Origin of the sequence: Paraburkholderia sp. (assembly GCF_028283785.1) — a bacterium.
Lineage (GTDB): Bacteria > Pseudomonadota > Gammaproteobacteria > Burkholderiales > Burkholderiaceae > Paraburkholderia.
This window is the reverse complement of sequence record NZ_JAPWKB010000017.1, coordinates 173015-230685: the sequence shown is the minus strand read 5'-3', so window position 1 is coordinate 230685 and position 57671 is coordinate 173015. Positions and strand designations below refer to the sequence as shown.

Annotated in this window: 27 protein-coding genes and 1 riboswitch (2 of these 28 running past the window's edge); of the genes, 22 read left to right on the top strand and 5 right to left on the bottom strand. The window is 64.7% G+C overall.

What is annotated here, in order from left to right:
• The 22 genes from PW947_RS19640 to PW947_RS19535 all read left to right on the top strand — a co-directional run.
• Positions 1 to 557, top strand: the 3' portion of a protein-coding gene (locus PW947_RS19640) for a TIM barrel protein (protein ID WP_299634023.1). Its footprint begins 340 nt before the window's first position; 557 of the gene's 897 nt are visible here — the last part of the coding sequence; its start codon lies off the left edge, out of view; the stop codon is at positions 555 to 557.
• Between the two features lie 8 nt (positions 558 to 565).
• Positions 566 to 1621 (top strand): 2-oxoglutarate and iron-dependent oxygenase domain-containing protein, encoded by a 1056-nt coding sequence (locus PW947_RS19635; protein ID WP_299634022.1) that lies wholly within the window; start codon positions 566 to 568, stop codon positions 1619 to 1621.
• Positions 1622 to 2081: 460 nt separating this feature from the next.
• Positions 2082 to 2215: riboswitch (guanidine-I (ykkC/yxkD leader) on the top strand.
• A gap of 57 nt (positions 2216 to 2272) precedes the next feature.
• Positions 2273 to 3028 (top strand): urea amidolyase associated protein UAAP1, encoded by a 756-nt coding sequence (locus PW947_RS19630; RefSeq protein ID WP_299634021.1) that lies wholly within the window; start codon positions 2273 to 2275, stop codon positions 3026 to 3028.
• A gap of 11 nt (positions 3029 to 3039) precedes the next feature.
• A complete protein-coding gene (locus tag PW947_RS19625) occupies positions 3040 to 3696 on the top strand; it encodes an urea amidolyase associated protein UAAP2 (protein ID WP_299634020.1) in 657 nt (218 codons plus the stop codon).
• Positions 3693 to 7298, top strand: coding sequence for an urea carboxylase (gene uca, locus PW947_RS19620; RefSeq protein WP_299634019.1), 3606 nt, complete (start codon positions 3693 to 3695; stop codon positions 7296 to 7298). The genes PW947_RS19625 and uca overlap by 4 nt, the downstream gene beginning before the upstream one ends.
• A complete protein-coding gene (gene atzF, locus PW947_RS19615; RefSeq protein ID WP_299634018.1) occupies positions 7289 to 8740 on the top strand; it encodes an allophanate hydrolase in 1452 nt (483 codons plus the stop codon). Before uca ends, atzF begins: the two co-directional genes overlap by 10 nt.
• Positions 8724 to 9695 (top strand): ABC transporter permease, encoded by a 972-nt coding sequence (locus PW947_RS19610; RefSeq protein WP_299634017.1) that lies wholly within the window; start codon positions 8724 to 8726, stop codon positions 9693 to 9695. Before atzF ends, PW947_RS19610 begins: the two co-directional genes overlap by 17 nt.
• Before the next feature lie 49 nt (positions 9696 to 9744).
• Positions 9745 to 10656 (top strand): ABC transporter ATP-binding protein, encoded by a 912-nt coding sequence (locus PW947_RS19605; RefSeq protein WP_299634016.1) that lies wholly within the window; start codon positions 9745 to 9747, stop codon positions 10654 to 10656.
• Between the two features lie 680 nt (positions 10657 to 11336).
• Complete coding sequence (locus PW947_RS19600) at positions 11337 to 11582, top strand: MbtH family NRPS accessory protein (protein WP_299634015.1); 246 nt, start codon at positions 11337 to 11339, stop codon at positions 11580 to 11582.
• Positions 11548 to 12375, top strand: coding sequence for an alpha/beta fold hydrolase (locus tag PW947_RS19595; RefSeq protein ID WP_299634014.1), 828 nt, complete (start codon positions 11548 to 11550; stop codon positions 12373 to 12375). Before PW947_RS19600 ends, PW947_RS19595 begins: the two co-directional genes overlap by 35 nt.
• 90 nt (positions 12376 to 12465) lie before the next feature.
• Positions 12466 to 13908, top strand: a complete 1443-nt coding sequence (locus tag PW947_RS19590; RefSeq protein WP_299634013.1) for a peptide synthetase — start codon at positions 12466 to 12468, stop codon at positions 13906 to 13908.
• Positions 13909 to 14115: 207 nt separating this feature from the next.
• The gene (locus tag PW947_RS19585) at positions 14116 to 25485 is read left to right on the top strand and encodes a non-ribosomal peptide synthetase (RefSeq protein WP_299634012.1); all 11370 of its coding nucleotides are present in this window, start codon (positions 14116 to 14118) and stop codon (positions 25483 to 25485) included.
• Entirely contained in the window at positions 25482 to 32300 is a 6819-nt protein-coding gene (locus tag PW947_RS19580) for a non-ribosomal peptide synthetase (protein ID WP_299634011.1), read from the top strand. The genes PW947_RS19585 and PW947_RS19580 overlap by 4 nt, the downstream gene beginning before the upstream one ends.
• Positions 32301 to 32317: 17 nt before the next feature.
• Positions 32318 to 33325 carry a TauD/TfdA family dioxygenase gene (locus PW947_RS19575; RefSeq protein ID WP_299634010.1) on the top strand — a complete coding sequence of 336 codons (1008 nt, stop codon included), beginning with the start codon at positions 32318 to 32320 and terminating at the stop codon, positions 33323 to 33325.
• Between the two features lie 41 nt (positions 33326 to 33366).
• Entirely contained in the window at positions 33367 to 33633 is a 267-nt protein-coding gene (locus tag PW947_RS19570) for an acyl carrier protein (RefSeq protein WP_299634009.1), read from the top strand.
• A gap of 151 nt (positions 33634 to 33784) precedes the next feature.
• The gene (locus PW947_RS19565; RefSeq protein WP_299634008.1) at positions 33785 to 36001 is read left to right on the top strand and encodes a TonB-dependent siderophore receptor; all 2217 of its coding nucleotides are present in this window, start codon (positions 33785 to 33787) and stop codon (positions 35999 to 36001) included.
• Between the two features lie 21 nt (positions 36002 to 36022).
• Positions 36023 to 43861, top strand: a complete 7839-nt coding sequence (locus tag PW947_RS19560) for a non-ribosomal peptide synthetase (RefSeq protein WP_299634007.1) — start codon at positions 36023 to 36025, stop codon at positions 43859 to 43861.
• A complete protein-coding gene (locus PW947_RS19555) occupies positions 43858 to 44784 on the top strand; it encodes an ABC transporter substrate-binding protein (protein ID WP_299634006.1) in 927 nt (308 codons plus the stop codon). The genes PW947_RS19560 and PW947_RS19555 overlap by 4 nt, the downstream gene beginning before the upstream one ends.
• On the top strand, positions 44781 to 46811 hold the full coding sequence (gene fhuB, locus PW947_RS19550) for a Fe(3+)-hydroxamate ABC transporter permease FhuB (RefSeq protein WP_299634005.1): 2031 nt from the start codon (positions 44781 to 44783) through the stop codon (positions 46809 to 46811). The genes PW947_RS19555 and fhuB overlap by 4 nt, the downstream gene beginning before the upstream one ends.
• A 21-nt stretch (positions 46812 to 46832) precedes the next feature.
• Positions 46833 to 48497 carry a cyclic peptide export ABC transporter gene (locus PW947_RS19545; RefSeq protein WP_299634004.1) on the top strand — a complete coding sequence of 555 codons (1665 nt, stop codon included), beginning with the start codon at positions 46833 to 46835 and terminating at the stop codon, positions 48495 to 48497.
• A gap of 8 nt (positions 48498 to 48505) precedes the next feature.
• On the top strand, positions 48506 to 49375 hold the full coding sequence (locus tag PW947_RS19540; protein WP_299634003.1) for an ATP-binding cassette domain-containing protein: 870 nt from the start codon (positions 48506 to 48508) through the stop codon (positions 49373 to 49375).
• Between the two features lie 15 nt (positions 49376 to 49390).
• Positions 49391 to 51871 carry a penicillin acylase family protein gene (locus PW947_RS19535; protein WP_299634002.1) on the top strand — a complete coding sequence of 827 codons (2481 nt, stop codon included), beginning with the start codon at positions 49391 to 49393 and terminating at the stop codon, positions 51869 to 51871.
• Positions 51872 to 51938: 67 nt separating this feature from the next.
• On the opposite strand, the gene PW947_RS19530 is transcribed toward PW947_RS19535, so the two are convergent.
• The 5 genes from PW947_RS19530 to PW947_RS19510 form a co-directional block, all read right to left on the bottom strand.
• Complete coding sequence (locus tag PW947_RS19530; RefSeq protein ID WP_299634001.1) at positions 51939 to 52949, bottom strand: DUF2891 domain-containing protein; 1011 nt, start codon at positions 52947 to 52949, stop codon at positions 51939 to 51941.
• A 124-nt stretch (positions 52950 to 53073) separates the two neighbouring features.
• Entirely contained in the window at positions 53074 to 54378 is a 1305-nt protein-coding gene (locus tag PW947_RS19525) for an FAD-binding oxidoreductase (RefSeq protein WP_299634000.1), read from the bottom strand.
• Positions 54378 to 55670: an FAD-binding oxidoreductase gene (locus PW947_RS19520; protein WP_299633999.1), complete on the bottom strand. Its 1293-nt coding sequence runs from the start codon at positions 55668 to 55670 to the stop codon at positions 54378 to 54380. The genes PW947_RS19525 and PW947_RS19520 overlap by 1 nt, the downstream gene beginning before the upstream one ends.
• A gap of 65 nt (positions 55671 to 55735) precedes the next feature.
• Positions 55736 to 57304 (bottom strand): DUF3138 family protein, encoded by a 1569-nt coding sequence (locus tag PW947_RS19515; RefSeq protein WP_299633998.1) that lies wholly within the window; start codon positions 57302 to 57304, stop codon positions 55736 to 55738.
• 44 nt (positions 57305 to 57348) lie between these two features.
• Positions 57349 to 57671: the end of an ABC transporter permease subunit gene (locus tag PW947_RS19510; RefSeq protein WP_299633997.1), read on the bottom strand. 592 nt of this gene lie beyond the right edge of the window; only the last 323 of its 915 coding nucleotides appear in the window; the start codon falls outside the window, past its right edge; it ends in the stop codon at positions 57349 to 57351.

The following is a 57671-nucleotide window of genomic DNA, read 5'->3' as shown; positions in this document are numbered from 1 at the left end:
TCGCGCGGGCAGTCGAGATTGCCGCAACGCACGACGTGACGTGTAGCTTCGAAACGCATCGCGGGCGCTCATTCTTCAATCCGTGGATCACCCGCGACGTCGTGCGCGCGGTGCCATCGCTGAAGCTTACATGTGACTTCAGTCATTGGGCGAATGTGTGCGAGCGGCTTCTCGATGGAGAGTGGGACACCGTGCTGGAACTTGCACCGCATGCGCATCACGTGCATGGCCGCGTCGGTTATCCGCAAGGTCCGCAAGTGCCTCATCCCGCCGCGCCCGAGTATGCGGATTGCCTTGCATCGCATCAACGCATCTGGGAAGCGCTGTGGACGGCACAGTTGGATCACGGCTACACAGTCACCACGATGACGCCCGAGTTTGGTCCCGACGGCTATTTGCACACGCTTCCGTTTACGAATGCACCTGTGGCCGATCTGTGGGAGATCAATACGTGGATGGGCAATGAAGAGCGTCGGCATATCGCGGCCTTTCTCGCAAACCGCGAAGCACTTACGGATTCGACATTGCAACCGCTGCCTCACTCACAATTCGCCTGATCGCTGTCATGACCCATACCCATACCCGTTTTCAGCATTTGCCAATCGTCGATGTCGCGGGACTTTACAGCGACGACCTCGCGCAACGGCTTTCAACTGCACAGGAACTCGGTCGTGCCGCGCGGGACGCCGGATTCTTCTATGTCACTGGCCATCGGGTGTCGAGCGAACAGCGCGGCGCGCTGGTGAATCAGGCTAAACGCTTCTTCGCGGCGGAATCCGGCTGGAAGATGCGCTATTACATCGGACACTCGATCTCGCATCGTGGCTATGTGCCTGAGGGTGAGGAGGTGTTTGCGAGCGGCAAGCGCGATCGGAAGGAGGCGTTCGATACCGGCCGCGAGTTACCTTCCGACGACCCCGATGTGGTTGCGGGCACACCGATGCTCGGTCCGAACAACTGGCCGGATCAGGCGGGCTTCCGCGATGCGGTGGGTGGTTATTACGACGCGGCGTTTGAACTCGGACAAACCCTGTTTCGCGGTTTTTCGCTCGCGCTCGGCCTGGACGAGGATCATTTCGAGGCTTACCTGAAAAAGCCGCCCAGCCAGTTGCGGCTGATCCACTATCCGGTCGACCTGTCGGCGGAAGATCGTCCCGGCATTGGTGCGCACACCGACTACGAGTGCTTCACGATCCTGATGCCGACCGCGCCCGGCCTTGAGGTGATGAATGGTGCAGGCGAGTGGATCGATGCGCCGCCCGTCGAAGGCGCATTCGTCGTCAATATAGGTGACATGCTGGAAGTGTGGACCGGCGGCGCGTATGTGGCGACGTCGCATCGGGTACGTAAGGTCAAAGAGGAAAGGTATTCGTTTCCGCTCTTCTTCGCCTGTGATTACCACACGGTCGTTGCTCCGTTGCCGGCGTTCGCGACACCGGAGTCGCTAGAGAAGTATCCGCCGGTATGCGCTGGCGATCATCTGTTTGCCCAGACGGCGCAGAGTTTTACCTATCTGAAAGAGAAAATGGAGCGGGGTGAACTGGTGCTGCCGGATGGTTCGCGGGCATTGGCGAGTTTCGGCCAGCAGGCGCGGTATGCAGGAGTGGCGTCGGATCTATAGGACTCTGGCAAGTGACGCATCGAGGATTTAGCCTGGCGTCATTGCACCCGGTTAGCGACAACAGCACCGCTTCATCAGGAGCGGTGTTTCTGCTTTTGCAGTTCGATAAATCGTGCGGAAAATACCGCGTATAGCGCGCGACGAATTGCGACGATCGTTGGCATGTTCATAGTCGGCAAGGGTTGAGTGATCGCCAGACGATATGCACGCAACATGCCATGAGCAAGCGCCAGGTCCAGCATCGTCGCAAGTGCCGCTTACGCCCGTTCATGGTGCTCGAAGCATCAACGCGGTGCTTGCCGAAGCGCGGCCGTGGTGCTTTTTTCGAAGCGTCTGCATGGTGTTAGCGGTCCGTTAATCAGGTGAAGCCGTGTAGTGACGCGTGCGCGGCCTGTCTGTGCATGACTGGCACGTAACTCGCTTTAAGAGTCTCCGAGAGGTGCGAAGTAATTTGCATCATCTTCAGGATCGCTAGGGTTCCGGTCGGGCGTTTTAACAGCGCGCGATGTCTGGTCCGAGAGCAATCCGGTCTTGCCGCCTACCTTCTTTCAAGGCGTCGGTGAGGCTCCACGGAGGGATAAAAGCCCGGGAGGTCGCGATGTCGTTCAATCGCCCTCTCACGCTTATTCCCAACCGCTACCTGGAGCCTCCATGTCGACGCAATCCCCTGTCGATCTCGCACCGATCTCTCACGTGTCGTGGGAAACGGTGATTCCTGCCGGTACGCACTGGTCCGGCATGTTGCGCCGGGGCATGGCCTTGCGAGTCGTCGATACCGACGGCGCTGCGAATCTGTCCGCTGTGTTCTACCGTCACGACGCACCGCTCGAACGCTACAACATGGCCGATACGCTCAAGGCGCAGCACACCGCGCATCTGACGCGTGGCCATGTGCTGTATTCGGATATGGGCTGTGTGATGGCGTCCATCACCGCCGACACCGTCGGCTGGCACGATCCGCTCGGCGGCGTGGGCGATGCGGCGTTGTTCGCGGATCGATACGGCGTAGCTGCTTATCAACAACATCGCAACGCAATGATCCGTAACGGTCGCGACAGCCTGTTGCTCGAACTGGCGAAACACGGACTCGGTTCGCGCGATCTGGTTGCCAACATCAACTTCTTTAGCAAGCTGTCGATCGACGAAGAAGGTGGGCTCGCGTTCGTGGCGAACCACTCGCCGGCCGGCGCCGCATTCGATCTGCGTTTCGAAATGGACACCCTTGTGGTGTTTTCCACGGCGCCTCATCCGATGGACCCGTCATCGCGATACGAGCCGAGACCCGTCAAGCTGATTGCGTATCGCGCGTACGCAAGCGATTCAAGCGTTCCCGCCGACGATGTCTGCCGGTCGGCATGTCCCGAGAATGAGCGGGGCTTCACCAACACCGACCGTCTGTTCGTTTAAGGGGAACCGCGATGTCCATTATCGAAAGCAATCTCGACATCCGTCACGCGGTGTACGACCTCACGCTGCCGTCGGGCGAACCGTGGCTGCATGAAGTCAAACGTGGCCAGCTGTTTCGTATTCTCGATCTCGAAGGAAATCAGGCCGTCGACACGCTGTTCTATAACACGGCCGATCCGCTTGAACGCTACAGCGCGCAGGACACCATCCGTGCGCAACGGAAACTGTATCTGTCGGCCGGTAGTGTGCTGATGTCGAACTTCGGTCAGCCGATGCTAACCATCGTGGCCGATACGTGCGGTCGCCACGACACGCTCGGCGGCGCATGCGCGGCGGAGAGCAACACGGTCCGCTATGCGCTCGACAAACGCCATATGCACAGCTGTCGCGACAGCTTCCTGCATGCGATCACGCATTGCACCTGTGGCGTCGGCACGCAGCTCGGCAAGCGGGACATCGTCAGCAATATCAACTTTTTCATGAACGTGCCGGTGACGCCGCTCGGCAAGCTGACGTTCGAGGACGGCATTTCCGCGCCGGGCAAATACGTCGAAATGCGTGCCGATATGGACGTCACCGTGCTGATTTCGAACTGCCCGCAACTGAACAATCCGTGCAACGGCTATAACCCGACGCCTGTGAGATTGACAGTATGGGATCCGCAATGACGTTCAAGAAAATCCTGATCGCCAATCGCGGAGAGATCGCGTGCCGGGTGATCCGCACGCTCGAACGGCTCGGCATCGCTTCGGTCGCGGTGTATTCGGAAGCCGACCGTCATGCGATGCACGTGATGCTCGCCGACGAAGCGTTCTGTATCGGCCCGGCGGTCGCGGCGCAAAGCTATCTGAACAGCGACGCGATCCTCGACGCCGCGCGTGCCTGCGGTGCCGACGCGATTCATCCAGGCTACGGCTTTCTGTCCGAGAACGCGGCCTTTGCGCAAGCCTGCGCCGACGCGGGAATCCGCTTTATTGGACCCACGCCCGCGCAGATGCGTGAATTCGGCCTGAAGCACACGGCACGCGAGATCGCGAAAGCCAACGATGTCGCGTTGTTGCCGGGAACGGGCCTGCTCGACGACGTGGCCGCAGCGTTGTCGGCGGCGGAATCGATCGGCTATCCCGTCATGCTGAAGAGCACGGCAGGTGGCGGTGGTATCGGCATGTCGCTGTGCCGTGACGCGGCGCACCTGGCGAGCGTATTCGAGTCGGTGGCGCGGCTTGGCCAGGCCAACTTTGCCAACGCGGGCGTCTACGTCGAGAAGTTCGTCGAAAACGCGCGTCACATCGAAGTGCAGATTTTCGGTGATGGACGCGGCACTGCCATTGCGCTGGGTGAGCGCGATTGCTCGGTGCAGCGACGCAACCAGAAGGTCATCGAGGAAACCCCTGCACCTGGATTGACGGGCGACGAGCGTCGCGCGTTGCACGCCAGCGCAGTGCGCCTTGCGCAAGCTGTTCAGTATGAGTCGGCGGGAACGGTCGAATTCGTTTTCGACGCCGATACGCGTCGCTTTTACTTCCTCGAAGTGAACACGCGGCTTCAGGTCGAGCATTGCGTGACGGAGGAGGTCACGGGGCTCGATCTCGTCGAATGGATGATCCGTCAGGCCGAAGGCAAACTCGCGCCACTCGATACGCTCGTGCCGGTTGCGCAAGGCGCAAGCATTCAGGTGCGGCTGTATGCCGAGGATCCGCACAAGCAGTTTCAGCCGAGCGCAGGTGTGCTCACGCATGTCGCGTTTCCGTCCGGTGTGCGGGTCGATACGTGGGTCGATGCGGGCACGGAAGTCAGCGCGTTTTACGATCCGCTGATTGCCAAACTCATCGTGCGCGGTGAGACACGCGAGCGCGCGTTAGACGCATTACGTGAGGCGCTCGATCAGACGCAACTGTACGGAATCGAAACGAACCTCGACTATCTGCGTGCCATTGCCGGGTCCACGACGTTCGCGCGTGGCGAACAGACCACCGCGTTTCTATCGCGTTTGATGTTCGCGCCGCACACCATCGACGTGCTCGACGGTGGCGTGCAGACGACCGTGCAGCAGGCGCCAGGGCGCACGGGCTTCTGGGACATCGGTGTGCCGCCATCGGGCCCGATGGACGATCTCTCGTTCCGTCTTGCCAATGAACTGCTCGGCAATCCGCCCGATGCGGCGGGTCTCGAGTGCGTGATGGTCGGCTCGACGCTGCGATTCAACACGCAGACGCTATTCGTGCTGGGTGGCGCAACGCATGCGGCTACGCTCGACGGCGAGCCTGTCGCGTCCTGGCAGGTCACGCGCGCACCGGCAGGTTCGGTACTCAAGCTGGGTGGTGTGACGGCCGCCGGGGTGCGTTCGTGTCTGGCGGTCAAGGGTGGCTTGCAGGTGCCGGACTATCTCGGCAGCAAGGCGACCTTCACGCTCGGTCAGTTTGGCGGCCACGCGGGCCGCGCTTTGCGAAAAGGCGATGTCTTGCATCTCGCCGAAGGTGCGGGTTGCGGCGAAACCGGTGCACGACTGGACGAAGCACGGATACCGGTTTTGACGCATGAGTGGACGCTCGGCGTGCTCGACGGTCCGCATGGTGCGCCTGACTTCTTTACGCCCGACGACATTGCGATGCTCTACGGCACCCATTGGACGGTGCATTACAACTCGAGCCGGACCGGCGTGCGCCTGATCGGGCCGAAGCCGCAATGGGCCCGTACGGACGGCGGTGAGGCGGGACTGCATCCGTCGAACATCCACGACAATGCTTACGCAGTCGGCGCGGTCGATTTCACCGGCGACATGCCGGTGATTCTTGGACCCGATGGTCCGAGTCTGGGCGGCTTCGTGTGTCCGGTGACGGTCGTAACCGACGAGCTATGGAAGCTCGGTCAACTGCGTCCGGGCGATACGGTGCGCTTCGCACGGGTCGCTGTCGACGACGCCATCACCGCGCCTGAACCGGCGACGCAGCCTGGCGTGCCGGGTCACGGCTGCATTCTCTATAGCGATCCTGCTGCGGGTGAGGGCACGGGGGTGGTCTATCGCCGGTCCGGCGATCAGAACGTACTGATCGAGTACGGCCCACTGATGCTCGACCTGAATCTGCGGTTCCGCGTTCATGCACTGATGAACTGGCTGGACGATCACCGGCTGCCGGGCATCATCGACCTGACGCCGGGCATCCGCTCGCTGCAGGTGCATTTCGATCGCCATGTGCTGTCGCACGACACGCTGCTTGCGCATCTTCAGCAGGCGGAGCGCGAATTTCCGGCAGTGGACGCAATGCAGGTACGCAACCGGATCGTGCATCTGCCATTGTCCTGGGACGATCCGTCGACGCGGATCGCGATCGAGCGGTATATGCAATCGGTGCGTCCCGACGCGCCCTGGTGTCCGAGCAATATCGAGTTCATCCGGCGCATCAACGGCCTGAACAGCATCGACGACGTGAAGCGCATCGTGTTCGACGCACGCTACCTCGTGATGGGGCTCGGCGATGTGTATCTCGGCGCGCCGGTTGCCACGCCGCTCGATCCGCGTCACCGGCTCGTCACCACCAAGTACAACCCGGCGCGCACGTGGACGCCGGAAAATGCAGTCGGGATTGGCGGCGCGTATCTGTGTGTGTACGGCATGGAAGGACCTGGCGGATACCAGTTCGTCGGTCGCACGGTACAGATGTGGAACCGCTATCGCACGACGCGTGAGTTCGAGGCAGGCAAGCCCTGGCTGCTGCGCTTCTTCGATGAGATCCGTTTTTACGAAGTCAGCGAGGCCGAACTGGCCGAACTGCGGACGGATTTCATCGCCGGTCGCGCGAGCTTGAAGATCGAGGAGTCGGTGTTCGACCTCGGCGCATACAACCGTTTCCTGAAGGACGAAGCCGCGTCGATCACCGCGTTCAAACAGACGCAGCAGGCTGCATTCGACGCGGAGCGCGAGCGTTGGGAAGCGGCCGGGCATGCAGCTTATGTCGGCGAAACGGACAGCGCGGCATCGTCCGGCAGCGCGGAGGTCGAGACGCTCGATGCCGATCAGCAAGGCATCGTCGCCGATGTATCCGGCAGTGTCTGGAAGATGCTTGTCGCCAAGGGCGACAAGGTGACGGACGGGCAGGTGGTGGCGATCCTCGAATCGATGAAGATGGAGGTCTCGGTGACCGTGACGGGCGACGGCATGATCGAAACGATCGAGTGCGGAGAGGGCGCGGCAATTGTCGCGGGGCAACGATTGATGGTGATGCGCACCGGCGTTGCAGCTCGTGTCGCAGAGGAGGCGTCATGCAAATGAAAACACACGACACCCTGTTCGGGTCCATGTCCATCCCGATGCTTCGCGCGCGATACCGCGACGGAAGCCTCACGCCGGCGCAACTGGTCGATGCGATCGCCGCGCGTACTTCGGGCGACGATCCGCATCGCGTGTGGATCCGGCCGCTGAGCCGTAGCGAGATGATGCGCTACGCCGACGCACTCGAAAGCCGTGATATCGACTCGTTGCCTTTGTACGGCGTGCCGTTCGCGATCAAGGACAATATCGATCTCGCGGGGATTCCGACCACGGCAGGTTGCCCGGCTTATGCCTACACGCCCACGGAGAGCGCACCGGTGGTGGCGCGATTGATCTCGGCCGGCGCGATCCCGATCGGCAAAGCGAACCTGGACCAGTTTGCGACCGGGCTGTCGGGCCAACGATCGCCGCACGGCGCGTGCCGTAATGCGCTCGATCCGCGCTACGCGTCGGGTGGGTCGAGTTCCGGTTCGGCCGTCTCGGTTGCGATGGGCCTGGCCGCGTTTTCGCTAGGAACGGATACAGCGGGCTCGGGGCGCGTGCCTGCTGCGTTCCATGGTCTGATCGGATTGAAGCCCACCAAGGGCGTTTTGAGCACGCTAGGCGTGGTTCCCGCATGCGCATCGCTCGACTGCGTTTCCATCTTCGCACGCTCGACCAGCGATGCGCAGACGGTGTTCGACGCGGCGCGTGGTGTGTCGGATCACGATCCGTATGCACGTGAATTCCAGCCGCCAGCGACGATTGCCCGCGATTCCGGACCGTCGTTGCGTGGAATGAGATTCGGCGTACCTCGCGCAAGCCAATTGGAGTTCTTCGGCGACACGTCGTACGCGCATGCGTTCGGCGCCGCGTTATCACGCCTGCGCGACGGCGGCGCAGCGTTGGTCGAAATAGACTTCGAGCCGTTTCTCGCCACCGCGCGACTGCTGTACGAAGGGCCGTGGGTTGCCGAACGGCTTGCCGCGATCCGCGAGTTCAGCGACGCGCAACCTGACGCATTGCATCCGGTGATCCGCGAGATTCTTGGCGGTGCGGCGCGTTGGAGTGCGGCCGATGCGTTTGCCGCGTTCGATCGCCTCGCGCATCTGCGGATGCAAGCCGCCGAAGTGTGGGACCGGATCGACGTCATCGTCACGCCGACATCCGCGACCACCGCAACGGTCGATGAACTCGAAGCCGATCCGATTCGTGTCAACTCGCGCTTTGGCTACTACACGAACTTCGTCAATCTGCTCGACCTGTCCGCGCTGGCGGTGCCGGCGGGTGTCTGTGCGCTCGGCAAGCACGAAGGTTTGCCGTTCGGCGTGAGCTTCGTTGCGCGAGCCCATGAAGACATCATGCTGCTCGATCTGGCGCGCGCGTGGCTCGATGAAACATCGCCGAAACAGCAGCCCGCACGCGACCTTAGCCTGGGAGAATCGAATGACCGCGACGAGTAGAACGCAATGGTTCGCGGTGCGCCGCGAACTCTCGGGACGAAGCCGGTGGCTGCTCGGCGCGGGTTCGTTCCTGTTGCCGGTGCTGGTCTGGTGTCTCGTGAGCTATGTGCCGTTTATCTGGCATCCGCAGGTGTTGATCGAGCAACCCGGCAGCGTCGACTATTTCCAGCCGGGCATGCGAATCGACAAGGACGTATTCGCCGACGAACTCAGTCATGCGCGTGACGCCCACACGGCTCTACCGACCGGCGAGGCTGTCAATCCCGTCTATCTGCCTGCGCCGCACGAGGTGTTGCGCGCGTTTTACACCGCGTTCACGACACCGCCTGCTTCGCGCGATGGCGTCTGGCTGCATCAAAGCTTGTGGCACAGCATTCAGGTGATTTTCTGGGGCTTTGTCATCTCGTCGGCGATTGGCGTGCCGGTTGGCATCGTGTGTGGCACCTATAGCGCGATCGCCCGGTTGCAGGAGCCGTTTTTCGAGTTCTTCCGCTATTTGCCGGCGCCTGCATTCGGCGCGCTGATGGTGGCGATTCTCGGCATTTACGACGGGCCGAAAATCGCGATCATCGTGATCGGCACGTTGTTTCAACAGGTGCTTATCGTGGCGAATACCACGCGCAAGCTCGAGTACGGTCTGTTCGAAGCAGCGATGACGCTCGGCACGAAGAAGTTCAAGTTGCTGACGCATGTGGTGATTCCAGGTGTGCTGCCGGACCTGTACCGCGACCAGCGGATTCTGCTTGGATGGGCGTGGACGTATCTGATCGTCGCGGAACTGGTGGGCACCAGTTCGGGCATTACCTGGTACATCACGCAACAGGCGCGCTACGAGCATTTCGACAACGTCTACGCGGCGATCATGATGATCGGCATCATCGGACTGGGTACCGATATCGTGCTGGCATGGCTCGGTCGCAAGCTGTTTCCGTGGGACCGCACGCTAAAGGCATAACGTCAGTGTCGTGAGTGAGCCCAAAGCACAGAGTTAAAAGGATTCCACCATGTTAAATCCACAGCCGGTCCCGTCATATCTGATCCAGTCCGAACCCGTACGCGAGCGCTTCGACCGTCTGAAGTCGCGTGAGGTGATTCTCGAAGTGCGCGATCTCGGCAAGCGCTTCGACACACCGACGGGTCACCACATCGCACTGAACGACATCAACTTCAAGACGCACCGCCGCGAGTTCGTCTGCGTGCTTGGACCGTCGGGATGCGGCAAGTCCACGCTGATCCGTATTCTTGCGGGCCTCGAACAGCAGACCAGCGGCGCGGTTCTGCTCGACGGCGAGCCCGTCGAAGGTCCCGGCGCCGACCGGGGAATGGTGTTTCAGGGCTACACGCTGTTTCCGTGGCTGACGGTCAAGAAGAACGTCATGTTCGGGCTCAAGATGAACGGCCACAGCACCATGCATGCGGAACGCGAGGCGCTGCAATGGCTGGATCTGGTTGGTTTGACGAAGTTCGCGGACGCGTATCCGCATCAGTTATCCGGGGGCATGAAGCAGCGTGTGGCGATTGCGCGCGCGCTCGCCAACCGGCCGCGCATTCTGCTGATGGACGAACCGTTCGGCGCGCTCGACGCGCAGACGCGCGCGAAAATGCAAACCCATCTGCTGGATATCTGGCGAAACATCGACGTCACCGTGCTGTTCATCACGCACGACCTCGACGAGGCGATCTTTCTTGCCGACCGGATTCTGGTGCTTAAAGCGAATCCCGGCGAAGTGCAGGAGTTGATCGAAGTGCCGGTGCCACGACCGCGCGATTATTCGCAGGTGACGTCGCCCGAGTTTCTGGCGACGAAGGCGCGTTTAGAGGCATTGATTCACCCGCCGACGGAGCACGATGCAGAAGACGACGCCGTCAAGCCGCATATGGTCCGCATGACTGACGTCGACGATAACGTCGAATAGCGCAAGAGCCGGGTTCGTGACTTCGGGCAGTGGCAGGCCCTTTCGCAAGAGGGGACTGCTGCGCCTCTGACACGGATCTCGCGCCGCTGACCGTCTCGGTCATTTTACTTTCTAATGCCTTTCATTAATCCTGCGTTTGCCTAATGATTGGCTGAATACCAGGACGACTTATATCTATTCCCCTTCTCGCGTTCAGGTTATTGCCGCATAACCCATCTAAAAATCGGCGATAAAAACCTCGCTAAAAGCACTTCGCATAATGCTTGAAAAGCACGCGAAACGACCCCGTTTTTCGCGGCTTTGGCGCGACCTGAATTGATTTGCGGAGCGTTGTCGATTGACAAAATTTAACGTTAAATTGACTAATATTTAACGTAATTTGCCAGGCGTTCGTCGTGACTGCATGTCCGCAGTGCACACGCTTGCGCGGCACTAACACCGTCATTTTTCTAGCAAAACTCAGCGTGCGCATCATTGAAGTTCGCATCGTACTCAGCACGTCGTATGCCTTTCTAAATTTCTTGACAAGCGGCCACCCAACATTTAATTTGTCTGGCGATAGGAATGCTTCTCATTTGAAAATAAATGGCATTTGGAGTCAGTCCGCAGAGGGCGCGTCGGTTGCAGCGCACTGTGCGATCCCAAATCTCTGAATTCATTCACGTGGCGTAGGAGTGCTGATGAGCTGGGGCGATGAGAACACCCGTTTCAAGGTCGTTGTCAATCACGAAGAGCAGTACTCGATCTGGCCGGATTTCAAGGCCGTTCCGGCGGGCTGGCGTGCCGTCGGCAAGGAAGGCACGAAGGACGAATGCCTTCAGCATATCGAAGCCGTATGGACGGACATGCGTCCGTTGAGCTTGCGCGAAGCAATGGCGGACCGGAGCGGCAATGCCGCAACGGATGCCGGCGGCTCGCAGGCCTGACGTGTCGGCGGATTCCCGGGCGTTGCGCGAGGCGTCGCCGGTGACGTTGTTCTGCTTGCCCTATGCGGGCGGACATTCGATGACCTACCGCGGCTGGCGCGACCTGCTGCCATCGTGGATCGAATGTGTGCCGCTCGATTTGCCGGGGCACGGCCGCCTTCGCGCAATGTCGCCGCTGAGCGACTGGCCTGCGTTGATCGATGCGCTGATCGATGCAATCGGTCCGTTGCCCGCACAGGATGTAGCGATCTTCGGGCACAGCATGGGTGCGCTGGTCGGGCTCGAACTGGCGCATGCGCTACGCGAGCGAACCGGCCGCACGCCTGCGTGGCTCGGCGTCTCCGCATGCGTTGCGCCACTGCGGCGAGACTACGAAACGAAGTGGCTCGATTGCAGTGTCGGCGAGATGGTCGACGAATTGCGCCGGCTCGGCGGCACGCCTGAAGCGTTGCTCGAAGACGAAGAGTTTCTCGATCTGGCATTGCCCGTTTTGCGAGCGGATTTCCATTTGTGCGCGACTTATGTGCGTCGCGCGCATGACGTGCGGAAGCCCCTCGATTGCCCTGTCGCGGTTTTTGGTGGGCGGGACGATACGGTATCCGAACAATCGGAAAACCTGTCGGCCTGGTGTCACGAAACAATCGCACAATTCTCTGAACATACGTTGGATGGCGGCCATTTCTTCGTCGAAACGGCGCGTCGCCAGTTGACTCGCGACATTGCGACCGCGTTGCGCGACGTGCCCGGCGTAGCGAATCGATCGCCGGCGATCGTCGCCGCCGGTTGCGCGTAAGCCGGCTGCCGCGCGTCGGCCGCAAGCGTGTTTCCTTCGTCCTGTCTCTACTGATTCGGCCGGATCGTCGGCCCCAAGGAGCTATTACTCATGACGCACCGCCATCCCGCGCTGTTCGATTTCGGTGACTTTTCCGGACGAAGCGAAGAGTATGTCGCGCTGATCAGGCAGTTCGCCGCCGCGCAAGCGTTTCGCAGCGCGACGGTCGATGAACTCGTGCTCGACGACGATTACCATCGTCGTCCGTTGCGTCCCGAAGACTTCGACTTCCTCAAGTTCATGAAGCCGGTGCGCAGCGACAACGTGAGCCGTTTGCCGTCGCTGGCGTCGAACCGCACGTTGCTGTCGATTTACGAACTGGACGTCGCGCGGATGCCGCGCAGCGCCGACCCCGCCGACTGGCAGCGCTTCACCGAGTTCTACCGCGACGACGTGAAGACGCTCGGCGCGCAACTGTCGCCGTTCCTCGAAGCGTATGCGTTCTCGTATCTCGGCAATCTCACCGCAGGTGACGAAGGCGTCGATGCGGCCGCAGAACGCCTGCTGCGCATCTTCGACGACGAAACAGCGTTCTGGGATCAAACGTTTGCGCGGCTGATGCGCAACGACTACCTCGAAGAGGGACTGCGCTTCATCATGGTTCAGCGCTGGGCGCTCGCGCCTTCGCGTCGCCGCGCGGTGGCGCAAGCGCTTGCCAGCGGATTCTTCGACGGCTTGCCGGTCGATGCGCGTCCGACGATCGAAGGCGATCTTCCGGATGACGAACTGTTGAAGCGCATCGCCGGAAGCTGCGGCGTGACGCGTCAGCAGCACGCGTACTGGCAGTTCTATCTGCCGACCAGCATGGCGAAAACCAATCTGCTGTACGCGTTGGCACGCCGTCCGGATCGCGCGTTCGCGCTGGCGGGCGCCGTGTTCGCCGCCGAAGCGGAATGGCTGGCGTTCGGCGTGGCGCTCGAACGCGCCTGCGCGCATTTGCAGCCTGCACATCGTCGCGCGGGCGATGTCGAGTCGCGCAAGCATGAACTGGTTGGGCGCTTCGCCAATGCGCTGCGCGCGATCGGCGAACGGTTCGGCGATGCGGCGCTCGCGCAATGCGTGAAGGGCGCGGCCGCAGGCGAGCATCTGGCCGAGCGTGGCCGCTGGGATCTCGGCGAGCAGTTGAAGTGGCTGTCGGCGATTCCGCGCTTCTGCGATTTCGCGCGGCGCATCAGCGCGCGCATCGATGTCGAATGCCCGGACATCGACCGGGAAACCTTCGTCGAGCCGCATGAAATGTGCTCGACGACGCACGTTCACAACGATCACCGGCTCGTCACCATCCAGGAAGGCGAGATGCTGTTCTGGGGCAACCTCGGCATGCAGTTGCAGATGAACGAAGGTGACATGGTGCTGATTCCCGATGGCCGTCTGCACGGTTCGACGGTGATGTCCGGCGTCTGCACGTATCACCAACCGATCATTCCCGACGACTGGGTTCAGGCGCTGGTGCTCGAACTCGAAGCGCCGAAACCGGCGCGAGTCGCCGCGTAGCCGCGTGATCGCGCGCGACGCGTAGAGCATTTCCAACGGAGTGCCTCGCACTCCGTTCTTCAGACACCTCGTTCGAAGGTGCTGATTCTCCCCACAAAAAATCCATGACAAGCACCTGTTACAGGGCCTGTATCGGCGCACTGTCGTCGTCGGCCGCCACGTGCGGACCGCCGGCAGCACGCCGGGTGCGGAACGAGAGGAACGAAAATGCGGACGAACGAAGAGATGACGCAACACAACGCAACGTCGTCGCTGGACACGATCGACGAGGAGACCACCATGAGCGGCTTCGATGCGGCGGACTGGAAAAGCCGGATCATTGCCGGACGTGTGACCGGCGCGGCGGCACAGCCGCCCGCATGGCTCGATGCGTCGTACGAGACCTTGCGCGAGCAGGTGATGGACCCCGCGTATCCGTGCTTCTTCGGCACGATGGCCGAGCGGCGCGGCGAGATGTTCTATTCCTTCGTCAACGGCAAGGACATTCGCGATCTGCCTGCGACCATGCAGACGTTCGCGGAACTCGCGTCGTTGCCGCAATATCGCAAGAACAATATCGCGGTGTTTTTCGAGCCGGACGCGGTCCCGCTGTCGCACGACGACTATCACGGGCTCTTCTGGGACGCGCTCCAGCAACTGCATAACGTCGATCCCGATCCGACCGCCGACCAGCAGCCGGAGCCGTCGCACGAGGACTGGGAGTTCTCGTTCGCGGGTGTGCAGATGTTCGTCGTGTGCGCGTGCCCGTCGTTCCAGTTGCGTCACAGCCGCAATCTCGGTCCGGGCATGGTGCTGCTGTTCCAGCCGCGCAGCGTGTTCGTCGATACGATCACCAACAAGGTGATCGGCCGCGAGGCGCGCAATCAGGTTCGAAAGCGTCTGGAAACCTGGGACGATACGCCCGCGCATCCGGACCTCGGCTTTTACGGCGATCCCGGCAATCTCGAATGGAAACAGTATTTCCTCGACGATAAAAACGTCGCGGCCGCCGATGTCTGTCCGTTCCTGAAGCGCAAGGCGCGCGAAGCGGGCGTGCAGTCGGCCGTCGCAAAACCGGCCGAGGCTCAGGCCGAATCGGAGCCTGCCTTAGCGGGCTTAACGTCGAAACCCGCTGCACAACCGCAACCGCAACCACCGGCCGCGCCGCAACCGGATATGGCGGCGATCGCGCGAAGCTACGCGGGCTTGCCGTCGGACAAGCGAGCGACTTTCCGCGCGCGTTTGCGCGAGCGCGGCATGTCCGGCAAACAGCTTCCGGTGATGCCGCTCGAAGGGCGGTCGCACCGTTTTCCGCTGTCGTCGGCGCAGGCGCGTTTGTGGTTCCTGTGGCAACTCAGCCCGGACGACGCGAGTTACAACATCGCCGGTGCGCTTCGACTCGAAGGCGCGCTGGATGTCGAACGGCTGCGTGCCGCGCTCGATCATGTGGTCGCGCGGCATGAATCGCTGCGCACGCATTTCGAAGAAAACGACGGACAGGTCGCGCAAATCGTCGGCGGCGTGAATTACGCGTGGTCGCAGATCGATGCGACGGATGCGGTGTCCACATCCGCATCCGCGTCGCTCGACCAGCGCTTGCAGGCCTTGTCGCTCGAACCGTTCGACCTGACACGCGGGCCGTTGCTGCGCGTCGCATTGCTGCGCGAAGGGTCGGCAGAGTCTGCAGCCAGCGTGTCGCATGTGCTGCATGTGTCGATGCATCACATCATCGCGGATCACGCGTCCGTCAAACTGCTGCTCGACGAATTCGTCGCCGCTTACGGCGATCTGTGCGAAGGCCGCAGCCTCACAGCGGCTGCGTTGCCCGTGCAATACGGCGACTTCGCCGCGTGGCAGCAGGAATGGTCGGACGACGGCGAGCGCGAAACCGATCTCCAGTACTGGACGGGCCAACTCGGCGACACGCCGGCCGCACTCGAACTGCCGGTCACGAAGAAGCGCGCGGGCATTCGCAACGTACCCGGCGCGCGCGTCGGCATGACGCTCGACGCCGCGCAAACGCGCGCGTTGAAGCAACTCGCGGCCGCACATCGCACGACGCTGTTTACGTTGTTGCTGTCGGCGTATGCGGTGCTGCTCGCACGGTATACCGGTCAGAAGGATGTACGGATCGGCGTGCCGGTATCGGGCCGCAGCCGTCTGGAAACGGAACGGCTGATCGGCTTTTTCGTCAACACGCTGGTGATTCGCGCCGACCTCAATCACGTGCCGAGTTTCGGTGCGTTGCTCGGCCAGCTTCATCAATGCGTGCTCGACGCGCATCGTCACGACGCGTTGCCGTTCGCGCAACTGGTCGAGGTGCTGCAACCCGAGCGCAGCGCCGGGCAGACGCCGCTGTTCCAGGTGATGTTCAACCACACACGCGCGCAACGGGTTGCGTTCGACGTGGCTGGATTGCATGTGTCCGAACTGTCGGGCGATCTGCCCACCGCGCGTTTCGACCTCGTGCTGAACGCGGTCGAACGTGACGACACGCTGCGTCTGTCGTTCAACTACGCGGCGGACCTGTTCGACGAAGCCATCGTCCAGCAGATGCTCGACCATCTCGGCGCAGTGCTCGCGCAAGCCGCGAGCGTCGTCGATCAACCGTTGTCGCAGATTGCGCTGACGCATGCGCAGTCCGGCGACGCGCACGCGTTGCGCACCGCATTCGATGCAACCGGCGCGCGCTTCAGCCGACGCGCCGCGTTGCAGCCGCACGCGCCCGCGCTGCACTGCGAGGGCGAACGGCTCGCGTATGGCGAACTCGAACGCTGGACCAACCGCATCGCCGCGCGTCTGAACCGGCTCGGCGTGACCGCGGACCAACGGATCGGCCTGTGCGTCGAGCGATCGGCCGCGCTGGCGGCAGGCGTGCTCGGCGTGTTGAAATCGGGCGCGGCGTTCGTGCCGCTCGATCCCGCGTATCCGCTCGAACGGCTCGCGGCGATGCTCGACGACGCGGGCATCGAGCGCGTGCTGGTGGATCAGACCGGCGCACAACGGCTCGGCGATCTGCTGCGAGATCGCGAGGCCGTGGATATCGCGGCGCTCGCCGACTCCGCTGAAACTACCAATGAATCCGCACACGCCGACAGCGCGCCGTGCGTCGCCGCGATTCATCCGGAGCAACTAGCGTATGTGATCTACACGTCGGGTTCGACCGGTCGTCCGAAGGGCGTTGCTATCACGCATGGCACGTTGTCGCAGCATCTGGACGACTTTATCGGCACGTACGGCATTGCCGCGACGGACAAGGTGCTGCAATCGTCGACGATCAATTTCGACGTCGCGCTGCATGAACTGCTGCCCGCGCTGCTGATGGGCGGTCAGGTGGAAATGCGCGGCCCGCAACTGTGGGACCCGGAAACCACCAGCCGTCATCTGATCGAAGAAAAGGTCACGTTCTCGCGGATTCCGACCGCGTACTGGCAGCAATGGCTGCGCGATCCGCCTTCGGCTGCGTCGCTCGCGTCGCTGCGTCAGATCACGGTCGGCGGCGAAGGTTTGCCTGGCGATGCGCTGCGCCAATGGCGCAACGGGCCGCTCGGCCACATCCGTCTCGACAACCTGTACGGGCCGACTGAAACGACGATCGCGTGCATGTTCCGCGAGACGCGCGCGCTCGACGAAGAGCAGGCCATCGTGTCGATCGGCGGTCCGTATCCGTCGCGCTCGGTGCGCATGTGCGATGCCGACGGCAACGATGCGCCGCCGGGCGCGACCGGCGAGCTGTGCATCGGCGGTTATACGCTGGCGCGCGGTTATCTGGGGCGCGCCGCGTTGACGGCGGAACGCTTCGTGCCCGATCCGCACGGTCCGGCGGGCAGCCGCCTGTATCGCACTGGCGACCTCTGCCGCCGTCGTCTGGACGGCAGCATCGATTTTCTTGGCCGGCTCGATCAGCAGATCAAGCTGCGCGGCTACCGGATCGAACTCGGCGAGATCGAAGCGGTGTTGCGCGAAGCGCCCGGTGTCGAAGCAGCCGCCGCGGCATTGCGCGGTGAAGGCGACGCGAAACGGCTAGTCGGTTACGTCGTCGGCGATGCGGACGACGCGGTGGTCCGTCGCGTGCTGCAAAGCCGTTTGCCGGGTTATATGGTGCCGTCGTCGCTGATGTGGCTCGACCGCTTGCCGACGATGCAGAACGGCAAGCTCGATCGCGCCGCGCTGCCTGAGCCCGGCGTCGAGGCGACCCGTCAGCGTACGGCCGCGCGCACGCCGCTCGAAGCGTCGTTGCTCGCGATCTGGAAAACAGTGCTCGGTCACGACGAAGTGGGCGTCACCGACAACTTCTTCGAAGCGGGCGGCCATTCGTTGCTGATGATGCGGGTGGCCTCGCGGATCCGCCAGGAACTCGAACTCGACGTCTCGCTGCGCACGTTGTTCCTGAATCCGGTGCTGGCCGATCTCGCCGCCGAACTCGACGCGCAGGCGCCTCGCGCGGCTGACCGGATGACGCGCCGCGAAGCCGGCGCGCGCATTCCGCTGACCGACGGCCAGGAACGCCTGTGGTTCCTGTGGAAGCTCGAACCTGACAGCGCCGCGTACACGATTTCCGGCGCCGTCAATCTGACCGGCGCGCTGGATCGCAATGCCGTGCGGCGCGCGCTCGACGGTTTGCTCGATCGTCACGAGAGCCTGCGCACGCGCTTTGTCGAAGCGGACGGCCAGCCTTGGCAAGTGGTCGACGATGCGCGATCGTACGACTGGCGCGAAGAACATGCCGGTGGCGCCGACGAACTCGACGCGCGTCTGAAAGCGCTGACGCGGATGCCGTTCGATCTCGAACGCGGTCCGATGCTGCGCGTCACGTTGCTGACGAACCCGCACACGCCGGACGACACCGTGTTGCATTTCGCGATGCCGCACATCGTCTCCGACGCGTGGTCGCAAGCCATCCTGCTGCGTGAATTCGGCCACTTCTACGAAGCCGCGATCCACGAGCGGGCGCCTTCCTTGCCCGCGTTGCCGGTCCAGTACGGCGACTACGCGGTGTGGCAGCGCGCCCGTCACGATCCGGCCGCGCACGAAGCGCAATGCGCGTACTGGGCGGACACGCTCGGCGGCGAACAGCCGTTGCTTGCGTTGCCCGCCGACCGGCCGCGCCACGGCGCGCGCAGCAGTGCGGGCGCCACGCTGCGCCGCACGCTCGACGCCGCGTTGACGTCATCGCTCGACGCGTGCGCCCACGAACATGGCGCAACCCGTTTCATGACGCTGCTCGCCGCGTTCGGCAGCCTGCTTCAGGGCTATAGCGGCCAGCAGGACGTGCGGGTCGGCGTGCCGGTTGCAGGACGTGACCGGCTCGAAACGGAATCGCTGCTGGGCTTTTTCGTCAATACGCTGGTGATCCGGATGACGACGCCGCGCAGCGCGCCGTTTGTCGCGATGCTCGACGAAGTGCGTGATCGCGTCGTGAGCGCGCACGCGCATGCGGACGTGCCGTTCGCGTCGCTGGTCGAGCGGCTTCAGCCGCAACGCAGCGTCGCGCATACGCCGCTGTTTCAGGCGATGTTCAACTACAGCGCGCAGAACGCCGCGCCGCTCGCGTTGCCGGGAATCGTCGCGCGTACGTTGACGGGCGTGGCGTCGGCGGCGCAGTTCGATCTGTCGCTCGACGTCGCCGTCGATGGCGATGGGCTGAAGCTGTCGCTGACCTACGCCACCGATATTTTCGAGCACGACACGGCAACCCGTCTGCTCGACAGCTATCTCGGCGTGCTGCATCAGATCGCGCGCGATCCCGCCGCGCGCAACCTTGCGTTGCTCGACGACAGCGAGCGGCAGCGGCTGCTCGCCTGCGGCCGCAACGACCTGACATTCGACGCGGCGATGCCGGTGCATCGTCTGTTCGAGCGTCAGGCCGAATCGACGCCGGACGCTATCGCGCTGCAATTCGACGGACAAACGCTGACGTATCGCGAACTCGACGCGCGCGCGAATCGCCTCGCGCATCGGTTGACGACGCTCGGCGTCGGGCCGGACGTGAAAGTGGGGATCGGCGTCGAACGTTCGCTGGAGATGGTGGTAGGTTTGCTCGCCGTGCTGAAAGCGGGCGGCGCGTACGTGCCGCTCGATCCGTCGATCCCCGCCGCGCGTCGTGCCTATATGGCAGCCGATAGCGGCGTGCGTCTGCTGCTGACTCAAAGTTATCTGGCGCAGCGCGACGCATCGGTGGACGGATTGCGCGATCTGCCGGTCCTCGAACTCGATCGCGTGAATCTGGACGGCGAGCCGTCGGATCGCGTGACGATCGACGTGCACGGCGAGAGCCTCGCATACGTGATCTATACGTCGGGATCGACCGGCAAGCCGAAAGGCGTAATGGTGACGCACGCGGCGCTGGGCCACTTTATCCTCGGCATGCAGCAGGCGCCCGGCCTCGCGGCGGACGACGTGCTGGTCGCGGTGACCTCGCTGTCGTTCGATATCGCCGCGCTGGAGTTGTATCTGCCGTTGTCGGTCGGGGCACGGATCGTGATCGCCTCGCGTGAAACGACGCGCGACGGTGCGGCGCTGGCGCGCCTCGTCGATGCATCGGACGCGACCGCATTGCAATCGACGCCTGCGGGCTGGCGTCTGCTGCGCGCGGGCGGCTGGCCGTTCAGCGCGCCGGTCCGCTTCAAGGCGCTGTGCGGCGGCGAAGCGTTGCAGCCGGATCTGGCGCGCGACCTGCACGGTCTCGGCATCGACGTGTGGAACATGTACGGCCCGACCGAAACGACGATCTGGTCGGCGGCCGGACGCGTGACCGATGCATCGCCCGCGCTGGGCGCGCCGGTCGCGGGAACGCAGTTGTACGTGCTCGACGCGAATCTCGATCTCGCGCCCGCGAACGTGGCGGGCGAGCTGTATATCGGCGGTGTCGGGCTGGCGCGCGGTTATATGGGACGCCGCGCGTTGACGGCGACGCAGTTCGTCGCCAGTCCGTTCGACGCGAACGGCGGTCGTCTGTATCGCACCGGCGACCTCGCGATGTGGCGTGCCGATGGCCGCCTCGACTATCTCGGGCGGATCGATCATCAGGTGAAGATTCGCGGCTTCCGGATCGAGCTGGGCGAAATCGAGGCGCAACTGCTGACGCATGCGGATGTGCGCGAAGCCGTCGTGGTCGCTCGCGATGCAGCGGACGGCGCGCGCCTCGTCGCGTATGTCGCGCCGCGCGCGGACGCATCGATTGACACCGCGACGTTCGGCGAACAGTTGCGGCAACGGCTCGGCGCTGTGTTGCCGGACTACATGGTGCCGGCAACGGTGATCACGCTCGACCGTTTGCCGCTGAATGCGAACGGCAAGGTGGATCGTCATGCGCTGCCCGAACCCGTCCACGCGGACGCTCGATGGGAAGCGCCGCAAGGCGACACCGAAACCCTGCTCGCGGCGATCTGGCAACCGTTGCTGCGCGTCGAGCGGATCGGACGGCGCGATCATTTCTTCGAACTCGGCGGTCAGTCGTTGCTGGCGCTGCGCGTGGTGGCGGCGTTGCGGGCGTCGCTGAAAACCGACGTGCCGGTGCGGCTGGTCTTTGCGTCGCCGGTACTCGCGGATCTCGCGCGCGCGGTCGCCGAACTGGCGGCGCGGGATGCGCAAGCTGCACCGCCGACCGCCGCTGCGAATACGTGGACCGATGTGATTCCGGCGCGTGCGGCGGGGCTGTCGATCGTGCCGCTGTCGGCGGCGCAGGCGCGCCTGTGGTTCTTCTCGCGCCTCAATCCGCACAGCGCGGCATACAACCTGCCGGGCGCGGTCAAACTGGACGGCGCGCTGGATCGCGATGCGTTGCGTGCCGCGCTGAGCGTGCTGGTCGCGCGTCACGAATCCTTGCGCACGCGTTTCGTCGAAACGGACGGCGTGCCGATGCAGGTTATCGAGGTGACGGAGCCGGTGTTGTCCGTGCTCGATTTCGAGGATGTGCCGCACGACGCGAAAGCGCAGCGTGTCGCCGACGCGCTGTACGCGATTTCGCGCGCACCGTTCGCGCTCGAACACGGTCCGCTGCTGCGTGTCACGCTGATCCGGCTCGGCGCGTGCGAACACGTGCTGCATGTCGTCACGCACCACATCGTGTCGGATGCGTGGTCGAACCAGTTGATCCTCGACGAATTTTCGCGCGCGTACGCGGCGATCCTGCAAGGCCGCAACGCCGATCTCGCGCCGTTGCCGGTGCAATACGCGGACTACGCGCTATGGCAACACGCGCCCGCGCAACTCGCGCGCGCCGAAGCCGAACTCGATTTCTGGCGGATGCGGCTCGGCGGCGAGCAGACTGCGCTCGAACTGCCGTTCGATCGCCGGCCGCCGGCGACGCGTAACCAGACAGGCGGGCGCGTGAGTACCGAACTCGCGTCCACGACCGTCGATGCGGTTCGTGCGTTGTCGCGCCGTCACGATGCGACGGGCTTTATGGTGTTGCTGGCTGCGTTCGACGTGCTGCTCGCGCGTTACAGCGGCCAGCAGGACATTCGCGTCGGCGTGCCCGCAACCGGCCGCGACCGGCTCGAAACGCAACAGATGGTCGGTTTCTTCGTCAATACGCTGGTCGTGCGCAGCGATTTGCGCGGACTCGATAGCGTCGCGGCGCTCGTGCAGCATGTGCGCGAACGCGTACTCGAAGCGCAGGCGCATCAGGACGTGCCGTTCGCGCGCGTCGTCGATGCACTCAGCCCGGATCGCAGTCTGACGCAAACGCCGCTTTTCAGCGTGATGTTCAACTACGATCACGGCGCGCAAGGCGGCGGTCTCAGCTTGCCGGGTCTGCGCGCATCGCAGGTCGATACGTCGACGGGAACGGCGCGTTTCGATCTGGTGCTGTCGGTGCGCGAACGTGCCGACGGGATGGCGGTATCGCTGACCTACGCGCGCGACGTGTTCGATGCATCGACGGTGGAAACGATGCTCGACCGTTATGTGTCGGTGCTGGAACAGATCGTCGCCGACGAGCACGTGCATCCGGCCACGCTGCAACTCGCGCCCGAACTCGCGCAGCGTGCCGTCGATCCGTTGCACGCGCATCCGTTTGCGCCGATCGGCGCGCGGATCGCGGCGCAAGCGCAGCGGCAACCGGCCGCGCCCGCCGTGCATTGCGAAGGCGAGCGCCTGACCTACGGCGAACTCGATGCGTGGTCGGCGCAGATTGCGCGGACCTTGCAGGCGCGTGGAGCGAATGCCGAAACCCGTGTCGGCTTGTGCCTGACGCGCTCGGCCGGACTGGTCGCGGCGCTGGTCGGCGTATTGCGCTCGGGCGCGGCTTTCGTGCCGCTCGATCCGGCGTATCCGGCCGAACGGCTGCGCGCGATGATCGACGAGGCGCAACTGTCGTGCGTGTTGGGCGACGCGGCTACGCTGGCGTCGTGCGGCGCGCTGTTCGCCGGTCGCGACGCGTTCGATATCGCAACGCTCAAGGCGGCTTCCGCCGATGCCGCGTCGGCGGTTCACGCGCCGATTCATCCGGAGCAACTGGCCTACGTGATCTACACGTCGGGATCGGCGGGACGGCCGAAGGGTGTGGCCGTCAGCCATCACGCGTTGAGCCGTCACCTCGATGACTTTATCGGCACGAACGGCATCACCGCGCGCGACACGCAGTTGCAATCGTCGACGATCAATTTCGACGTTGCGCTGCACGAGATGTTGCCCGCGCTGATCCAGGGCGGCCAGGTCGAGATGCGCGGCCCGCAACTGTGGGACATCGACACCACCAGCCGTCATCTGAAGGAAGGCCGCGTGACGTTCTCGCGGATTCCGACCGCGTACTGGCAGCAATGGCTGCGCACGCCGCCGCCGGCTGCGGACCTCGCGTCGTTGCGGCAGATCACGGTGGGCGGCGAAGGCTTGCCGGGCGACGCGCTCGCACAATGGCGCGACGGACCGCTCGCGCATATCCGGCTCGACAACCTGTACGGCCCGACGGAAACCACGGTGGCGTGTATGTATCGCGAGACCCGCGCAGCCGATGCCGATCAGACCATCGTGTCGATCGGCGAGCCTTACGGGTCGCGCTGCGTGTACGTGATGGACCGCGACGGCAACGAATTGCCGGACGGCGCGCTGGGCGAACTGTGTATCGGCGGCTTGACGCTCGCACGCGGTTATCTGGATCGTCCGGGCCTGAGCGCCGCGAGCTTTATTCCCGATCCGCTGATTCCGGGCGCGCGCTTGTATCGCAGCGGCGATCTGTGCCGACGTCGCGCCGACGGCAGCATCGATTTTCTCGGCCGTCTCGATCAGCAGGTGAAGCTGCGCGGCTTCCGGATCGAACTCGGTGAAATCGAAGCGGTGCTGCGCGAAGCGCCGGGCGTCGAAGCGAGCGCGGTTGCGCTGCATGGCGAGGGCGACGCAAAGCGGCTGGTCGGCTACTTCGTCGGCGATGCGGACGAAACGACCGCACGCGGCGTGCTCGAAAGCCGTCTGCCGGCGTATATGGTGCCGGCCGCGCTGGTGCGGCTCGAACGTTTGCCGCTGATGCAAAACGGCAAGCTCGACCGTCACGCGTTGCCTGCGCCGCACGCGCGCGACGCCGCCGCGAAGGCCGCGCCGCAGACGCCGCTTGAAGCGCAACTGCTGGGCATCTGGCAGGACGTGTTGCCGCGCGGCGAGTTCGGCGTCACCGATAACTTCTTCGATGCAGGCGGCCATTCGCTGCTCGCGCTGAAAGTGCTGGCCAAGGCGAAGGACGCCGGTTTGCCCGGCGTCACGCTCGAAGCGTTGTTCCAGCATGCGACGGTGCGCGCGCTCGCGGCGCATCTCGGCGCGCTTGCCGCGTCGCAGCCCGCGACGCAAAACGGCGCGGCATCGCCTGCGGCGAATGTCGTGTCGATGAGCACGCGCACCGATCTGCCGACCGTGTTCGCAATTCACCCGGCGTCGGGTCTGGTGGCCGACTACCGTCCGCTGGCCGCCGCACTCGACGGCGTGGCGAGCGTGTACGGCGTGCAGGCGCCGTTCTACACCGAAGACTGGTGGCCGGGCGATCTGTCGGAACTCGCTGCAGATTACGCGGCGCGCATCCGCAGCGTGCAGCCGCACGGCCCGTACCGGTTGATCGGCTGGTCGGTAGGTGGGCTGATCGCGACCGAAGTTGCGCGCGTGCTGGCGCAGGACGGCGGCGAGGTGCCGTTCGTCGGCTTGATCGACGCGTACGTGCTGGGCGCGCAAGACACGATCAGCGACGAAGCGCCGGTCAGCTACGACCAGATGCGCAACTATCGCGCGGCCGACGCGGAGCTGCAGAAAGTGCTCGACGATTCCGGCAAGAAATGGCCGTCGGTGCAAGGCGGTTTGTCGGATGCGGGCACGCGCGCGTTGCTTAGCAAAGTGCTGCTGTTCCAGCGTCACATCGGCCATATCGTCCGCTATACCGAACGGGCGCCCGTGCCGGTCGATCTGAAACTGTGGTGGGCGCGGCACCGGCCGCATCGTCCGGCGCGCGAAGCGATTGCGTCGTGGACAGCGCGCACGACCGGACGCGTGCTGCAAGGCGGCGAGATCGACGCGGACCATAAACACATCGTGCGTCACAGCGATCTGTTCGACGATCTCGCACGCGCGATCGTCGCCAGCGCGGCACACGATACGCATCCGGAGCGTCTGCGATGAATGCACGTCAGTTCACCACGTGGCAAACCGGCGAAACCGGACTCGCGGCACGCTTGCGCCTGCTCGCGCAACAGCGGCCCGACGCCACCGCGCTGATCGCGATCGACGCCAGTGGCGAAGCGCGCTACGACTATGCGGAACTGGATCGCCGCGCGAGCGTGCTGGCCGCGTCGTTCAGCCGCGACCGCGCGGCGGGCGAGCGCGCGCTGCTGCTGATGGACAGCGGCATCGACTATGTCAGCGCGTTTTTCGGCTGTCTGTATGCGGGCGTCGTCGCCGTGCCGGTCTACCCGCCGGAATCGAAACGCGAACAGCATCTGGCGCGGTTGCGCGGCATCGCGCAGGACGCGGGCGTGCGTTACGTGCTGACGAGCGCGGCGTTGCAGGAACGCTTCGTCGAACAGTACGGCGAGCTTGCGCCCGGCGCGACGGTCGTAGCCGTCGATGCGCTGGCCTCGCGCGATCCCGGCGACGGTGCTTTTGCGCTTTATCCCGTGCAGCCGTCGGATATCGCGTTTCTGCAATACACGTCGGGTTCGACCGGCACGCCGAAAGGCGTGATGGTCAGCCACGGCAATCTGCTCGCCAATGAAATCGCGATCAAGTCGGGGCTCGGCGTGCAGGACGACGACGTGTTCGTCAGCTGGTTGCCGCTTTATCACGACATGGGTTTGATCGGTAGTCTGCTGCAACCGGTTTTCAGCGGCATTCCGCTGGTGCTGATGTCGCCGCAGTATTTTCTGGAACGGCCGATGCGCTGGCTCGACGCGATTGCGCGCCATCGCGGCACGATTTCCGGCGCGCCCGATTTCGCCTACCGCTTGTGTGCGGAACGGATCGGCGACGACGCACTGGCGAGGCTGGATCTGTCGAGCTGGCGGCTGGCGTTTTCCGGTTCGGAACCGGTGCGTCGAGACACGCTCGACGCGTTCGTCGCGCGCTTTGCCGCGACCGGTTTCGACGCGGCGGCGCTGTATCCGTGTTACGGGCTGGCCGAAGCGACGCTGTTCGTGACGGGCGGCACGCGCGGCGCGGGTCTGGTGTCGCACCGTTTCGACAGCGCGTCGCTATCGGCGGCGCGGGTCGTCGAAGCGAACGGCGACGCAGCGTCCACGATGCTGGTGGGATGCGGCGTGACGCAGGCGGATCATCGGGTCGCCATCGTCGATCCGGCGAACGGGCACACGCTCGACGACGGTCGCGTCGGCGAGATTCACGTCAGCGGTCCGAGCATCGCGCATGGTTACTGGCAACGCGACGACGCCACCGCGAAGAGCTTCGTGACCGCGTTCGACGGCGACCGCGCGACGCGCTGGCTGCGCACCGGCGATCTCGGTTTTGTCCACGATGGACAGCTGTATATCGCAGGGCGCGCGAAGGATCTGATCATCGTGCGCGGCAGGAATCTGTATCCGCAGGATGTCGAGCAGGCCGTCGAAGCGCATTGCGAATTCGCGCGTAAGGGCCGCGTGATCGCGTTCGGTGCGGAACTGGCCGGCAGCGAAGGACTCGCGCTTGCGCTGGAAGTCGCGCCGCGAATGAAAAAGCGTTTCGCGCCCGACGAGATCGTCGCGCACGTAAGCCGTTGCGCGTTCGATGCGTGTGGCGAGACGCCGTCGGTGATCGTGCTGCTCAATCCGGCAGCATTGCCGAAGACATCGAGCGGCAAGCTGCAACGCGCGGCGACGCGGCACGGCTGGCAGGATCGCTCGCTGGATATGTACGCATTGTGGGAGCGCGGCACATTCGAGATCGGCGCCGAACAGGTCGAGGCGGCACACGCCGCGCGCGCGATGGCGTCGGTGCAGACGTTGGATACGCTCGACCCGCGCGAAGCCGAACTGGGCGCGTTGTGGCGCGAGGTGCTCGGCGCGGAGATCGGCCTCGCGCCGGACACGCATTTTTTCGCTGCGGGCGGCAGTTCGCTGAGCGCGGCGCGGCTTGCGGTGCGAATGAGCGAACGGTGGGGACGCCGCTTCGAAATCGGCCAGGTCTTCGAATCGCCGACGCTTTCCGCGATGGCGGCGGCGCTCGGCGACACGCTCGCGCAAGCGGAACCGTCGCGCGAACCGACCGGACTGGATGCGCCGATCGAAGCGCTGGACCCAGCTGATGAGCCGGTGGTGTCGCATGCGCAACAGCGTCAACTGTTCGCGTGGCGCCTCGATCCGGACAGCCGCGCGTATCACATCGCGGCGGGTATCCGTCTGCATGGCGCGCTGGATATCGATGCGCTGCGGCACAGTTTCGACCGGCTGAGCGAGCGACATCCTGCATTGCGCACGCATTTCGCCGATGCGCCGGAGACGCGCGACACGGTTGTGCCGCGGGTTCGATCGGCGGAGCCGTTGCCCTGGTTCGAAGCCGATCTGTGCGATCTGCATGACGACGACGCCATCGAACGCGCGCTTGCGGATTGCGCGCAGCGCTTCGCTGCTGCGCCGTTCGATCTGTTGCGTGGGCCGGTGTTGCGCGTCGGTCTCGTCCGGTATGGCGCGGACCGGCATCTGCTGATGTTCGCGCTGCACCACATCGCCACCGACGGCTGGTCGATGCAGATCGTCGTCGATGAATTCGTCGCGGAATACCGGGCCGCGCTGGACGGCGCGCAGGCGGATCTCGCCGCGCCGTCGATCGCGTATGTCGATTACGCCGCGTGGCAGCGTCGCTGGCTCGATAGCGCCGACGCGCGGCGTCAACTCGACTACTGGTGCAACGAACTCGCCGACGAAGCGACGCCGCTGAATCTGCCGTTCGATCGCGCGGTGGCAGCGGGCGCTGCGCACAGCGACGGCGATGCCGCGCAGCTGTCGGCGCGGACGGCGGCGCGCGTGTCGTTCAGCTTGCCCGCCGCGTTGTCGCGGACGCTTCGCGACGTCGCGAGCCGGCATCGCGCGACGCCGTTCGTCGTGCTGCTGGCCGCGTATCACGCGTGGCTGTATCGCGTGACGGGACACGGCGCAATCCGCACGGGCGTACCGGTCGCGAACCGGCAACGGCCGGAAACGCAGGACGTGGTGGGCTTTTTCGTCAACACGATCGTGTTGCGCAGCGACTGCGACGCCGCGGCGACGCTCACGGAACTGTTCGAGACGCTGCGTCGCAAGACGCTCGACGGTCAGGCGAATCAGGCGCTGCCGTTCGATATGCTGGTCGAGCGGCTGAACCCCGCGCGCGATGCGCAGCAGGTGCCGCTGTTCGACACCACGTTCAATTATCTGAACGACGACTATCCCGCGCTGGAGCGTTTGCCCGCGCTGCGTGCGACGCGCTTCGAGATTCCCGACGCGCACGTCAAGGTGCCGCTCGCGCTCGATATGCGCGAATCGAAAGATGGCACGATGCGCGGCTATCTGACCTATGCGAGCGCGCGATTCGACGCGGCGAGCGTCGAGCGGATGGCGACGCAGTATCTGCGCGTGGTCGAAGCATTCGCCGCCGCGTTGACGGACGATCGGGCCGCCGCTACGCTGGCCGGCCTCGATCTGCTGGGCGCGGAGACACGTGCGCGGATTTCGGCGGACAGCCGGGGTGCAATGGTTCCGACGCAAGAGCCGACCCATGTTCCGTATTCAGGCGAAGCGGTTCATATGCGCGTCGCGCGTCACGCGGTCACGCAGCCGGACGCACCGGCCGTGATCGACGGCGCGTCGAGCGTCAGTTATCGCGAACTCGACGCACGTGCGCAGCGGGTTGCCGGATGGTTGCGCGATCGAGGTTTGCAGACCGGCGAGCTGGTCGCGATCGTCGCGGATCGCTCGACGGCGTTCGTCGTGGCGATGATCGGCGTGCTGAAGGCGGGCGGCGCGTATGTCGCGCTCGATGCCGCCAATCCGCCGCAACGCGTCGCGCAGACGCTGCGCGACTGCGGCGCGCGTTTCGTGCTGCATCAACACGCGGAGCGTGCGTCCGACATGCCGCGTTCCGGAGATGCGGACGATGTTGACTATGCAGACGATCTCGACGGCGTGCGGCACGTCACGATCGACGTCGCGCAACGGCACACGTCCGACGCGGCGCAGCGCTGGCCGGTCGCGACCGATCCGCGCGATGCCGCGTATGTGATCTATACATCGGGATCGAGCGGCACGCCGAAGGGCGTCGTGATTCCGCACGCCGCGCTGACCAACTATGTCGATGCAGTGCTGGCGCGCCTCGCGTTGCCGCTGCGCGCGCGGTTCGCGATGGTATCGACGGTGGCCGCCGATCTCGGGCATACGGTGCTGTTCGGCGCACTCGCGACGGGCGGCGCGCTGTATCTGGTCGATCGCGACACGACACTCGACGCCGACCGTTTCGCGCATTACATGGCGACGCACCGGATCGACGTGCTGAAGATCGTGCCGGGACATCTGCATGCGTTGCTGCAGGCCGACCGTGCCGCCGACGTTCTGCCCGCGCATACGCTGGTGCTCGGCGGCGAAGCGACATCGTGGTCGCTGCTGGACGCCATCGGCGCATTGCGTCCGGCGTGCCGCGTCGTCAATCACTACGGTCCGACTGAAACCACGGTCGGCATTCTGACGCAGGATGCGGCGCACGCGAATCGCGACGCGGCGATCGTGCCGCTCGGCCGTCCGCTCGACAACTGCGCGACATGGTTGCTCGACGCGCATATGAATCCGGTCGAGGCGGGCGAAACCGGCGAGTTGTATCTGGGCGGCGCGGGTGTGGCGCGCGGTTATCTGAACCGTGCAGCGCTGACGGCCGAGCGTTTCGTGCCGGACCCGTTCACGCCGGGCGCGCGTCTGTACCGCAGCGGCGACCGCGCGCGACGTCTGGCGGACGGCACGCTCGAATATCTGGGACGCATCGACGATCAGGTCAAGATTCGCGGCTATCGCGTCGAGCCCGGCGAGATTGCGGCACGACTGCGTGCGCTCGACGGCGTGCGCGATGCGGCGGTGATCGTCGTGGCGGGCGCGCGGCTGGCCGGATTCGCGACGCCGAAGCCCGGTTGCACGCTCGACGCGGCGTGGTTGAAGCAGCAGCTTGCGGCTGCGTTGCCCGATTACATGGTGCCGTCGGTGTTGCGCGTGATCGCGGATTTGCCGCTGAACCGCAACGGCAAACTCGACCGGCAGGCGCTCGCGGCGCTGGCGCGGCCGCCCGCGAAGACACGCAAAAATGGCAATGACGGCCACGACGCGCGCGCCGTGCCGCAAGGCGAGACTGAAATCGCGCTCGCGCGAATCTGGTCGGATCTGCTGGAACTGCCCGCCGATGCGCCGCCTGTCGCACGCGACGACAGCTTCTTCGCGCTCGGCGGACATTCGCTCGCGGCGATGCGGCTGCTGTCTAGAGTGCGCGGCGCGTGGGCGATCGAGTTGCCGTTGCGCGCGGTGTTCACCGCGCCGAGCTTGCAGGCAATGGCGACGGCGATCGACGGATTGCGCGGCGCGACCGCCGGTTTGGCCTCCGATGCGCCGATCCGCGTGGTCGAGCGAGATGCGGCGATGCCGTTGTCGATGATGCAGCAGCGCATCTGGGTCGTCGATCAGCTGGCCGGAAATGCGCTCGCGTCGTACAACATGGCGGCCGGTCTCGATCTGCGCGGACCGCTCGACGCCGACTTGCTGCACGCGAGTCTCGCCGCGCTGGTCGCGCGCCACGAAGTGTTGCGCGCGTCGTTTTCCAGCGACGACGACGGCGATCCGGTGCTGACCCTCGCGCCGCATCTCTATGTGCCGATGCCGGTGCTCGAACGCGACGGTCTCGATCCGAGCGACCGCGAGCGGACGATCGCGAGCCTGCTCGCCGAGGCCGCGCAGACACCGTTCGATCTCTCCGCCGCGCCGTTGCTGCGCGCGTCGCTGATCCGTTTCGACGCGCAGCATCACGTGCTGATCGTCGCGTTGCATCACATCGTCGCGGACGGCGCGTCCGTGCATATTCTGCTCGACGAGTTGTGCGCCGGTTATCGCGTTCGCCGCGACGGCGCGCAGCCAACACCGGCGTTACCGGCGTTGGCGGTCCAATACGCCGATTACGCGGTCTGGCAGCGCGAAAGGCTGACGCCGTCGGCGGTTCGTGCGGAGCAGGATTTCTGGCGCGCGTATCTCGCCGGTGCGCCGCATTTTCTGGCGTTGCCGGCCGACCGGCCGCGTCCCGCACGGGCGTCGCACGATGGCGACGCGCGCAGCTTCACGCTGTCCGCCGCGACCGGCGCGCGGGTCCGGACGCTCGCCGCGGCGCACGGCATGACGCCGTTCGCCGTGCTGCTCGCGAGCTTCCAGGCGTTTCTGCATCGCGTGACCGGTCAGGCGGATCTGCTGATCGGCACCGACGTGGCCGGTCGCGACCGCAGCGAACTCGAAGCGCTGATCGGCTTCTTTATCAACGTGTTGCCGCTGCGCTCGCGGATCGCGGACGACCGCGCCAACGCGGCCAGTTTCGATGCATGGCTCGACGCATCGAAGCATGCGACGTGGGAAGCGCTCGAACATCGCGCGTTGCCGTTCGACCGGATCGTCGATGCGATGGCGGTGACGCGGCGTCGCGATGCGAATCCGCTGCTGCAGGCGTTGTTCGTCTTGCGCGATCTGCCGCGCGACAACACCAGCGTGCCGGATCTCGGCATCGAACTGCTGCGTCCGCGCACCACGCAATCCAAGTTCGACATGGCGCTGTTCGTCGAACCGGTAGCGGGTGGTTACGAGGTCGAATGGGTGTACGCGACCGCGTTGTTCGATGCATCGACGGTGGCGAACTGGTTCGATCAGTGGCGCGCGCTGGTCGATGCCGTGACCGCCGATCCTCTCGCACCGCTCGATCTGCCCCAAGCCGGCCAGACCGCCGTGGCCCTTACGCAATAAACGGGAGTACGTCATCCATGAATGCAACCCTGATCCACGATGCTTCCGTCGAGACGTCTTTTCTGGACGACGCCGGCACGATGCCGCTGGTGTTGAAGCCGGTCGCGCCGATTGCCGATCTGTCCGGCTGGATCGACGCGCATCGCGACCAACTGGAAACGTGGCTGCTGCGCCACGGCGCGGTGCTGTTCCGCGATTTCGGGCTGACCGATCCGGCCGCTTTCGAAGCGTTCGCGGAAACGATTTCACCGGGGCTGTACGGCGAATATGGCGATCTGCCGAAGAAGGAGGGCGGTCGCAACACGTATCGCTCCACGCCGTATCCCGAGAAGCAGATGATTCTTTACCACAATGAAAGTGCGCATCAGCCGCGCTGGCCGCGCCGGCAGTTCTTCTTCTGCGAACTGCCGTCGGCGGTGGGCGGCGCGACGCCGATCGTCGATTGCCGCGCGATGTTGCGACAGTTGCCCGCGCAACTGGTCGACACGTTCGAGCGCAGGCAGTTGATGTATGTGCGCACCTTTACGCGCGGCCTGGACGTGCCGTGGCGCGAGTTTTTCGACACCGAAGAGCGTCGCGACGTCGAAGCGCGCTGCGATGCGGCGGGCATTCAGTACGAGTGGCTGCCGAACGACGAATTGCAAACGCGCACCGTGTGCCCGGCCGTGATCGTGCATCCGCGCACCGGCGAGCGGTCGTTCTTCAATCAGGTGCAACTGCACCACACCGGCTGTCTCGACGACGACGTGCGGCTCGATCTGCTCGATTTCGCGGGCGCGCAACGGATGCCGCGTCAGGCGTACTTCGGCGACGGCAGCGAGATCGACGACGCCACGATCGCGACGATCGGCGCGGCTTACGAGCGGTGCGCGGTGCGTTTCGCGTGGCAGGCGGGCGATGTCCTGATGCTCGACAACATGCTGGTCGCCCACGCGCGCGACCCGTACAAGGGGCCGCGCAAGATCGTCGTCGCGATGAGCGAACTGGTCGAACGTTCGCAATTTGCCGAAGCCGCGAGCGCCTGACGTTTTTTTCCAACAACTTTCTCGATCCTTCCGGACAGCATATGGAACACACCGCGCCTTCTATCGACGCTCAGCACGTCGATGGCGAATTGCGAAGCCTGTTTGCGACGCTGCTCGACATCGACCCGAGCGAAATCGGCGACGACAACGACTTCTTCGAACTCGGCGGCGATTCGCTGATGGTCATCAAGCTGGTCGCACGCATCCGTCGAAAACTCAACACCGAACTGACACCGGGCGATGTCTTCGATCACCCGACCGTGGCCGCCTTGAGTACCTTTCTAAAAGCTAACACTCAGCTTAGCTAATAAAAGTTCTGAAAGTGATAACGAAAATTCACACAAATCAGTTGGCGTCATTATAATTTCCAATTGCCAATAATTCGCATTTGCATTTCGCAAACACTTTCACGACAAACCTCAAGAGACCATGGCAACAGAACAATCAAAACAACGCTGTATGAAACGGAATGTGGCGCGTTCGCGCGCGATGAACCCTCTGCGGCTTGCGCCGATTGCCGCCGGGCTCTGGCTGGCGACATCGGCATTCGCGCAGACCACGCCCGCCACGTCGGGCGATGCCGCAGCGGCGGCGGCAAGTCCGGCATCGGGCGCGACGGCAGGCGGGACCTTGCCGGCGGTGGTCGTGAAGGGCAAGGACAATGCGGAAACCGGCACGGGTCCGGTGGTCGGGTACGTCGCGCACCAAAGCACGGCAGGCACCAAAACCGACACGCCGCTAATCAAGACGCCGCAGGCGATCTCGGTCGTCACGCGCGACCAGATGGACGTGCAGGGCGCGCAAAGCGTCGCCCAGGCGTTGCGCTACACGTCGGGTATGAACCCCGAGCAGCGCGGCACCAATACCGATTCGCTCGAATACCTGTATGCGCGCGGCTTCCTCGTGGACGAATTCTGGAACGGCTTGCGCACGCCGGGACCGGCAGGCGGTTTCGGCTACAACGTGACGAGCTTCGATCCGTATATGTTCGAGCGGATCGAACTGCTGCACGGTCCGGCGTCGGTGCTGTACGGCCAGAGTTCGCCGGGCGGTACGGTGAATCTGGTCAGCAAGATGCCGACCGAACAGCCGCTGCATGAAGTCGGCTTTACGACGGGCAGCTACGGACGCGTGCAAGGGTATTTCGACTTCAGCGGTCCGATCGACAAGGACGGCAAGGTGTTGTACCGCCTGACCGCCGACGGCTTCAACACCGGCACGCAAACCGACTACGTGAACCAGCAGCGCGTCGCGATTTCGCCGACCATCACGTGGCGTCCGACCAAGGACACGACGCTTACCGTGTTCGCCAACTATCAGGCGGACCCGGAAGCGGGCATCTATACGTCGGTGCCGCGCGGCTATCCGAGCCGCAGCCTGTATCCGGGCGAGCCGGGCTACGACAGCTTCCGCAAGACCCAGGAATCGATCGGTTATCAGTTCGATCAGCGCCTGAACGACGTGTGGTCGTTCAGGCAGAGCTACCGTTTCCTGCATAACAGCGAGACGGTCAAGTACGTCGGCAACAACGGTTTCGCGGCCGACGGCGAGACGCTGTCGCGCACGCCGTATCTGAATCGCGGGATGGTGAATTCGCATACCGTGGACAACCAGGTCCACGCGAAATTCGATCTCGGTCCGGTCAAGCAGAACGTGACCGTCGGTCTCGACTATCAGAACACCCAGTTCAATCACTACTTCTTCGGCAGCCTCGCCAGCACGCCGGGGCTGAACGTGAACGATCCGGTGTACGGCCAGGCGATTCCGGCGTCCACCTTCATGTACGCGACCTCGAACGCGCAGTCCATCAAGCAGCTCGGCGTCTACGCGCAAGACCAGATCGACGTCGGCAAGCTGTCGTTCCTGTTCGGCGTGCGCGAAGACTGGGCGAGCGAAGACCAGACTTCGTACAAGACGGGCGCGACCACGTCGCAGTTCAATCGCGCGTTCACGTGGCGTGCGGGGACGGTGTACACGTTCGACAACGGCGTCGCGCCGTACTTCAACTACTCGCGCGGATTCCAGCCGCAAGTGGGCTCGACCTACGGTGGAGAGGCGTTCGCGCCGTTGACGTCGGAACAGTATGAAGTCGGTGTGAAGCTGCAACCGAAGGGCTTCAACAGCTTCGTCACGGTGTCGGCATTCCACCTGACCGAAAACAACGTCGCGACCACCGATCCGCTGCACTCGGGCTTCAGCGTGCTGACGGGCGAAGTGCGCTCGCAAGGCTTCGAAGTGGAAGGTCACGCGAGCCTGACCAACAACCTGCAACTTATCGCGAGCTATACGTACACCAACCTGCTGAATACGAAGAGCAATTCGGCGTCGGTGAACAAGGTGCCGGTCGGCATTCCGCGTAATACGGCTTCGTTGTGGGCGGATTACACGGTGACGGGCGGACCGCTCGCAGGCGTGCTGTTCGGTGGCGGCGTGCGGTATATCGGCGGCTCGTACGGCGACACCGCGAACTCGTTCCTGACGTCGTCGGCGACGCTGGTGGATCTGTCGTTGCGCTACGACCTCGGCCGCCGTTTCGCCAACCTGCAAGGCTGGACCGCGTCGCTCAACGTGACCAATCTGCTCGATCGCAAGTACCTCGCGTCGTGCACCAGCGCAAGTTATTGCTACTGGGGCCAAGGCCGACTGTTGCTGGCAGGCGCGAAATATCAGTGGTAATCCATCAGGAGACAGGGCTGCATGCAAGTTGACGCGCATCGATCGTTGAACCCGCCCGGCGCGTCAGCCGGTTTGCAGCCGCTGTCCCCTGTGCAGGAGGGCCTGTGGTTCATGCAGCGGCTTGCGCCGCTGTCCACGGCCTATCATCTGTCGCGCGCATTTCATCTGCGCGGCCCGCTCGATATCGCCACGCTCGACCATGCATTGCGCGATGTGCGTGGTCGCCAGGCGGCGTTGCGCACGCGCTTCGTCGAGCGTGACGGCACGCCCTGGCAGATTGCCGATCTTCCCGCCGATACGCCGTTGAGCGTCGTCGATCTGTCGGCGTTGTCCGGCGATGCGCGTCAAACCGCGCTTGAACAATCGCTCGCCGAAGACGCGCAGCGTCCGTTCGATCTCGCCACCGAAGGCGCCGCGCGCTTTCGGGTGCTGAGCGTGGCGGCGGATTGGCATGTGCTGTCGGTGGTGGTGCACCATCTGGTGTCGGACGGCGGTTCCACCGCGATTTTCGCGCGCGAATTCGCGCACGCGTATCGCCGCGCCGTCAACGGCCAGACTGACGATGGCCGCGCGGACGCCGCGCCGCAACCGGAATGGCAGTACACCGATTTCGCCGCGTGGCAGCGCAATCTGCTCACAACCGCCAAAGCGCGCGCCGATCTCGCATGGTGGACCGATTACATCGGTGTGCCGAACGGCAGCTTCGAATTACCCACGGATTCCCCGCGTGCGCCCACGTCCGATCGCGTCGCGCGCACGCATACGTTTGCGTTCTCCGACGCCACGCTCGACGCGGTGCGCGCGCGCTGCAAGGCCGAGCGCTGCACGCCGTTCGTCGCGCTGATGGCCGCGTATCAGTTGCTGCTGTCGCGTCACGCGGGCAGCGCCGATTTCTGCATCGGCGTGCCGACCAGCGGACGCACGCGCGTCGAATGCGAAGACCTGATCGGCCTGTTTATCGACACGCAGGTGTATCGCGCGCGGATCGATCCGTCGATGACCGGGCGCGCGTTGTTGCAAGCCGTGCGCCACGATACGCGCGCCGCGCTGGATCACGCCGACGTGACCTTGCCCGTGCTCGTCGATGCGCTCGGCGTGCGTCGCGAAGCGGATCGTCATCCGTTGTTCCAGACGCTGTTCAATGTGCAGGGCGCCGCGTCGGCGGGCGCGCTGACGCTCGACGGACTCGATGTCGAGATCGTCGATTTCGAAAGCCCGCTGGCCCGTTTCGATCTGAGCGTCGATATCCGCCTGAGCGCGAATGGCGCGACCTGTACCGCGCGTTACGACGGCACGCTGTATCGCGCGGAAACCATCGCGCGGCTGTTCCGCCACTACGAAGCGATGCTGGCCGGACTGTGCCGCGACCCCGCGCAGCCGGTGGCCGAGATCCCGTATCTCGACGCCGACGAGCGCGCGCAACTGCTTGCGTGGAGTACGCAACACGCGCAGTACGGCGCGCCGGAGCCGGTGCATCGCCGGTTCGAGCGGCAGGCCGACGCGACGCCCGATGCCGTCGCGTTGCTGTTCGACGGCACGACGCTGACCTACCGCGAACTCGACCGTCGTGCGAACCAGTTGGCGCATCGCTTGATGCGGTTGGGCGTCGGCCCGGACGTGAAGGTGGGGATCGGCGTCGAGCGTTCGGTCGAGATGGTGGTCGGGCTGTTCGCGATCCTGAAGGCCGGTGGCGCTTACGTGCCGCTCGATCCCGACTATCCGCCCGATCGTCTCGCGTACATGATCGACGATAGCGGAATCGGTCTGCTGCTGACGCAGCACGCGATCCGCGAACGTCTCGCGTCGCATCTCGGCGCGCACGCCGCCTGCGAGATGCTGGAACTGGACACGCTCGATCTGTCGGGCGAGCCGGATACGCGTCCCGACGTGCCGCTGCACGCGGAAAATCTCGCGTACGTGATCTACACGTCGGGTTCGACCGGTCGTCCGAAAGGCGCGGCGAACCGGCATGGCGCGCTGTTCAACCGGCTCGCGTGGATGCAGGCTGCGTATCGGCTCGACGCGCATGACACCGTGTTGCAAAAGACCCCGTTCAGTTTCGATGTGTCGGTATGGGAATTTTTCTGGCCGTTGATGTACGGCGCGCGTCTCGCCGTCGCGCGGCCGGGCGATCATCGCGATCCGTCGCGGCTGGTTGCGCTGATCGACGCGTATCGCGTGACGACGCTGCATTTCGTGCCGCCGATGCTGCAAGCCTTCGTCGCGTCGCTCGACGGCGATGCGCCGGTGTGCCGCAGCTTGCGTCACGTGATCTGTAGCGGCGAAGCGTTGCCCGCGACCTTGCAGGATCGCGCGCTGCAACGCTTGCCGCACGTTCAGGTGCACAACCTGTACGGTCCGACCGAAGCCGCAATCGACGTCACGCACTGGACGTGCCGCGCGGGCGATCCGGTCGTGCCGATCGGACGACCCATCGCGAACGTCAGCACGCATGTGCTGGATGGCGCGATGAATCCGCTGCCGGTCGGCGTCGCCGGTGAACTCTATCTGGGCGGCGCAGGGCTTGCGCGCGGCTATCTGAACCGGCCGTCGCTGACTGCCGAACGCTTCGTACCCGATCCGTTCGAGGCCGGCGCGCGACTTTATCGCACCGGCGATCTGGCGCGCTGGCGCGCCGACGGCGCACTCGATTACCTCGGCCGTCTCGATCATCAGGTGAAGATTCGCGGTTTCCGCATCGAACTCGGCGAAATCGAAGCCGTGCTGCAAACGCAGCAGGGCGTCGATGCCGCCGTCGTGGTGGCGCAGGACGGCCCGAACGGCAAGCGCCTCGTCGCGTACGTCACGGCTCGCGACGCGCAGGCGTTGCAGCGCGACACGCTCGCCGCCGGACTCGGCGCGGTGTTGCCCGACTATATGGTGCCGACCGCATGGGTCGAACTCGACCGTTTGCCGCTGTCGCCGAACGGCAAGGTCGATCGTCGTGCGTTGCCGCTGCCCGAACGTACCGAACCCGCGGATAGCGCATGGGAAGCGCCGCAGGGCGACGCCGAAATCGCGCTGGCCGCGATCTGGCAGCAGGTGTTGCGCGTGCCGAAGGTCGGCCGGCATGACAACTTTTTTGAACTCGGCGGCGATTCGATCCTGAGCTTGCAGATCGTCGATCGCGCGCGCGTGGCGGGATTCAGGCTGACGCCGCGTCATCTGTTCGAGCGTCAGTCGGTGGCGCAACTGGCCGCCGTCGCAGTGCCGGTTTCCGTCGATCCGGCCGCGAACGCCGCCCACGCGCCGGTGCCGGACGGCCCGGCCGCGCTGTTGCCGATGCAGGCGTGGTTCTTCGATCTGCCGGTGCCGCTCGCGCAGCGCCATCACTGGAATCAGGCTGTGCTGCTGACGAGCCGCGAACCGCTCGACACGGCGTTGCTGGCGCGCGCATTGCATGCGCTGGTGCAGCATCACGACGCGTTGCGTCTGCGGTTCTCGCAGGATGCGGCGGGCGCGTGGCATGCGCGCCACGCCGACGCGCCGTCGGCCGATACGCTGTTGTGGGTTCGTCAGGCCGGCACGACGGACGACATCGCCGCGCTGTGCGACGACGCGCAACGCGGTCTCGATCTGAACGACGGGCCGTTGCTGCGCGCGCTCGCGATCGACGTCGCGGACGGAAGCGCGCGGCTGCTGCTGGCGATCCATCATCTCGCCGTCGATGGCGTGTCGTGGCGTCTGCTGGTCGCGCAACTGCGCAGCGTCTACGCCGCGTTGCAGCGCGGCGAACCGGTTGCGTTGCCCGCGAACACCGCTTCGACCGACGCCTGGGCGGCCCGTCTCGCGCGGTATGCCACGACCAGCGAAGCCCGCGATCAGATGCGTTACTGGCTCGACGTGGCCGCCGCGCCCGCAGCCTTGCCCAGCGATATGCCGGACGGCGCGAACACCGTCGCGCATCGCCGTCACGCGACGCTCGAACTCGACCGCATCGCCACCCAGAAGCTGTTGCAGGACGCGCCCGCCGCGTATCGCACGCAGGTCAACGATCTGCTGCTGACCGCGCTCGGCCGCGCGTTGTGCGACTGGACCGGCAGCGAACGGATTCGCATCGATCTCGAAGGGCACGGACGCGAGGACCTGTTCGACGATATCGACATCAGCGGCACGGTCGGATGGTTCACGAGCCTCTATCCGGTCGCGCTCGAACCGCAAGGCGAACTCGGCGCGGCGCTGCGCCGCGTGAAAGAAACGCTGCGCGCCGTGCCGGATCGCGGTCTCGGCTTCGGCGTGCTGAAATACCTCGGCGGCGACGCGGATCGCGCAGCGCTGGCGGCGATCGAGCCGTCGCGGGTCGTGTTCAACTATCTCGGCCAGTTCGATCAGAGTTTCGACGACAACGACGGCAACCGTTCCGCGTGGCTACCCGCGCGCGAACCGTCCGGCCGTCCGCAGGCCGACGACGCGCCGCTCACGCATGCGCTGTCGGTCAGCGGCAAGGTACTCGATGGCGCGTTGACGTTGACGCTCGGCTATAGCGGCGCGCGTTATCGCGAATCGACGGTCGACCGGCTGGTCGGCGCGCTGCGCGCAGCATTGAACGACGTGATCGCGCATTGCACGGGCGGCATCGACGGGCGCAGCGGTCCCAGCGGCGCGACGCCGTCCGATTTCGAGCTGGCCGGTTTGACGCAAACCGAACTCGATCGGTTGCCGCTCACGATGAGCGAAGTCGCCGATCTGTATCCGCTGTCGCCGATGCAGGCGGGCATGCTGTTTCACACGCTGTACGCACGCGGCGGCAGCGTCTACCTGAACCAGTTGCGCGCCGATCTCGATGGCCTCGACCCGGTGCGTTTTCGCGCCGCGTGGGCGGCGGTCACGCGGCGTCACGACATGCTGCGCACCGCATTCGTGCCGCAGGGCGAAGGCTGGCTGCAGTGGGTCGCGCGGGCGAAAGACACGCCGGATGTGCCGCTCGTCGAACATGACTGGCGCGACCGTCCGGACCTCCGGACGGCACTCGACACGCTCGCGTCGGCGCAACTCGAACAAGGCTTCGATCTGACGCGCGCGCCGTTGCATCGGCTCGCGCTCGTACGCACCGGCGAGCGTCGTTATCACTTCGTCTGGACGCATCATCACGTGCTGATGGACGGCTGGAGCGTGTCGCAACTGCTGGGCGAAGTGCTGCGCCATTACAGTGGACAAAGCCTGCCTGCGCACGGCGGCCGCTATCGCGACTATATCGGCTGGTTGCGCGGACACGATGCCGCCGCCAGCGCCGCGCACTGGCGCGAGCAGATCGCGCGGATCGACGGACCGACACGGCTTGCCGACGCGTTCGGCAATCGCGCGGCACGCGACACCGGATATGGATCGCACAACCTGGAACTCGATGCATCGACGACCGCCGACATCGTCGCGTGGGTCCGTCGGGAACGGGTGACGGTGAATACGCTGATGCAGGCCGCATGGGCGCTGCTGTTGCAGCGCTACACGAATCAGCCCGCCGTCACGTTCGGCGCGACGCTTGCCGGGCGTCCCGCCGATTTGCCGGGCGCGTCCCATCTGCTGGGACTGTTCATCAACACCTTGCCGGTGATCGCGACGCCGCGCGCGAGCGTCAAGCTCGGCGACTGGCTGCGCGAATTGCAGCAGCAAGGCGCGGCGGCACAGGAACATGCGCATACGCCGTTGTACGAGATCCAGCGTTGGGCGGGAGTCGGCGGACAAGGGCTGTTCGACAGCATCGTCGTGTTCGAAAACTATCCGGTCGATGCCGTGCTCAAGGAAACCTCGCCGGGCGGTTTGCGCATCGATGGCGTGCAGGCGCGCGACGAAACCAGCTACGCGCTGACGCTCGGCGTCACGCAAGGCGACACGCTGAAACTCGGCTTCCGCTTCGCTCGCGACGCGTTCGGCGACGACGCGGTCGCGTCTATCGCGCACCAGATGGCCGGTTTGCTGCGCGATGCGGCGGCGGGGTCGGCCGATCGCGTGCTCGGCGAATTCGATCTGCTCGATCGCGCGCAGCGCAGCGCGTTGCTCGCGCTCGGACGTGCCGACGTCGCGCCGTTCGGCCGCGATGCCGTGCACGCGAAAATCGAAACGCGCGCTGCGGAACACGCCGACGCGCTCGCGCTGGTCGCAGGGGAAACCCGCCTGACTTACGGCGAACTGAATACGCGTGCCAACCGTCTCGCGCATCGCCTGATGCGTGACGGCGTCGGTCCGGAAGTGCGGGTCGGCATCGCTGTCGGGCGATCGGTGGAGATGGTGGTCGGCATGCTGGCGGTGCTGAAGGCCGGTGGCGTGTATGTGCCGCTCGATCCGGCGTATCCCGCCGATCGCCTCGGCTATATGATCGACGACAGCGGCATCCGTCTGCTGATCGCGCACAGCGCCGTGCGCGCGGCTGTTCCGACGCCGACCGGCATGCGCGTGCTCGAAATCGATACGCTCGATCTGTCCGGCGAACCGGATGACAATCCGCCGTGCCGCGTGCATCCGGACAACCTCGCTTACGTGATCTACACGTCGGGTTCGACCGGCCGTCCGAAGGGCGTCGGCGTCGCGCACGGCGCGCTGTCGATGCACTGTCAGGCGATTGCGGCGCGCTACGACATGACGTCCAGCGACCGCGAACTGCATTTCGCGTCGATCAATTTCGACATCGCGCACGAACGCTGGATCGTGCCGCTGAGCGTCGGCGGCGCGCTGGTGATCGCGGACGCCGCGCGCTGGTCCACCGAACGGCTCGCTGCTGAAATCCGCCGCTGCCACGTGACGGTAGTGTTCCTGACGCCGTCGTACCTCAACAATCTGCTGTCCGATCCGTCGCTCGACGCGGCGAGCCTGGCGCTGCGACTATGCATCGTCGGCGGCGAGGCGTGGGCCGCCGATGCCGTCAAGGCGGCGTGCCGCGCGCTCGGCGATTGCCGCGTGATCAGCGCGTACGGTCCGACCGAAACCGTGATCGCGCCGACCGCGTGGGACGTCGATCCCGCATTCGACGGCCTGTACGCGCCCATCGGCCGGCAGATCGGCGAACGCGTCGCGTATGTGCTGGACGCGGGCATGAACCTGACGCCGCGCGGCGTCGCGGGCGAACTGTATCTGGGCGGCGCGGGACTCGCGCGCGGCTATCTGCAACGCGCCGCGCTGAGCGCCGAACGCTTCGTGCCGGACCCGTTCGACGCCGACGGCGGACGTCTGTATCGCACCGGCGACCTCGTGCGCTGGCGCGACGACGGCGAACTCGAATATCTCGGCCGGCTCGATCATCAGGTGAAGTTGCGCGGTTTCCGGATCGAACTGGGCGAAGTGGAAGCGGCGCTGCTTGCGCAAGACGGCGTGCGCGAAGCCGTAGTGATAGTGGACGGTACGGCGAACACAGCGCGGCTGATTGCGTATGTGACGGCCGATCTCACCGCGCAGCCTGCCGACGCGCCTGACAGCCGTGCGCTGAAAAGCGCGTTGGCGCAGACTTTGCCCGACTATATGGTGCCCGCCGCGATCGTCGTACTCGACGCGTTGCCGCTGACGCCGAACGGCAAGGTGGACCGCCGCGCGTTGCCCGCGCCGCAGCCGGTCGAAACCCAGGACTACGTCGCGCCGCAAGGCGCCACCGAAGAAGCGGTCGCGGCGATCTGGCGCGAGGTGCTCGGCGTCGCGCGGGTCGGACGGCATGACAATTTCTTCGAACTCGGCGGCGACTCGATCCTGAGCCTGAAAGTGCAGCGCCGGATTGCGCGCGAAATGTCGGTGGAGATCGAACTTGCGGCATTATTCTCGGCGCCGACGCTCGAAGCCTTCACACTTTCCGTGGACAATGCACGGGCGCGCGACGTTACCGGTCACGATCCGGTCGCCGACACCATGCAATCTCTTCTTACCGATCTTATGCAATGAATCGCAGGGCCATGCTGAACGCGCTGCTGGGCGCGGCAACCTTCGCTGCCGGTGGTATCGACGCAATGGGCGCAACCGGCACAATCGCGCGTGCGGACACGCCGCGCCGGATCATCGTGCTCGACTGGGGACTCACCGAACTGACCTTGTCGATCGGTGTGGTGCCGGTCGGGATGGCGAACGTGCCGGGCTTCCGGCGTAATTTCACCGCCTGTCCGGTGCCGGATTCCGTCGTCGATCTCGGGTTGATGTTCCAGCCGAACATGGAACTGATGCTCGCGCTGAAACCCGATCTGATCGTGATCACGCCCGCTCACGCATCGATGCGCGCGTCGCTCGAACGGATCGCGCCGACCGTCACGCTAGACATGCTGTCATCGAGCGAAACGCCGTATGTGACGGCCTGCGCGGAAACGCTGCAACTCGCGCGGCGGTTCGATTGCGTGCCACGCGGCGAGGCCGTCGTCGCGCAGGCGAACCGCACGCTCGACGCCGCTCGCGCACGTCTCGCCGCGCTGCCTGCCGCGCGCGACGCATCGGTCTATATGGTGCGTTTCGTCGATGAATCGCATCTGCGCGTGTACGGCTCGCACAGCCTGTACGGCGAACTGCTGACGACACTCGGCCTGCGCAACGGATGGCGCCATGCACCCCAGCGGGCGCCATATTCGATCATCGGTTTCGACGCGCTCGACGCGACCGGCGACGCCACGCTGGTCTACGTGAAGCCGCTCCCCGCATCGACCGCGACGATGATGAAGGCGAGCCGCGTCTGGCAGGCCATGCCGTTTTCGAAAGACGGCCGGATGATCGGCATGGCGGGCGCGCCTGCCGAAGGCGGCATCCTCTCCGCGCAATACTTCGCCAACGCGCTGGTCGATGCGTTCAGCGCCGCCCCTGCACGCACCCCGGAGCATGCATGAAAAGCGCCGTGACGACGCCTTTCGTACCGCTGCGGCGTTCGCCGCTGCTGCCGGTCTGCGCGATCGCCGTGCTGGCCGCGCTGCTGTTCATGCTGCGGCTCGACGACCGGCTGCCGCCCGCATCGTGGTGGCAGGCGCTGGTCGCGCCGTCGCCGGTCGATCTTCAGCAACTGCTGGTTCACTACAGCGATTTCCCGCGCGTCGCGGTGACCTGGCTGTGCGGCGCGGCACTCGGTATCGCCGGTGTCGCGACCCAGCAGGTGTTGCGCAATCCGCTCGCCGAACCGATGACGCTCGGCATTTTCCCCGGCGCATGGCTCGCGCTTGCGCTTGCCACCGTCTATGCGCCGGGCTGGCTCGGCGGCGGTCGCGATGCAGTGGCGCTGGTCGGCGGAACCGTTGCGCTGGGTGCCGTGTTTGCGCTGGCGGCGCGACGCGGAATGTCGCCGCTCGCGCTGATCCTCGGCGGGATGATCGTCAATCTGTGCTGCGGCGCCTTCAGTCTCGCGCTGGCCATTTCTCACTACGATCTGTTGAGCGGGTTGCTGGTCTGGGGCGGCGGTTCGTTCGGTCAGCACGACTGGGGCATCGCGTCGTCGCTGTGCGTGCGGCTCGCACCGTGCATCGCGCTGGTGCTGCTGTGCCTGCGTCCGATGGCCGTGTTCGATGTCGGCGATACGGTTGCGTCGAGCCTCGGTGTGTCGCTGCGCGCGACACGCGGTATTGCGCTGTTTCTGACCTTGCTGATTACCGCGTTCGTGGTCAGCGCGGTCGGCGTGATCGGCTTCGTCGGACTCGCCGCGCCGTCGCTGGCGCGTCTGGCCGGCGCGCGGCGGCTGCGTGAGCGGATCATCTGGTCGCCTTTGTTCGGCGCGGCGCTGCTGTGGCTCGCCGATCAGCTCGCGCAGCTGTGCACCGTGCATTTCGGCATGGCGATTCCGACCGGCGCGATCACGACGCTGCTCGGCGCACCGCTGTTGCTGATGATGCTGCGCCGTCTGCACGGACGCCCCGATCTCGCGCAGACGCCGGGTGTGCCGTCCGCGCCGATGTCGGCGCGCGGCCTGCGCATCACGGCCGGTGTCAGCGTCGTGCTGCTGGTGCTGGTGATCGGCGTGTCGCTCGGGCTCGGACGCGGACTCGACGGCTGGCATCTGAGCCGTCCCGACGAAGTCGCGAGCCTGCTGTTCCTGCGTCTGCCGCACGTGGTCGCGGCGCTCGGCGTCGGGGTGTTGCTGGCGCTGGCGGGCGGCATCGTGCAGCGGATGACCGGCAATCCGATGGCGAGCCCGGATCTGCTCGGTATTTCGGCAGGCGGCGCGTTCGGTTTGACCGGCGCGCTGTTCCTCACCGCGCATCCGGGTCTGCCGACTTTCCTGATCTGGTGTGCGGCGGGTTCGGTGCTGACGCTGTGCGCGCTGGTGCTGTTCGCGCGCGCGTCGTCGTTCGCGCCGGACACGCTGATTCTCGCCGGCATGACCATCAGCGCGGTGTTCCAGGCCGTCTCGACGATTGCGATTTCGAGCGGCGATCCGCGTGTCATCATCCTCTACAATCTGCTGGCGGGATCGACGTACAACGTCGGTCCGGCGATGGCGTGTCTGGTCGCACTGGTCGCGCTGGCGGCGCTCGTCGCGGTGCCGTTCAGCCGTCGCTGGCTGGAAATCCTGCCGCTCGGCAATGCGGTGTCGCGCGGGCTGGGTGTCGATATTTCCGTGGCGCGCTTCGGTCTGCTGATGTCGAGCGCGTTGCTGACGGCCGTTGCGACGCTCGTGATCGGCCCGTTGTCGTTTATCGGCCTGATGGCGCCGCATATGACCCGCATGTTGGGTATCCGGCGAGCCACGCCGCTGCTGCTGGTGTCGGCGGCATTCGGCGCGACGCTGATGGTCGCATCCGACTGGCTCGGCCGCTGGGTTCTGTTTCCGCAAGAAATGCCGGCAGGCGTGATGGCTACGCTGCTCGGCGGACTCTATCTGATCATCACGATGTTCCGGCGCGGATCGCAAGGTCCGTCCGGTTCATGATGCACTGTCTCAAGGAGTTCCATGTCTCTGCTCTTGAAGCTCGCGCGCGATTCACGCTGGATCCTGTTCGTCGCGCTGATCACCAGTCTCGTCAGCGGCTTCGGTAATGCCGGGCTGATCGCGCTGATCAACCAGGCGCTATCGGCCACCAGCGCGCATCTCGCCGAACTGGGCTGGCAGTTCCTGCTGCTCGGTGTGGTCGTGCTGCTGACGCGCACGCTGTCGCAAACGCTGTTCATGTATCTCGGCCAGCACGCCAAGGCCACGCTGCGGATGCAAACCATCCGCCGCCTCGGCGACGCGTCGTTCCGTCATCTGGAGCAGCAGGGCGCGTCGCGCTCGCTCGCGGTGCTTACACAGGATCTCGACGCGATCGTGATGCTGTTCGTCGGCATGCCGGCACTCGCGATGCAAAGCGCGGTGATCGTCGGTTGCCTCGTCTATCTGAGTTTCCTGTCGTGGAAGATTCTGCTGGTGGCGATCCTGACCATCGGGATCGGCGCGGCGGGTTTCCGGCTGGCGAACGGCCGCGCGCTGTTCCACCTGCGCGCGTCGCGCCGTCGCGAGGACGAACTCGTCAAGCATTTCCGCGCGCTGTTCGACGGGGCGAAGGAACTGAAGCTGCATCGCCAGCGGCGCGACGCGTTCATCGACACCACGCTCGCGACCAACGTCGAAGCGGTGCGCGTGCAGCGCACCCGCGGCTACGTGCTGTATGCGGCCGCCGCGAGTTGGGGAAGCTTCATCCTGTTTGCGTTTATCGGCATTACGCTGTTCGTGGTGGCACGTCTGTTCCCGGTGGACACGCACGTGATGTCCGGTTACGCGATGGTGTTTCTGTACATGATCATGCCGATCGAAGCGCTGCTGTCCGCGATTCCGAACATCAGCACCGCGCGCGTCGCGCTCGAACGGATCGAACAGGTCAACGCCGAATTGCCGCTCGAAAACACGCAGACGCCGCCGTCCGTCGATGCCTTCGACAGCATCGTGCTCGAAGGCGTCACGCATCGTTATTTCCGTGAAAAGGAAAACGACGTGTTCACGCTCGGCCCGGTCGATCTGTCGTTCCGGCCCGGCGAACTGGTGTATCTGATCGGCGGCAACGGCAGCGGCAAGACCACGCTCGCGAAAATGCTGGTCGGTCTGTATCCGCCCGAAAGCGGCCGCATCCTGCTGAACGGCAAGCCGGTCGGCGAAGCGGAGCGCGATATCTATCGCCAGCATTTCTCGGTGGTGTTCAACGACTTCTTCCTGTTCGACAGCCTGCTCGGCATTCGCGTGGACGGCCTCGATCAGGCCGCGCAGGCGCTGCTCGTGCATCTGCAACTGGATCACAAGGTCAGCATCAAGGACGGCGCGTTTTCGACGCTCAATCTGTCGCAAGGGCAGCGCAAGCGTCTCGCGTTGCTGGTCGCGTATCTGGAAGACCGGCCGTTCTATCTGTTCGACGAATGGGCCGCCGATCAGGACCCGCTGTTCAAGGACGTGTTCTACCGGCAGCTGTTGCCCGAACTGAAAGCGCGCGGCAAGACCGTCGTGGTGATTACCCACGACGACCGCTATTTCCATCTGGCCGACCGCTATATCAAGCTGGAATACGGCCAGCTGGTCGAATCCGGTCCCGGCGAAGACCTGCTCGCGCGCTATGCGGGCGCACCTCACGCCACCCTCGCGACTCAATGAACCGTCCCATGAACGTGAATTCCCCGACCGCGCAGGACACCATTCAGTCGTCGCCCGATCACCCGGCCGGTCCCGCGTTGCGGCGTGCCGCGACGTCGGACGCCGAGACGATTTTCTCGCTCGACAACGTGTCGTTCGACGCAGGCGGGCGCACCTTGCTCAAGCCGTTGTCGCTGAGTCTGTCGAAGCACCGGATGTGCGGATTGATCGGCCACAACGGGTCCGGCAAATCGACGCTGGTGAAACTGCTGGCGCGCCAGCAGCAGCCGACTACCGGCACCGTCAGTTTCGCGGGCCGTCCGCTGGGCGACTGGGAAAGCCGTGCGTTCGCGCGCAAGGTCGCGTATTTGCCGCAGCAGTTGCCCGCCGCCGACGGCATGACCGTGCGCGAACTGGTCGCGCTCGGCCGCTATCCGTGGCACGGCGCGCTGGGGCGTTTTTCGCCGAGCGACGCCAGCAAGGTGCTCGAAGCAATGGAGCAGACCGATGTGGTGCGCTTCGCGGATCGCGCGGTGGACAGCCTGTCGGGCGGCGAGCGGCAACGCGTGTGGCTGGCGATGCTGGTCGCGCAGGACAGCGAATGCCTGCTGCTCGACGAGCCGATCTCGGCACTGGATATCGCGCATCAGATCGAAGTGCTGGCGCTGGTGCGCAGGCTCAGCGAAGAGCGCGGCATCGGCGTGGTCGTGGTGCTGCACGATATCAACATGGCGGGCCGTTTCTGCGACGATCTGATCGCGCTGAAGGGCGGTAGCCTGCTCGCGAGCGGACCCGCCGCCGACCTGATGCGCGCCGACACGCTCAGCGCGATCTACGGCATTCCGATGGGCACCGTGCCGCATCCGCACGGCGGCGCCCCTATCAGCTTCGCGCACTGAATCCGGGTTTTATCGATGAAAAGTCTTGCCGTCGTACTGGCCGTGATGGTCACGTCCAGTTGTGCCGCCTTGCTGGGCGGCTGCGCGCAACAGCGCGTCATGCGTACCGATCCCTATCACGCCGATATCCGTCGCACCGCCGACGGCATTCCGCACGTCACGGCGAACGACTGGGGCAGTCTGGGCTACGGTTACGGCTATGTGCAGGCGCAGGACAATCTGTGCACGCTCGCCGATTCGTTCGTGACCTTCCGCGGCGAACGGTCCGCGAATTTCGGTCCGGACGCGCGGCCGTCCACGGCGGCAACGTTCGGACAGCCGCGCAACCTCGATGCGGATTTCTTCTTTCGTCTGGTGGACGGCGACGACGCGGTAGCGCGTTTCCGTGCCGCGCAGACACCGCGCACACGTGAGCTGGTCGAAGGATTCGCGGCCGGTTACGACCGCTATCTCGACGATCAGCGGCAAGGGCGTTTTGCCGGTGCGCATGCCGCGTGCACCACCCAGCCGTGGGTCAAACCGGTCACCGCCGACGACGTGTATCGCCGCCTGATCGCGGCGACGCTCGCGGGCGGCGCGGCACGTTTCGCGGAGGCGATCGCAAAAGCGCAGCCACCGGCAACCGGCGCGGCGCCGCAGTCGTCGCTGGAACCGGCGAAGCAGGCTGCGCTGCAAAACCCGCACGATGACACCGTCACGATCGCGCTCGCACCGTCGCGACTGGAAATGGGCGGGCGCGACGGCATCGGCAGTAACGCGCTGGCGTTCGGCGCGAAGACGACCCACGACGGCGCAAGCCTGCTGTTCGGCAATCCGCACTGGTTCTGGACCGGTCCCGACCGTTTCTACGAGGCGCAACTGACGATCCCCGGCCAGCTCAACGTCGCGGGCGTGTCGTTCCTCGGCGTGCCGGTCGTGATGATCGGCTTCAACGACAACGTCGCGTGGACGCATACCGTGTCGTCGGCGCGCCGCTTCGGCATTTTCCAGTTGACGCTGGTGCCGGGCGAGCCGACCCGCTACGTGTACGACGGTCATCCCGAAGCGATGACGGCCGTGCCCGTGACCGTGCAATCGCGCAATGCGGACGGTTCGTTGACGCCGGTGACGCGCACGCTGTACCGGTCGCGTTTCGGTCCGATGATCGATCTGTCGTCGATGTCGCCTGCGTTGGCGTGGAATGCGCAGCATGCGTTCGCGCTGCGCGACGTCAACGCGGACAACATGCGTGTGTTCGAGAATTTCCTTGCGTGGGACCAGGCCAAGTCGCTCGACGATTTCATCGCGATCCAGAAGCGGCTCGCGGCGACGCCGTGGGTCAATACGTTCGCGATCGGCCGCGCCGATCCGCGCGTGTGGTTCGCCGATATCGGCGCGATGCCGGGCGTGCCCGACACGCTCGCGCAAACGTGCACGCCGCCGCTGGGCCGCGCGTTCGACGCAAAAGCGCCGGGCGTGCCGTTTCTCGACGGATCGAAAAGCGCCTGCGACTGGCGCAGCACGCCGGGCGCGACGGAGAGCGGCACGCTGCCGGTCGCGCAGATGCCGTCGATGGCACGTGACGACTACGTCGGCAATTTCAACGGCAGTTACTGGCTGACGAATCCGGCCGCGCCGTTGACGGGCTTTCCGCGCGTCACGGGCGAGGCGGGCACGGTTCAGACGCTGCGCACGCGGCTGGGTCATCAACTGGCCGCGAGCCTGCAAAGCGCGCCGGGCGGCGTCACCCGACAGTCGCTCGAAGCGGGCGTGCTGGACAGCAGGTCGACGTCGGAGGAGCTGTTCCGTCGTCCGCTGATCGATGCCGTCTGCAAGGACAGTGGGGCGACCGCCACGCCGCGCAATGGCGACCTCGACGCCGCGTGCAAGGTGTTGCAGGCGTGGGACGGCACCGCGCAGACGAACGCGCGCGGCGCTAACCTGTGGGACGAATTCTGGCATCGCGCGAGTGCGTTGCCGGCGGCGCAGTTGTATCGGACGCAGTTCGATCCGCATGCACCGCTCGACACGCCGCGCGGCCTGAAAACCGACGATCCCGCCACCGTCGAAGCGTTGCGAAAGGCGCTCGGCGACGCCGTGCAGGCATTGCGTCAGTATGGTTTCGCACTCGACTCGACGCGCGGTGAGCTTCTTTACACGCGTCGCGGCGCCGAACGTGTGCCGCTTTATGGCGGTTGCGGCGAAGCCGGCTATTTCACGGTGGTGTGTCCGCAACATTCGCTCGACGCTGCCGGTTATTCGATGGACCGCAACGGTCATGGCGACACGTATATGCAGGTGGTGAGCTTCGATAAAACCGGTGTCGATGCGGACACGATGCTCGCGCATTCGCAATCGGACGATCCGGCGTCGCCGCATTTCGCCGACGCGACCCGCGCGTTCGCGCGCGGTGCGTGGTTGCGTTTCCGCTTTACGGAGCAGGAGATTGGTGCCGATCCGGCGTTGGCGATTACGACGCTGGACGGTATGCCGGGAAGCAGCGCCGTGCAGAAGTAGCGGCCAGTGGTCATGCATGCATGCGTATTGCGCATGCATGCATCAGCCATCTATCACGCATGCATGACTACGCTTCCAGCGCGAGTGTCGCAAACGTGGCGAGCCAATGCTCGCCCATGTAATCGCCGGCGACATGATCGAGCGCGCTCGCCAGATGACGGTCGGCGGAATCGAGCAGCACTGCGCGACGCGGATCGTCGTTGGATAGCGCGCGGGCCAGCGAGCGCTGGCACCATGCGCGGCTCAGATTCAGCCCGTCCAGATGCGCGATCTTTCCATCGGTGCGATCGCTGACCGTTACTGGTTCGAACAGCGTTGCCGGTTGACGCAGCGCGATATCCGGCAGAAACGCGCCGAACCATTCGATGAATTGATCCTGTGGCAAGACACGGCGCATCAATTCCGCTTCCATCAGCGACGGCGACAAAAACTCGTCGCCTGCCGGTTCCCACGCCTGACATCCCACGTCGTTCAGAAACCAGCGTCGCGCCGTCTCTTCGATCAGTGCCGCGAGTGAATCGCGCGAAGTTTGACGCGCGAAGTCAAGCGTCAACGCGAGTGCGAACGCCATGTTGAAATGCGTGCCGACGCGCAGCGGATAGGTCGCTTTCGGCAGAAACGATTCGAACCGTTCGACGAACGTGTCCGTCAACGGCGCGATGGTGCGCGACCACCGTTCGGCTTCGGCTTGCGGCAGGGCCTGAACTTGCGCGGAGAGCGCCAGCAGCCACGCCCAGCCATAAGGCCGCTCGAAGCCGAGATTGTGCGGCAGGTCGAGATACGCGCGTTCGCCCGCGACATTCGCCTCGGTGAAATGATGATCGACGACAGCGACGATTTTCGATGCTTCGGGCAGATCGGGAAACCGCGCGATCAGATGCAGCAACAGCCAGTAGCCATGCACGCATGAGTGCCAGTCATAGCTGCCGTAGAAGATCGGATGCAGTGCGCGCGGGCCTTGTACGTCGGACGGACCGGCGAGAGAATGCGTGAGCTTGTTCGGATATTCGCGCGTTAGATGATCGAGCGCCAGACCGGCGAATTTCGACGCGATAACGGAAGTGAGTTGAGCGGTCATCGGTGCCTCGTGAGGTGCTGAGCAGCAGGGCAAACGCGAAACGGAATGTGCATTCTGCCAGCGTTGCCCTGCATGCGCCATACGCATGGATCGCGCATGGATCGCGCATCTTCAGCGCCACACCCTAAAACAGCTCCAGCAACCGGTGATACAGCATCCCAAGCTCCAGCACCGGCCCGCGCAACGCCGAGCCGCCCGGAAAGCGCGCATGACGCAACTGCGCAAACAGATCGAATGCGGCGCTCTCGCCAGCCATCGCTTGCGCGACCACACGTCCGGCGATCCCCGTCAACGCAACGCCATGACCGGAAAAGCCCTGCACGTAGAAGTAGTTCGGATCGATCGAGCCGAAGTCGGGTGCGCGATTGCGCGTCACATCGACAAAGCCGCCCCACGCGTATTCGATCCTGACATCGGCGAGTTGCGGATACACATCGACCATGCGCTTGCGAATCTCTTCGGTCAATTGGAGCGGCGATGCGCCCGTCGAACTCGCACGACCGCCGAACAGCACACGATGGTCCGCCGACACGCGGAAGTAATCGAGGAAGAAATTGTTGTCGCACACCGCAGCTCGTCCTGCGATCAGCGCGTCCGCGCGTTCGTTGCCGAGCGGTTCGGTCGCGATGATGTACGACGCGATCGGCGCGACGCGTGCGGCGATATCCGCAGGCAAAACGTTGCCGATCGTCGCATTGCCGCACGCCGAGACGAAGCGGCAACGCACTTCGCCCTTGCTGGTCCGCACGATGGGTCGTGCGCCGCGCAACACGTCGATCACCGGCGAATGCGCGAACAGTTGCGCGCCTTCGCGACGCGCGGCATCCGCGAGACCGAGACAATATTTGAGCGGATGCAGATGCCCGGAGAACGGATCGTAGACGCCCGCCAGATAGCGCTTCGACGCGATGCGCGCGCGGATTTCGTCGGTGTCGAGCCATGACAGACGGTCGTAGCCCCAACGCGACGTCGCCGATTCCATCCACGCGCGCAGGTCCGGCACGCGCTTCGGTTTGGTCGCGACCGTCAGATAGCCGGGCGTGAAATCGCACGCGATGCCGTAGCGTTCGATCCGCTCGCGCACCAGCGCGACGCCTTCGACCGACATCGCCCACGCGGCGCGCGCGCCCTGATTGCCGAGTTGCCGTTCAAAGATTTCGTCTTTCGCAAAGCCGACCAGTGTCTGTCCGCCGTTACGGCCCGACGCGCCCCAACCGGGCCGGTGCGCATCGACGACGATCACCGACAGGCCGCGCGCGCGGCATTCGAGCGCGACCGACAAGCCCGCATAACCCGCGCCGATCACGCATACGTCGACCTCGTGCATGCCTTCGAGAACCGGGTCGTCGTCGGCGGCGCGCGTGACGGACGCCTCGTAGAACGAGTTGCGAATCAGCGCATCGGCGCGGTGGTCGAGACTGTCAGCCATCAAAGCAGATCCTTGATTCGATACCAGGCCATCGCGAGCACGAGGGCAGGGGTGCGCAGTGTAGCGCCGCCGGGAAAGTCACGGTGGCGAATCTTGCCGAACAGATCGAAGCGCGACGCCTGTCCATCGATCGCTTCGGCAATCAGTTTGCCGGCGAGTCCGGTCGTATTCACGCCGTGTCCGGAGAAGCCTTGCGCAAAGTAAACCGTAGGCGACAGACGGCCGAAATGCGGCGCGCGATTCATCGTGATATCGACGAATCCGCCCCACGCATAGTCGATCTTCACGTCGGCCAGTTGCGGGAATGTCTTCAGCATGTCGCGCCGCATCGCTTCGGCCAGGTTGCGTGGCGCGAGCGTCGAGTAGCTGACCTTGCCGCCCCACAGCATCCGTTTGTCGGGCGACGGACGGAAGTAGTCGAGCACGAAACGCGAGTCGCACATCGCGGCCTTCGCGGGCATCAATGCATCCGCGCGCGCGGGATCGAGCGGCTCGGTGGCGATCACGTAGGTGCCGACCGGCATGATCTTGCGCGATAGTTCGGGCGACAGCGCGCCGAGATACGTGTTGCACGCGAGTACGACGAACTTCGCCTGCACCGCGCCGCGCGCCGTCTCGACGCGATGACCGCCTGCGCTCGTGCGCAACGACGTGACGCAGCTATTTTCGAAAATTTTCGCGCCCGCTTCGCAGGCCGCGCGTGCCAGACCCAATGTGTAATTCAACGGATGCAGATGACCGCCCGCCGCATCGTAAAGACCGCCGACATATCGCGACGATTGCACGTAGTCGGCCATGCCGTCGCGTTCGACGTAATGGAACTGGTCGTAACCGAAACGCTTGAGCGCGTCGTCGCGCCATTCGCGCAATGCGTCGGCATTGCGGGGTTTGTTGGCGGCCGTCATATAGCCGAGCGTCAGATCGCAATCGATCTTATGCTTCGCCACGCGTTCCTTGACGATGTCGAGCGTCTCGATGCCCATGTCCCACATGCGCTTGAGATCGGCGCGGTCCATGAACGGCGCGAAGGTGTCGATATCGCACGCGAAGCCGCCGATCAACTGGCCGCCGTTACGGCCGCTCGCCGCCCATCCGGTTTTCGACGCTTCGAGCACTGCGACGGAATAGCCGCGTTCGGCGAGATTCAGTGCGGTCGATACGCCGGTGAGTCCGGCGCCGATCACGCACACATCCACCGACATCGTTCCTTCGAGCGTCGGATGGTTCGTGGTGTCGTTGGCGGTCGCCGCGTAATACGATGCAACGTGACGCTGATTGGCAAAGCTCGGCATAGGCAGAAAAATTGAAAGGACCGGGGCGCAGCGATAAACCCGTGCCGCGCGCCGGTCCGGTTTCGTTAGAACGAGTAGATAAGCTGCGTGCCGATCAGGTCGTTCGACTTGCTGTACGAACCGTCGCTGCGCAGAAATACGTTCTTGTTGGCCCAGTCGTGGCGATATTCGACCTTGACTGTGATCTGCTGCGTCGGGAAGAACAGCAAATCGAGCGCGACGTCCTGACGGATGGCGCCCTTACACTCGAAGCCGAGTCCGCCGTTCGCCTGCGAATTCGCCAGACAGTCCGCGCCGATGCCGAACCCGTTCGACGTGTCCATGCCGTTCGAATTCAACGCAATGCCGCCGCCACCGCCGCCGTTCTTGCTATCCACCAGCAGGTCGTAACGGCCCGTCACGCCCATCCGCCCAACCACCGGCAAGCTGAACTTGCGGTGCGCGAGCAGCGACAGACCGTACCACTGCGCGTTGCCGCCGTTGTAGGCCGCGTTCTGCTGCTGACCGTAATCGACTTCGGCGTTGTACTGCACGTCGGCGAGCAGGTAGGTCAGGTCGGCTTCGCCGAAGAAGAACGTGCCGCCGGAACTCGACGCCGCGCCACCGACACCGTAGTGCGTCACGCCGTTATCGTCGATCGAACTGGCGAGCGTCTGACGACCGATATTGATCGAGCCGCCTACGTCGAGCGCGCTGGACCATGTGTAATCCACGCGTGCCGTGAAGGTCGGAATCTTGTTGCTGGTGGTGATCGGATCGCCGAGCGCGTTGGTGCCGGTCTGCGTGGTCGCGCCGTAAGTGCGGTACTGCTCGTTACCCAGGAAGAACTTCCACGCCCAGTCGCCGGTCGAGTAGTTCGCGCCGATGCCGATATAGCTGCCCGGGTCCGAGAAGTCGTACAGCAGGTTGTGCGTCAACGTCAGCATCTGGTTCGATTGCTGCACTTCATACCCGCCGAAGCTCGGAATCAAACCGGCCACGAGCGTGGTGGTCGCGGTCAACGGCACATTGAGAATGGCCGTGTTCAGGATGTCGCTGCCGATGTCGCCGTGCTCGTTCGTCAACAGCGAAATACCGTTGCCGCGGTTGGGCATCAACGTGATTTCCGCCGACGGCGCCATCGGTCCGACACCGAACGTCTTCTTGATGTCGAGATAGAGGTCGCCGAAGGTGCTGTTGAAGTAGTTGTACGCGCTCTCGTGGTTCGCGAACAGGAAGCCCGAACTGCTTTGCGCGCGGTTGTACAGATACGTCGGGTCGATATAGCCCGTCACCGACAGGCCCGCGATCGGTCCGGTCTGCGCCGCGTCCTCGAGCGAGTCCACCTTCAGCTGCTGATTGGCGATCTGCTGCTTCATCGTGGTGACGTCGTCGTTGGTCAGCGTGGCTTGCGTGCGGCCGTAATCCGGCGACGAAATATCGACCGGCGCGGCGGCGACTGCCGGCGTCGCCACGCTTGCCCCGGCAGTCGCGGCGGCCGGTTTGCTGGCCACTTCCGACTGCAATTCCTTGACCTGTTTTTGCAGCGCGGTCAATTGTGCCTGTAGCGCCTTGATCTGCGCACTGGTCGAGTCGGCCAGTGCGATGCCGGGCAAACAGCCCGCCACCAACAGGCAGATGAGCTTCTTTCTCATGCAACTTTCTCCTTGTTAGTCGTATTGCAATGGCAGTGAATGTCTTATGCGCCTGCTGCCCCGAACGATTTGCGGGCAGTGGCGGCGTGTGGTGCAGCGGTGGTTGAATCGGGTGACGGGTCGGCGACGGCGAATGCCATCTGCATGTCGCGGGTACGCTTGCGGTCGCGGGCCAGCATCCATTGATTCACGACGATCACGCCGATCGTCACCGCAGTGATGAACAGCGTGGCAAGAGCGTTCATCTCCGGATTGAGACCGAGGCGAACCCGTGAAAACACGATCAGCGGCAAGGTGGTCGAGCCGGGGCCCGACAGGAACGCGGACAACACCAGGTCGTCGATCGACAGCGTGAACGACAGCAGCC

What these genes read in the sequence shown, in the direction of transcription:
- PW947_RS19590 (WP_299634013.1), top strand. Translation starts at nt 12,466, where the DNA reads ATGACGCACCGCCATCCCGCGCTGTTCGATTTCGGTGACTTTTCCGGA.
- PW947_RS19595 (WP_299634014.1), top strand. Translation starts at nt 11,548, where the DNA reads ATGCCGCAACGGATGCCGGCGGCTCGCAGGCCTGACGTGTCGGCGGAT.
- PW947_RS19520 (WP_299633999.1), bottom strand. Translation starts at nt 55,670, where the DNA reads ATGCCGAGCTTTGCCAATCAGCGTCACGTTGCATCGTATTACGCGGCG.
- fhuB (WP_299634005.1), top strand. Translation starts at nt 44,781, where the DNA reads ATGAAAAGCGCCGTGACGACGCCTTTCGTACCGCTGCGGCGTTCGCCG.
- PW947_RS19570 (WP_299634009.1), top strand. Translation starts at nt 33,367, where the DNA reads ATGGAACACACCGCGCCTTCTATCGACGCTCAGCACGTCGATGGCGAA.
- PW947_RS19575 (WP_299634010.1), top strand. Translation starts at nt 32,318, where the DNA reads ATGAATGCAACCCTGATCCACGATGCTTCCGTCGAGACGTCTTTTCTG.
- PW947_RS19530 (WP_299634001.1), bottom strand. Translation starts at nt 52,949, where the DNA reads ATGACCGCTCAACTCACTTCCGTTATCGCGTCGAAATTCGCCGGTCTG.
- PW947_RS19585 (WP_299634012.1), top strand. Translation starts at nt 14,116, where the DNA reads ATGCGGACGAACGAAGAGATGACGCAACACAACGCAACGTCGTCGCTG.
- PW947_RS19565 (WP_299634008.1), top strand. Translation starts at nt 33,785, where the DNA reads ATGAAACGGAATGTGGCGCGTTCGCGCGCGATGAACCCTCTGCGGCTT.
- PW947_RS19610 (WP_299634017.1), top strand. Translation starts at nt 8,724, where the DNA reads ATGACCGCGACGAGTAGAACGCAATGGTTCGCGGTGCGCCGCGAACTC.
- PW947_RS19535 (WP_299634002.1), top strand. Translation starts at nt 49,391, where the DNA reads ATGAAAAGTCTTGCCGTCGTACTGGCCGTGATGGTCACGTCCAGTTGT.
- PW947_RS19555 (WP_299634006.1), top strand. Translation starts at nt 43,858, where the DNA reads ATGAATCGCAGGGCCATGCTGAACGCGCTGCTGGGCGCGGCAACCTTC.
- PW947_RS19630 (WP_299634021.1), top strand. Translation starts at nt 2,273, where the DNA reads ATGTCGACGCAATCCCCTGTCGATCTCGCACCGATCTCTCACGTGTCG.
- PW947_RS19600 (WP_299634015.1), top strand. Translation starts at nt 11,337, where the DNA reads ATGAGCTGGGGCGATGAGAACACCCGTTTCAAGGTCGTTGTCAATCAC.
- PW947_RS19580 (WP_299634011.1), top strand. Translation starts at nt 25,482, where the DNA reads ATGAATGCACGTCAGTTCACCACGTGGCAAACCGGCGAAACCGGACTC.
- PW947_RS19545 (WP_299634004.1), top strand. Translation starts at nt 46,833, where the DNA reads ATGTCTCTGCTCTTGAAGCTCGCGCGCGATTCACGCTGGATCCTGTTC.
- PW947_RS19525 (WP_299634000.1), bottom strand. Translation starts at nt 54,378, where the DNA reads ATGGCTGACAGTCTCGACCACCGCGCCGATGCGCTGATTCGCAACTCG.
- PW947_RS19605 (WP_299634016.1), top strand. Translation starts at nt 9,745, where the DNA reads ATGTTAAATCCACAGCCGGTCCCGTCATATCTGATCCAGTCCGAACCC.
- atzF (WP_299634018.1), top strand. Translation starts at nt 7,289, where the DNA reads ATGCAAATGAAAACACACGACACCCTGTTCGGGTCCATGTCCATCCCG.
- PW947_RS19515 (WP_299633998.1), bottom strand. Translation starts at nt 57,304, where the DNA reads ATGAGAAAGAAGCTCATCTGCCTGTTGGTGGCGGGCTGTTTGCCCGGC.
- PW947_RS19540 (WP_299634003.1), top strand. Translation starts at nt 48,506, where the DNA reads ATGAACGTGAATTCCCCGACCGCGCAGGACACCATTCAGTCGTCGCCC.
- uca (WP_299634019.1), top strand. Translation starts at nt 3,693, where the DNA reads ATGACGTTCAAGAAAATCCTGATCGCCAATCGCGGAGAGATCGCGTGC.
- PW947_RS19635 (WP_299634022.1), top strand. Translation starts at nt 566, where the DNA reads ATGACCCATACCCATACCCGTTTTCAGCATTTGCCAATCGTCGATGTC.
- PW947_RS19560 (WP_299634007.1), top strand. Translation starts at nt 36,023, where the DNA reads ATGCAAGTTGACGCGCATCGATCGTTGAACCCGCCCGGCGCGTCAGCC.
- PW947_RS19625 (WP_299634020.1), top strand. Translation starts at nt 3,040, where the DNA reads ATGTCCATTATCGAAAGCAATCTCGACATCCGTCACGCGGTGTACGAC.